At 68.6% G+C, this 47,179-nt stretch carries 51 protein-coding genes and 3 pseudogenes; 23 read left to right on the top strand and 31 right to left on the bottom strand.

Annotation, left to right across the window (positions count from 1 at the left end; genetic code table 11):
* Nucleotides 1-143 precede the first annotated feature (143 nt).
* Nucleotides 144-494 (bottom strand): ArsR/SmtB family transcription factor, encoded by a 351-nt coding sequence (locus tag IEY61_RS28060; RefSeq protein ID WP_189049703.1) that lies wholly within the window; start codon nucleotides 492-494, stop codon nucleotides 144-146.
* 63 nt (nucleotides 495-557) lie between these two features.
* On the opposite strand from IEY61_RS28060, the gene IEY61_RS28055 reads away from it, so the two are divergent.
* Nucleotides 558-1,682: a flavin-containing monooxygenase gene (locus IEY61_RS28055; protein ID WP_189049701.1), complete on the top strand. Its 1,125-nt coding sequence runs from the start codon at nucleotides 558-560 to the stop codon at nucleotides 1,680-1,682.
* A 47-nt stretch (nucleotides 1,683-1,729) separates the two neighbouring features.
* On the opposite strand, the gene IEY61_RS28050 is transcribed toward IEY61_RS28055, so the two are convergent.
* A complete protein-coding gene (locus IEY61_RS28050) occupies nucleotides 1,730-2,113 on the bottom strand; it encodes an ArsR/SmtB family transcription factor (RefSeq protein WP_189049698.1) in 384 nt (127 codons plus the stop codon).
* Between the two features lie 167 nt (nucleotides 2,114-2,280).
* Here IEY61_RS28050 and IEY61_RS28045 point away from each other — a divergent pair, with 167 nt between their 5' ends.
* The 4 genes from IEY61_RS28045 to IEY61_RS28030 all read left to right on the top strand — a co-directional run bounded on the left by IEY61_RS28045 (nucleotide 2,281) and on the right by IEY61_RS28030 (nucleotide 4,837).
* Nucleotides 2,281-2,607, top strand: a complete 327-nt coding sequence (locus IEY61_RS28045) for an ArsR/SmtB family transcription factor (RefSeq protein WP_373293229.1) — start codon at nucleotides 2,281-2,283, stop codon at nucleotides 2,605-2,607.
* Complete coding sequence (locus IEY61_RS28040) at nucleotides 2,607-3,101, top strand: GNAT family N-acetyltransferase (protein ID WP_189049696.1); 495 nt, start codon at nucleotides 2,607-2,609, stop codon at nucleotides 3,099-3,101. Before IEY61_RS28045 ends, IEY61_RS28040 begins: the two co-directional genes overlap by 1 nt.
* Before the next feature lie 75 nt (nucleotides 3,102-3,176).
* Complete coding sequence (locus IEY61_RS28035; protein ID WP_189049694.1) at nucleotides 3,177-4,592, top strand: FAD-dependent oxidoreductase; 1,416 nt, start codon at nucleotides 3,177-3,179, stop codon at nucleotides 4,590-4,592.
* On the top strand, nucleotides 4,592-4,837 hold the full coding sequence (locus tag IEY61_RS28030; protein WP_229706509.1) for a hypothetical protein: 246 nt from the start codon (nucleotides 4,592-4,594) through the stop codon (nucleotides 4,835-4,837). The genes IEY61_RS28035 and IEY61_RS28030 overlap by 1 nt, the downstream gene beginning before the upstream one ends.
* 494 nt (nucleotides 4,838-5,331) lie before the next feature.
* Here IEY61_RS28030 and IEY61_RS28025 read toward each other — a convergent pair whose 3' ends face one another.
* Both IEY61_RS28025 and IEY61_RS28020 read right to left on the bottom strand, forming a co-directional pair.
* The gene (locus tag IEY61_RS28025; protein WP_189049692.1) at nucleotides 5,332-6,279 is read right to left on the bottom strand and encodes an NADP-dependent oxidoreductase; all 948 of its coding nucleotides are present in this window, start codon (nucleotides 6,277-6,279) and stop codon (nucleotides 5,332-5,334) included.
* A gap of 51 nt (nucleotides 6,280-6,330) precedes the next feature.
* On the bottom strand, nucleotides 6,331-7,764 hold the full coding sequence (locus IEY61_RS28020) for an MFS transporter (RefSeq protein ID WP_189049690.1): 1,434 nt from the start codon (nucleotides 7,762-7,764) through the stop codon (nucleotides 6,331-6,333).
* Nucleotides 7,765-7,962: 198 nt separating this feature from the next.
* Between IEY61_RS28020 and IEY61_RS28015 the strand changes: the two genes are divergently transcribed.
* Complete coding sequence (locus IEY61_RS28015) at nucleotides 7,963-8,574, top strand: TetR/AcrR family transcriptional regulator (RefSeq protein WP_229706508.1); 612 nt, start codon at nucleotides 7,963-7,965, stop codon at nucleotides 8,572-8,574.
* A 542-nt stretch (nucleotides 8,575-9,116) separates the two neighbouring features.
* Here IEY61_RS28015 and abc-f read toward each other — a convergent pair.
* Together abc-f and IEY61_RS28005 are read right to left on the bottom strand one after the other, a co-directional pair.
* Nucleotides 9,117-10,763 (bottom strand): annotated as a pseudogene (gene abc-f, locus IEY61_RS28010) (ribosomal protection-like ABC-F family protein); the annotation flags it as partial.
* Nucleotides 10,764-11,119: 356 nt separating this feature from the next.
* Nucleotides 11,120-11,659: a helix-turn-helix domain-containing protein gene (locus IEY61_RS28005; RefSeq protein WP_189049686.1), complete on the bottom strand. Its 540-nt coding sequence runs from the start codon at nucleotides 11,657-11,659 to the stop codon at nucleotides 11,120-11,122.
* 296 nt (nucleotides 11,660-11,955) lie between these two features.
* On the opposite strand from IEY61_RS28005, the gene IEY61_RS28000 reads away from it, so the two are divergent.
* From IEY61_RS28000 to IEY61_RS27985, 4 genes and pseudogenes are all read left to right on the top strand, one after another.
* Nucleotides 11,956-13,383: a sulfatase family protein gene (locus IEY61_RS28000; RefSeq protein WP_229706507.1), complete on the top strand. Its 1,428-nt coding sequence runs from the start codon at nucleotides 11,956-11,958 to the stop codon at nucleotides 13,381-13,383.
* Between the two features lie 533 nt (nucleotides 13,384-13,916).
* Nucleotides 13,917-14,635: pseudogene (locus IEY61_RS27995) on the top strand (DUF8817 family protein).
* 393 nt (nucleotides 14,636-15,028) lie between these two features.
* Nucleotides 15,029-15,619: a M56 family metallopeptidase gene (locus IEY61_RS27990; protein ID WP_229706506.1), complete on the top strand. Its 591-nt coding sequence runs from the start codon at nucleotides 15,029-15,031 to the stop codon at nucleotides 15,617-15,619.
* A gap of 89 nt (nucleotides 15,620-15,708) precedes the next feature.
* Nucleotides 15,709-16,308 carry a class I SAM-dependent methyltransferase gene (locus tag IEY61_RS27985; protein ID WP_189049680.1) on the top strand — a complete coding sequence of 200 codons (600 nt, stop codon included), beginning with the start codon at nucleotides 15,709-15,711 and terminating at the stop codon, nucleotides 16,306-16,308.
* Between the two features lie 6 nt (nucleotides 16,309-16,314).
* Here the strand turns inward: IEY61_RS27985 and IEY61_RS27980 are convergent, their stop codons facing one another.
* The 4 genes from IEY61_RS27980 to IEY61_RS27965 form a co-directional block, all read right to left on the bottom strand.
* Nucleotides 16,315-16,476, bottom strand: coding sequence for a hypothetical protein (locus tag IEY61_RS27980; protein WP_189049678.1), 162 nt, complete (start codon nucleotides 16,474-16,476; stop codon nucleotides 16,315-16,317).
* An 86-nt stretch (nucleotides 16,477-16,562) separates the two neighbouring features.
* Nucleotides 16,563-16,946, bottom strand: coding sequence for a TSUP family transporter (locus IEY61_RS27975; protein WP_189049676.1), 384 nt, complete (start codon nucleotides 16,944-16,946; stop codon nucleotides 16,563-16,565).
* 28 nt (nucleotides 16,947-16,974) lie between these two features.
* The gene (locus tag IEY61_RS27970) at nucleotides 16,975-17,211 is read right to left on the bottom strand and encodes a YgaP-like transmembrane domain (protein ID WP_189049674.1); all 237 of its coding nucleotides are present in this window, start codon (nucleotides 17,209-17,211) and stop codon (nucleotides 16,975-16,977) included.
* A gap of 400 nt (nucleotides 17,212-17,611) precedes the next feature.
* Nucleotides 17,612-18,079, bottom strand: a complete 468-nt coding sequence (locus IEY61_RS27965) for a MarR family winged helix-turn-helix transcriptional regulator (protein WP_189049672.1) — start codon at nucleotides 18,077-18,079, stop codon at nucleotides 17,612-17,614.
* Nucleotides 18,080-18,477: 398 nt separating this feature from the next.
* Here IEY61_RS27965 and IEY61_RS27960 point away from each other — a divergent pair, with 398 nt between their 5' ends.
* The 6 genes from IEY61_RS27960 (at nucleotide 18,478) to IEY61_RS27940 (ending at nucleotide 22,037) form a co-directional block, all read left to right on the top strand.
* Nucleotides 18,478-19,134, top strand: a complete 657-nt coding sequence (locus IEY61_RS27960) for a hydrolase (protein ID WP_189049670.1) — start codon at nucleotides 18,478-18,480, stop codon at nucleotides 19,132-19,134.
* Between the two features lie 54 nt (nucleotides 19,135-19,188).
* The gene (locus tag IEY61_RS27955; RefSeq protein ID WP_189049668.1) at nucleotides 19,189-19,497 is read left to right on the top strand and encodes a GNAT family N-acetyltransferase; all 309 of its coding nucleotides are present in this window, start codon (nucleotides 19,189-19,191) and stop codon (nucleotides 19,495-19,497) included.
* Nucleotides 19,498-19,528: 31 nt separating this feature from the next.
* Nucleotides 19,529-19,951 (top strand): (4Fe-4S)-binding protein, encoded by a 423-nt coding sequence (locus IEY61_RS27950; protein ID WP_189049666.1) that lies wholly within the window; start codon nucleotides 19,529-19,531, stop codon nucleotides 19,949-19,951.
* A 202-nt stretch (nucleotides 19,952-20,153) separates the two neighbouring features.
* On the top strand, nucleotides 20,154-20,282 hold the full coding sequence (locus IEY61_RS31895) for a hypothetical protein (protein ID WP_268240698.1): 129 nt from the start codon (nucleotides 20,154-20,156) through the stop codon (nucleotides 20,280-20,282).
* Nucleotides 20,283-20,304: 22 nt separating this feature from the next.
* On the top strand, nucleotides 20,305-21,375 hold the full coding sequence (locus tag IEY61_RS27945) for an LLM class flavin-dependent oxidoreductase (RefSeq protein WP_189049664.1): 1,071 nt from the start codon (nucleotides 20,305-20,307) through the stop codon (nucleotides 21,373-21,375).
* The gene (locus IEY61_RS27940; RefSeq protein ID WP_189049662.1) at nucleotides 21,372-22,037 is read left to right on the top strand and encodes an NADPH-dependent F420 reductase; all 666 of its coding nucleotides are present in this window, start codon (nucleotides 21,372-21,374) and stop codon (nucleotides 22,035-22,037) included. Before IEY61_RS27945 ends, IEY61_RS27940 begins: the two co-directional genes overlap by 4 nt.
* 103 nt (nucleotides 22,038-22,140) lie before the next feature.
* Here IEY61_RS27940 and IEY61_RS27935 read toward each other — a convergent pair whose 3' ends face one another.
* Nucleotides 22,141-22,908: an SDR family NAD(P)-dependent oxidoreductase gene (locus tag IEY61_RS27935; RefSeq protein ID WP_229706505.1), complete on the bottom strand. Its 768-nt coding sequence runs from the start codon at nucleotides 22,906-22,908 to the stop codon at nucleotides 22,141-22,143.
* Between the two features lie 81 nt (nucleotides 22,909-22,989).
* Here IEY61_RS27935 and IEY61_RS27930 point away from each other — a divergent pair, with 81 nt between their 5' ends.
* Nucleotides 22,990-23,598 carry a TetR/AcrR family transcriptional regulator gene (locus tag IEY61_RS27930; protein ID WP_189049660.1) on the top strand — a complete coding sequence of 203 codons (609 nt, stop codon included), beginning with the start codon at nucleotides 22,990-22,992 and terminating at the stop codon, nucleotides 23,596-23,598.
* Nucleotides 23,599-23,667: 69 nt separating this feature from the next.
* On the opposite strand, the gene IEY61_RS27925 is transcribed toward IEY61_RS27930, so the two are convergent.
* From IEY61_RS27925 to IEY61_RS27865, 13 genes and pseudogenes are all read right to left on the bottom strand, one after another.
* Nucleotides 23,668-24,318: an NAD(P)H-binding protein gene (locus IEY61_RS27925; RefSeq protein ID WP_189049658.1), complete on the bottom strand. Its 651-nt coding sequence runs from the start codon at nucleotides 24,316-24,318 to the stop codon at nucleotides 23,668-23,670.
* Between the two features lie 448 nt (nucleotides 24,319-24,766).
* Entirely contained in the window at nucleotides 24,767-25,954 is a 1,188-nt protein-coding gene (tuf, locus tag IEY61_RS27920; protein ID WP_189049656.1) for an elongation factor Tu, read from the bottom strand.
* Nucleotides 25,955-26,216: 262 nt separating this feature from the next.
* Complete coding sequence (locus IEY61_RS27915; protein WP_189049715.1) at nucleotides 26,217-26,420, bottom strand: hypothetical protein; 204 nt, start codon at nucleotides 26,418-26,420, stop codon at nucleotides 26,217-26,219.
* A 62-nt stretch (nucleotides 26,421-26,482) separates the two neighbouring features.
* Entirely contained in the window at nucleotides 26,483-27,343 is an 861-nt protein-coding gene (locus IEY61_RS27910) for a SigB/SigF/SigG family RNA polymerase sigma factor (RefSeq protein ID WP_189049654.1), read from the bottom strand.
* A 20-nt stretch (nucleotides 27,344-27,363) separates the two neighbouring features.
* Entirely contained in the window at nucleotides 27,364-27,768 is a 405-nt protein-coding gene (locus tag IEY61_RS27905; protein WP_189049652.1) for a GNAT family N-acetyltransferase, read from the bottom strand.
* Nucleotides 27,769-27,802: 34 nt separating this feature from the next.
* A pseudogene (locus IEY61_RS27900) lies at nucleotides 27,803-28,075 on the bottom strand (transposase); the annotation flags it as partial.
* Nucleotides 28,076-28,178: 103 nt separating this feature from the next.
* On the bottom strand, nucleotides 28,179-29,018 hold the full coding sequence (locus IEY61_RS27895) for an alpha/beta fold hydrolase (RefSeq protein WP_189049648.1): 840 nt from the start codon (nucleotides 29,016-29,018) through the stop codon (nucleotides 28,179-28,181).
* Nucleotides 29,019-29,090: 72 nt separating this feature from the next.
* Nucleotides 29,091-29,810, bottom strand: coding sequence for an ABC transporter permease (locus IEY61_RS27890; RefSeq protein ID WP_189049646.1), 720 nt, complete (start codon nucleotides 29,808-29,810; stop codon nucleotides 29,091-29,093).
* Nucleotides 29,811-29,826: 16 nt separating this feature from the next.
* The gene (locus tag IEY61_RS27885) at nucleotides 29,827-30,723 is read right to left on the bottom strand and encodes an ABC transporter ATP-binding protein (RefSeq protein ID WP_189049644.1); all 897 of its coding nucleotides are present in this window, start codon (nucleotides 30,721-30,723) and stop codon (nucleotides 29,827-29,829) included.
* Between the two features lie 857 nt (nucleotides 30,724-31,580).
* Nucleotides 31,581-32,165, bottom strand: coding sequence for a DUF6444 domain-containing protein (locus IEY61_RS27880; RefSeq protein ID WP_373293228.1), 585 nt, complete (start codon nucleotides 32,163-32,165; stop codon nucleotides 31,581-31,583).
* Between the two features lie 237 nt (nucleotides 32,166-32,402).
* Nucleotides 32,403-33,356, bottom strand: a complete 954-nt coding sequence (locus IEY61_RS27875; protein ID WP_189049640.1) for a protein kinase domain-containing protein — start codon at nucleotides 33,354-33,356, stop codon at nucleotides 32,403-32,405.
* 853 nt (nucleotides 33,357-34,209) lie between these two features.
* Entirely contained in the window at nucleotides 34,210-34,671 is a 462-nt protein-coding gene (locus tag IEY61_RS27870; RefSeq protein ID WP_189049638.1) for a transposase family protein, read from the bottom strand.
* 184 nt (nucleotides 34,672-34,855) lie between these two features.
* The gene (locus tag IEY61_RS27865) at nucleotides 34,856-37,624 is read right to left on the bottom strand and encodes an AAA family ATPase (protein WP_229706503.1); all 2,769 of its coding nucleotides are present in this window, start codon (nucleotides 37,622-37,624) and stop codon (nucleotides 34,856-34,858) included.
* Nucleotides 37,625-37,659: 35 nt separating this feature from the next.
* On the opposite strand from IEY61_RS27865, the gene IEY61_RS27860 reads away from it, so the two are divergent.
* Together IEY61_RS27860 and IEY61_RS31605 are read left to right on the top strand one after the other, a co-directional pair.
* Nucleotides 37,660-38,379: a hypothetical protein gene (locus IEY61_RS27860; protein WP_229706502.1), complete on the top strand. Its 720-nt coding sequence runs from the start codon at nucleotides 37,660-37,662 to the stop codon at nucleotides 38,377-38,379.
* Nucleotides 38,324-38,593, top strand: a complete 270-nt coding sequence (locus tag IEY61_RS31605; RefSeq protein WP_229706501.1) for a helix-turn-helix domain-containing protein — start codon at nucleotides 38,324-38,326, stop codon at nucleotides 38,591-38,593. Before IEY61_RS27860 ends, IEY61_RS31605 begins: the two co-directional genes overlap by 56 nt.
* A gap of 186 nt (nucleotides 38,594-38,779) precedes the next feature.
* Here IEY61_RS31605 and IEY61_RS27855 read toward each other — a convergent pair whose 3' ends face one another.
* On the bottom strand, nucleotides 38,780-39,337 hold the full coding sequence (locus IEY61_RS27855) for a TetR/AcrR family transcriptional regulator (RefSeq protein ID WP_189049636.1): 558 nt from the start codon (nucleotides 39,335-39,337) through the stop codon (nucleotides 38,780-38,782).
* 98 nt (nucleotides 39,338-39,435) lie between these two features.
* On the opposite strand from IEY61_RS27855, the gene IEY61_RS27850 reads away from it, so the two are divergent.
* The 3 genes from IEY61_RS27850 to IEY61_RS27840 all read left to right on the top strand — a co-directional run bounded on the left by IEY61_RS27850 (nucleotide 39,436) and on the right by IEY61_RS27840 (nucleotide 42,237).
* Nucleotides 39,436-40,368, top strand: a complete 933-nt coding sequence (locus IEY61_RS27850; RefSeq protein WP_189049634.1) for an NmrA family NAD(P)-binding protein — start codon at nucleotides 39,436-39,438, stop codon at nucleotides 40,366-40,368.
* 442 nt (nucleotides 40,369-40,810) lie between these two features.
* Nucleotides 40,811-41,206, top strand: coding sequence for a MerR family transcriptional regulator (locus IEY61_RS27845; RefSeq protein WP_189049632.1), 396 nt, complete (start codon nucleotides 40,811-40,813; stop codon nucleotides 41,204-41,206).
* Between the two features lie 107 nt (nucleotides 41,207-41,313).
* Complete coding sequence (locus IEY61_RS27840) at nucleotides 41,314-42,237, top strand: NADP-dependent oxidoreductase (RefSeq protein WP_189049631.1); 924 nt, start codon at nucleotides 41,314-41,316, stop codon at nucleotides 42,235-42,237.
* A gap of 38 nt (nucleotides 42,238-42,275) precedes the next feature.
* Here IEY61_RS27840 and IEY61_RS31600 read toward each other — a convergent pair whose 3' ends face one another.
* Together IEY61_RS31600 and IEY61_RS27830 are read right to left on the bottom strand one after the other, a co-directional pair.
* Nucleotides 42,276-42,677, bottom strand: a complete 402-nt coding sequence (locus IEY61_RS31600; protein ID WP_229706500.1) for a Tn3 family transposase — start codon at nucleotides 42,675-42,677, stop codon at nucleotides 42,276-42,278.
* Between the two features lie 26 nt (nucleotides 42,678-42,703).
* On the bottom strand, nucleotides 42,704-43,570 hold the full coding sequence (locus IEY61_RS27830) for an alpha/beta fold hydrolase (protein WP_189049629.1): 867 nt from the start codon (nucleotides 43,568-43,570) through the stop codon (nucleotides 42,704-42,706).
* 106 nt (nucleotides 43,571-43,676) lie between these two features.
* Here IEY61_RS27830 and IEY61_RS27825 point away from each other — a divergent pair, with 106 nt between their 5' ends.
* On the top strand, nucleotides 43,677-44,156 hold the full coding sequence (locus IEY61_RS27825) for a CGNR zinc finger domain-containing protein (RefSeq protein WP_189049627.1): 480 nt from the start codon (nucleotides 43,677-43,679) through the stop codon (nucleotides 44,154-44,156).
* Nucleotides 44,157-44,203: 47 nt separating this feature from the next.
* On the opposite strand, the gene IEY61_RS27820 is transcribed toward IEY61_RS27825, so the two are convergent.
* From IEY61_RS27820 to IEY61_RS27805, 4 genes are all read right to left on the bottom strand, one after another.
* Nucleotides 44,204-44,719, bottom strand: a complete 516-nt coding sequence (locus IEY61_RS27820) for an aminoglycoside phosphotransferase/kinase family protein (RefSeq protein WP_189049625.1) — start codon at nucleotides 44,717-44,719, stop codon at nucleotides 44,204-44,206.
* Between the two features lie 139 nt (nucleotides 44,720-44,858).
* Nucleotides 44,859-46,622 (bottom strand): acetyl/propionyl/methylcrotonyl-CoA carboxylase subunit alpha, encoded by a 1,764-nt coding sequence (locus tag IEY61_RS27815; protein WP_229706510.1) that lies wholly within the window; start codon nucleotides 46,620-46,622, stop codon nucleotides 44,859-44,861.
* A gap of 157 nt (nucleotides 46,623-46,779) precedes the next feature.
* Complete coding sequence (locus tag IEY61_RS27810) at nucleotides 46,780-47,022, bottom strand: acyl-CoA carboxylase subunit epsilon (protein WP_229706499.1); 243 nt, start codon at nucleotides 47,020-47,022, stop codon at nucleotides 46,780-46,782.
* A partial coding sequence (locus IEY61_RS27805) for a carboxyl transferase domain-containing protein (RefSeq protein WP_189049433.1) occupies nucleotides 47,019-47,179 on the bottom strand: 161 nt, incomplete at its 5' end. The genes IEY61_RS27810 and IEY61_RS27805, both read right to left, overlap by 4 nt.

The following is a 47,179-nucleotide window of genomic DNA, read 5'->3' as shown; positions in this document are numbered from 1 at the left end:
TCCACCAGTGCCCACCGAGACCGGCGACAACACCCCCCGGATCATGCACACGACAGGGGCAGTAAGTCATACCGGCCTCGGTGACCAGCGAGCCCTTGCCTCAGGGCCACGAAAAAGGTAACGGGGGATCGGTCGGCGACTGGTCAGCAGCAGGTCGCCAGGTAGGACTGCAGTTCGGCGAGCGCGGCGAGCGCGCCGTCGCGATCCGCCCGGTAGTACACGGTCTTCCCGTCACGGCGGGAGGTGACCACCCGTCCGCGTCGCAGCAGGGTCAGCTGCTGCGACGCCGTGGCCTGGCTGATGCCCGTCCGCTCGGCCACCTCGCCCACAGACAGCTCAGCGCCCTGTGCGAACAGCATCATGATCCGCTGCCTGGTGGGGCTGCCCAAAGCCTTGAGGAACTCCTGCGTCTGCGGCGCCAGGCCCTCAGGGACTCCGGCCGCGCGCGCGGGCGAGGGTGTCCCTGTGGGCTGTCCGGCTGTGGCGTCGCTCATGGCCCTACCTTCCCCCGCCATCATCATATTGTCATTCAACGAAACGACGATATAATCATTCCTGTGACAGCTCGAACCGAGCCAGTGATCATCATCGGCGGCGGCCAGTCAGGCCTAGCCGCCGCCCGTGCCGCCCTGACCGCGCGCCTGCGGCCCGTCGTCCTGCAGGCCGGTACCGAGCCCCTTGGCTCCTGGCCCGACTACTACGACAGCCTGACCCTCTTCTCACCCGCACGCTACAGCGTCTTGCCCGGCATGCCGTTCGACGGTGATCCGGACCGCTACCCCCGCCGTGACGAGGTCACGACCTATCTGCGCCGGTACGCGCAGACCGTGGACGTCGAGATCCGCACCCGCACCCGCGTCACGGCCGTGCACTCTCGCCGCGACGGGGGATACCTCGTCCACACCGACACCGGCGACGAGATCGCCGCGGCCGGCGTCGTCGCCGCCAGCGGATCCTTTGGCAACCCCTACCTGCCGACTCTGCCCGGCCAGGATGACTACGCCGGCGATGTCCGGCACGTCGCCCAGTACCGCCGGCCGGAGGTGTACGCGGGCAAGCGGGTCATCGTCGTGGGTGCCGGCAACTCCGCCGTCCAGGTCGCCTACGAGATCGCGGCGCATGCCCGGGTCACGCTCGCCACCCGGGAACCCGTGCGCTTCCTGCCCCAACGCCTCGGCGGGCGGGACCTGCACCACTGGCTGCGGGTTACCGGCGCGGACCGCCTGCCACGCCGCGTCCTCACCCGCTTAGTCCGACACGCGGCCGTGCTCGACACCGGCGTCTACCGCGACGCCCTCGCCTCCGGGCTGCTCTCCCGGCGGGACGTGTTCACCGCCTTCACCCCTGATGGCGTCATCTGGGCCGACGGCACGCCCGAGCCGGTCGACGCGGTCATCTTCGCCACCGGCTACCGCCCCGACCTGGCCTACCTCAAGCCCCTGGGCACCCTCGACCAAGACGCGCCCCGGCAGGTGGGCGGGATCTCCACCACCCATCCAGGGCTGGTCTATCTCGGGTTGGAGTTCCAGCGATCCTTCGCCTCGAACACCCTGCGCGGCGTCGGCCGCGACGCCACCCATGTCATGACTGCCCTGGCGGCTCACGTGTCCGGACGGCCACGCCACGGCCGGCAGCGGAGGGCGGACGCCGCCTCGCGCACGGGACACGACGCTCAACGCTGATCGCCTTCGGCGATCGGCGCTGGTGGGTACGGGAGTTGCCCGGCGGCTCACGCCTGCGACGAGGGGGCCGGCTCGACCGACAGCAGGGCGGCGAGCTGGCGCAGGATGCCCGGGCGGGCCCGGTAGTAGACCCAGGTGCCGCGCCGTTCGGCGTCCACCAGGCCCGCTTCGCGCAGCGTCTTGAGGTGGTGGGAGATCGTCGGCCCGGTCAAGTCGAACGCCGGCGTCAGGTCGCACACGCACACCTCGCCGTCCTCGGCGGAGGCGATCATCGACATCAGCTGCAGCCGTACCGGGTCGCCGAGGGCCTTGAACGCGGGAGCGAGCACCACGGCCGTCTCGGCCGGGACCCGACGCTGAGCCAGCGGGGGGCAGCACGGCGCGTCGGCGTTGAGGTCGATGACGGCGAGGGGTACGTCTTGCTTTGACATTCCTCTAGGTTGACATCTCTCTAATCAGCGTGCAACTCTCTGGTTAGGCGGGCGTCAAGGCAGGCATCTGAAGGAAGGGAGCAGCATGTTCGGCAACCACCGGCCTCGGCATGACGGCACCTGTTAACTTCATCGTTAATCGGCGATAAACGATAGAGGGAGTGGTGGTGGGCGACCTCCTCGACCGGGACACCGCGCACACCTACGCCTCGTGGTTCCGGGCCCTGGCGGACCCGACCCGGGTGCAGATCGTGGAGTACCTGGCCCGGCACGTCCGGCCGATGAGCGTGGGGGAGATCGTCGCCGCCGTCGGGCTGGCCCAGTCCACCGTCTCGCAACACCTGAAGATCCTGACCGAGGTGCGGTTCGTGCTCGTCGCGCCGGTCGGCACCGCCCGCCACTACCGCATCAACGACGCCTGCGTCGGCTGCTTCCCGTCGGCCGCCGACGTGGTCATGGGCCGTCCCGCCCCGCAGCCGAAGGGAGCCTGCTGATGGCCGATATCACCGTCCGTCCGATGACCTCGGACGACGCCGGTCGTGTCCTCGCCATCTACCAGGCTGGCCTCGACGCCGGCAACGCCAGCTTCGAGACCACCGCCCCGACCTGGACGGCTTTCGACGCGGCCAAGCTGCCTGACCACCGCCTCGTGGCCGTCGATGCGGACGACACCGTCCTCGGGTGGGTGGCGGTCGCGCCAACGTCAAGCCGGCCGGTCTACGCCGGGGTGGTCGAGCACTCCGTCTACGTCGACCCCGCCGCCCAAGGGCGGGGCGTGGCCCGGCTGCTGCTCGACGCGCTGATCGCCTCCACCGAGGCCGCCGGCATCTGGACCATCCAGTCCGGCGTCTTCCCCGACAACACCGCCAGCCTCACCCCGCACCAGCGGGCCGGCTTCCGCATCATCGGCACCCGCGAGCGGGTCGGCTGGCATCACGGTCGGTGGCGCGACGTCGTCCTGCTCGAGCGCCGCAGCCCCCGTATCTGAGCCCCTCGGGCTCTGCCCAACCCTGCACCACTGCACCTTCTTGATTCGACAGTTCTCAACACAGAGGAGTTTTCGATGAGCGTCCCGGACAAACTGCCCATCGTGGTGATCGGCGCGGGCCCGGTCGGTCTGGCCGCTGCCGCCCACCTGCACGAGCGTGGCCTACCCTTCCTAGTTCTGGAGGCCGGTGACACCGCCGGCGCGGCGGTGCGGCAGTGGGGGCACGTGCCGGTGTTCTCCCCGTGGCGGTACAACATCGACCCAGCCGCCCGCCGACTGCTCGACGACGCCGGCTGGGTCGCCCCGGCCGAGGACGCCCTGCCCACCGGCGCGGACCTCGTCGCGGACTACCTGCAGCCCCTCGCGGAGCTGCCGCAGCTCAAGCCCCACCTGCGCTACTGCACGCGAGTGGAGGCGATCAGCCGCCTCGGCCTGGACAGGCTGCGCACCGCCGGCCGCGAGCAGACGCCGTTCCTGATCCGCCTCGCCGACGGCGAAGAGGTGCTCGCCCGGGCCGTCATCGACGCATCCGGCACCTGGAGCACCCCCAACGTCGTCGGCGCCTCCGGCCTGCCCGCCCGTGGAGAGAAGGAGGTCGGCGCGTATCTGGAGCACGCCCTGCCGGACGTGCTCAGTGCCGACCGGGACCGCTTCGCCGGCCGACACACCCTCGTCGTCGGCGCCGGCCACTCCGCCGCCAACACCCTGCTCTCCCTAGCCGAACTTGCCGCCGCGGAACCGGACACGGAGGTGACGTGGGCGATCCGCTCGGCCAGCCCGGCCCGCACCTACGGAGGCGGCGACGCCGACGCGCTGCCCGCCCGCGGCGCCCTCGGCTCCCGCCTGCGCGAACACGTGGAAGCCGGCCGGATCCGGCTGCTCACCGGTTTCTCCGTGCACGCACTCACCCCGACCGACGGCCGTGTCGCCGTGGTCATCCGCCACGCCGACGGCAGCGACGAGTCCATCACCGTGGACCGCATCGTCGCCGCCACCGGCTTCCGCCCCGACCACACGATCGCCGCCGAGCTGCGCCTGGACCTCGACCCGGTCATGGGCGCCACCCGCGCCCTCGCACCGCTGATCGACCCGAACGAGCACTCCTGCGGCACCGTCCCACCGCACGGCGTCGACGAACTCGCCCACCCCGAGACCGGCTACTACGCCGTCGGCATGAAGAGCTACGGCCGCGCGCCGACCTTCCTCATGGCCACCGGCTACGAACAGGTCCGCTCCGTCGCCGCCGCCCTCGCCGGCGACTGGGACGCCGCCCGCGACGTCCAGCTCGACCTGCCCGAAACCGGCGTCTGCAACAGCAACCCCGCCGACTCCACCGGCACCGACAGCTGCTGCGGTCCCGCCCCCGCAGCCCAGCCCATCGGTAAAGGGTTGGCGACCGGGATCTTGGGCGGCCTGCTCTCCACACCGCTCAACCTGGTCAGCCTCGACACCCCGACCAGCGGCCAGACGGGCGGCTGCTGCGCCAGCTGATGACCACCACCACGACGGCGCCCGCCGACCCCACGGTCGGCGGGCGCCACGGGTGGCGCATCGTCGCCGCCCTCGCCATCACCTCCACCGTCGGCTACGGCACCCTCTACTACGCCTACGCGGTTCTGCTCACCCCGATGGCCGACAGCCTCGATGTCTCCACCACTGCCGTCACCGGCGCGCTCACCGCCAGCCGCATGCCTTCTGGCCGCCGTCGGAATGCGCTCCGTAGAGAGCAGAAGTAGCTGCGACGAGCACGACAGCAAACCCGGGCCGGTCGGGGATGTGACCATGGCGTCGGTCCTGCTACCAGCGTGACGGTTTCCCAGCCGAACTCCTGTGCCCATGCGGCGAACGGTATGCCGTTGTCTGGGGTGCAGACGACGGCGCGGCAGGGAATCTGTTCGACCGCGCCGGCCAGCCTGGTGGGTTCGGCGAAGGTCCGTCGTGGCTGCGGTGTCATCCGGGTCTGCAGCCACGCCACATCCCTGGGGTCTGTTACGCCGAGAGTCGAGACCGGCGGAGCCGGTATAACCCGGTCGCCTGCGGCGGCGTCGAGCCAGTTGCGGAACCACTCGGGGGCCAGGCTCTCCATCGACGCGCCGTCCGGGCCGACCCACGCATCGAGCAGAACGATCCGGCCGACCCGGTGCGGCGCTTGGTCGGCGGCTTCGCGCTCATCTCCTTTCCTCTCTTTCTGATGGCGTCTGGGTGTGGTGGGGCGAACCGGAGACGAGGCTTACTCCCCGAGGTCGGCGACGCGGAGCACGACCTTGCCCGTGGTCCGTCCGGTCGCGATGAGGCGATGAGCTTCCGCCGCCCGCTGCAACGGCAGTTCGTTTGCGATGTGCAGCCGGAGCTGGCCCCGGCGGACGAGGTCAGCGAGCGATTCCAAACCCTCGGCGTCCGGTTCGACGAGATAAGTGACCGCACGGACCCCCAGCTGCGCGGCGCGATCGGCGAGGCCCGGGGTCCATGCGCCTTGCGCGCTGACCAGGATCCCGTCGGGGCGGAGGCACTCCAGCGCCTTGAGGCCCGGCTCGCCGCCGAACATCTGGATGACGGCGTCGGCATCGCGGACCACGTCGGAGACCTGGCTGGTCGTGTAGTCGACGGCTTCATCGGCACCCATCTGGCGCAGGAACTCGTGCTTCGCCGCCCGAGCGGTGCCGATGACGTGGGCGCCTCGGGCCTTCGCGATCTGCACTGCCAGGTGGCCGACTCCGCCGGCCGCGGCCGTCACCAGCACCCGCTGGCCGGGAGCCACCTGCGCCGCCTCGAGCATCTGCCAGGCGGTCAGGCCGGCCAAGGGCAACGCGGCGGCCTCGGCGTAGCTCAGCTCGGCGGGCATGCGGGCAAAGTGCCGGGACGGTGCGGTGACGTACTCGGCGTATGCACCCGCTTCGCGGGGAAACCACGGCATCCCGAACACCCGGTCCCCCGGCCGGAAGCGGGTTACGCCGTACCCGATCTCGGTGACCACACCTGCCACGTCCCAGCCCTGACGGAAGGGCAGGCTCAACATCCGGTTGTACGCGAGACCCTGTGCGGTGTAGTGGTCCACTGGGTTCACCCCGGCGTAGGCGACCTGTACCAGAATCTCGGTCGGCGCTGGTCGGGGCGGCTCCACGTCGACCAGCTCAAGGGCCTCGAGCCCGTTCCATTCCCGTTGGATTACTGCGCGCATGACGTATCCCTTCGGTTGTGCTGGGTGCTTTCAGAAGCGAACTGCGGGCGCTCAGCCGGCAGTCGCCGTGCTGGGGGTCGGAGCGGGCGGGGCCGCATCCAGATCGCCCGCTCTCGGCATGGTCGTCGCAGGCCGCGTCAGCCGCAGGCCGAGGATCGCGGCGCCGACGGCGGCGGCGATGCTGAACCCGTACACGAATGTGAACGGAGTGAGGCCGTGACCGGCCTGGTGTTGCCCGATCGCGGCGAGCGCCGCGACACCGAGAGCGCCGCCGGCCTGCCGGGCCGTCGTGTTGAGGCCGATGGCGCTCGCGAAGCGGGCCGGCGACGCGTACATCGCGGCCGCGGCGTTGGCTCCCGCCGCCAGCGCTCCCATTCCCGCCCCCGCCAACAGCCCGACCGGTAGCCACAGCGCCAGGAACTGAGGGTTCGGCGACAGGCCGATCGCCAACCAGGTTCCGGCCAGCGCCATGGCGAGTGCCCCTCCGATCACGACGGGCCGCGGTCCGAGCCGGCCGATGAGCCGGCCGAGGATGGCTGCGGCAACGGCCGCGGACACCGCTCCTGGGCTCATCGCGAGGCCGGCGCGCAGTTCGGAGTATCGCCAGATGTCGGTGAGAAACAGCACGCCGATCAGCAGCCACGAGTACAGCCCCGCGCCGTAGAGCAGCGACACCAGGTTGGTGACGGTGAAGCCGCGGCTGCACCAGAGACTCACCTCGATGGCTGGCATGGTGTGGCGGTACGAGCGGGCCAGTGCCCACCCGGTGGCGAGGACCCCGCCGGACAGCAGGCCGAGGGTGCCGACAGCCGTCCAACCCCAGGCGCTGGCCTGTGTGATCCCCAGCACGACTCCCGCGATGCCTGCGGCGAGCAGTCCCGTGCCTGCCAGGTCCGGGAGCGCCGCGTCCCTGCGGCCCTGCGGCGCGACGCGGGCACACAGGCACATGACCACGCCGAGGGGAACGTTGATGGCGAAGAGCACGCGCCAACTGACGGTGTCGACCAGTACGCCGCCCAGGGCCGGACCGACCGCTGCGGCCAGGGATCCCGCGGCGCTCCACAGGCCGACCGCCGCCGGCCGTCGGGAGGCGGGCACACCCAGCAGCAGTATCGCCAGGGACGCGGGAATCATGGCCGCCGCACCGACCGCCTGCAGCGCGCGACCGGCGACCAGCCAGTAGATGTCCGGCGCCATCGTGCAGAGCAGCGAGAAGGCGCTGAAGACACCGACTCCCCAGACGAAGAGACGCCGTACGCCGATGGTGTCGGCGAGCCGCCCGGCCGGCGACAGCAGCGCCGCGAACACCACCGCATAGGCGGTGATCACCCAGGTGGCGTCGCTGACCGACAACGGGTCGAAGTCCCGTCGGATGCCGGGCACCGCCAGGTTGGCGACGGTGGCGTCGAGCAGGGCCAGGAAGGCGGCGCCCGAGGCCAACGCGATCACCGGGACGTGGCCGCCCGTGGTCCTGCCGCTGTTCATCAGACTCCCCCCGTTAAGTGGACGGGCGTACCATAAGTTTTTGATCGCCAAGCGGTCAACGGGTCACCGGATATGGCGTTGATCATATTCGCGACCAGGCCTGTAGCCGGGCCAGATGAAAGGACATGCGTCCCACTACGTAGACTTGGGCCCGCCAGACGGAAGTGCCGACAGGTGGAGGTCCAAGTGGACAAGCGGGTGGAGCGCGGCCTGCGCTCGCGGCGGGTAATCCTTGACCGCGCCATGGACATCGCCTCGGTCGAGGGGCTGGAGAGCCTGTCGGTGCGGCGCCTCGCGACCGACCTGGCCTTCAGTAAAAGCGGGGTCTTCGCGCAGTTCGGATCGAAGGAGGAACTGCAGCTCGCGACCGTCCGCGCCGCCGTCGAGGTCTTCGTCGGCAAGGTCGTCAAGCCGGCGCTGCGGGCTCCCGCCGGGATCCGTAGAGTGTGGGCACTCTGCGAGGCGTGGCTGCACTACGTCCGAGAGCCGGTGTTCGCCGGCGGATGCTTCTTCATCGGGGTGGCAGCCGAATTCGATGCCCGTCCGGGTCGGATCCGCGATGCCATCGCGGCTGCCCGCCGGGACTGGCAGACGCTCTACGCGAGCAGCATCGCAGAGGCGGTCGCCGTCGGGGAGATCCTCACCGAGGTGGAGCCCGCACAGCTCGCGTTCGAACTCGACGCCATCGGCCGCGCGGGCGCGGCGGACGCCCTGCTCTACAACGACGACACCGTCTACGAGCGGGCCAGCGAGGCCATTCGCGCGCGGCTACGATCGGTCGCGACCGACGCGGCACCCGTGTTCGGCTGACCCACCCGCGCATCGATTTCCAGGGCTGCCACCACAAGGGCTACCAGCCTCCCCGTACGGGGGGCAAGGTCGTTCGAACGTAGGCCGCTCACCTTGTCCCCGTCCGGGGGAGGCTGGACGGTCTACGACTGCCCGACGAGGAGATCCACTGCTCGCGCCTGGCGCGGGGGAATAGATGCTGTCGGGCCGGCTGCTTTCGGCATCAGGAGCTGGCCGCGGAATCAGGCGGCACGCCGCGGGCCGGGGCGGTGCTCCGATCGAGGGCTTCTCACCTCGTGTCGGTGGATCTCACTCGGTGTCAGTGCGGACGAGCCTGCTGCCGTTTCGTTCTCCTGTATCGATAGCCGTGCGGGTCTGTCGGGCAGGAGACCTTGTCTTCGGGTCCGTTCTGGATCGCAGTGAGTATTGCGGGCTGCCGACAGTGCAACAGCCGTTGCGGCTGAAGATCACTGCGTACCCGCCGAGCCGTCCGGCGGCGCTTGTTTCCCGGCGGAATCGGGCAGACCAACCAAGCCGCCCGGTGCGACATAAACCTGCCGCGCCGTGGCAGAGGCCCCTGCTCGCTCGCGCCACCGTCGATCGTGGGTGACGGTGAGCACGGCACCGGTGTAGTCACGCAATGCGTCCTCCATCTGTTCGAGCAGTTCGGGGGCCAGGTGGTTGGTGGGCTCGTCGAGCAGGAGAACATCGCTGGGACAGGTGACGGCAAGCGCGACTTCGAGGCGTCGGCGCTGCCCGACCGACAGCTGCGCCACCTGCCGGTGCAGGTCGTCGGGGCGGAACAGGCCGAGCCGTAGCAGTTCGTCGGCGGCGTCGTCCCGGTAGGCGCCGGTGGCGGCGGCGAAGGCGTCGAGGAGCGTCGCTCGAGAGCCGGTCGTGATGTCCTGCCGCAACCAGGCGACGCGAATGCCGGGTCGTCGCCAGAGCGTCCCCCGCTGTGGTGCGAGCTCGCCCGCCAGGACGTTCAGCAGCGTCGTCTTCCCGGCGCCGTTGGGTCCGGAAATCAACAGCCGGTCCCCAGGCGACACCTCGAGCGCATCCAGCCGCAGCCGTGGCCCGTCGACGTCCAAGCGGACACCTTCCGCCCGGATCAGGACGGCCTTCTCATTGGCGATGCCGGCGGAGGCGGCTGCTGGTTCGGTGAAGACAGGTGTGAACCGGAGCGGATCGGCGGGTCGCGGTGCGGGGTCGGCGTGCAGCCGGGCGACTCGCTCCTTTGCCATCCGGATACGTCCCATCGCGCCGTGGTCTCGGCCGCGTGCCCGGAAGGCGCCGTGGCCGAAGGATGCGCGTTCCAGCTTTCGTGGTATCGCGTTGAGCCGGAAGGCGTTGGCGGTGACGAGTGCCTGCTGACGTGCGAGGTCCTGCCGCCACGCCTCGTACGCTTCCAGCAGCCGGCGCCGTTCGCCCTCGCGTGCGGTGAGGTATCCGGCGTAGCCGTCGCCGTATCGGCGCAGCGAGCCGCCCTCGACGTGCACGATGTCGGTCGCGATACGGTCCAGCAGCGCGCGGTCGTGGGTCACGACCACCAGTGCGCCGCGGTGCGCGGCCAGGCGGTCCTCCAGCCACGCGATACCGGCGTCGTCGAGATCGTTGGTCGGCTCGTCGAGCAGCAGCAACTCCGCCTCGGACGCCAGTGCCGCGGTAAGCGCCAGCCGTGCCCGCTCGCCGCCCGAGAGCGTATGTACGGGCCGGGAGCGGTCGAGACCGCCCAGCCCCAGTCGGTCGAGGCCCGCATCCACCCTCTGATCGAGCTCATACCCGTCGCGGGCCTCGAGGCGGTCGATGGCGGTACTGAGCCGCGCGAGCAGTTCGCCCCGCTCGTCGACGCCTGCCAGTGCCACCTGCTCAGCGGTCCGCTGTGTCTCGGCCTCGAGCTCACGGATGTCGGCGAGCAGGTCGTCGAGCGCGTCCGCGACGGTCGCACCCGGCCGGAACCGGGGTTGTTGTTCGGCGAACGCGACGCCGCCGGGCAATTCTATTGCCTGCTCGCCGGCGGTCAACTGCACCGTCCCGGCGAGTACGCGCAGCAGTGTGGACTTGCCGGCGCCGTTGTCACCGATCACCGCGATCCGCTCGGCCGGGCCGACCACGAGATCGATCTCGGTCAGGACGACCCGCTCGGCGAACCGGACGGTCCCGCCGCGGATCGCGCATACCCGGTGCGGCCGCGGTGCCGCCGCCTGAATTTGGGACAGACTACTTGGAGAATGGATCACGGGAGCTCCTCCCCGCGACACACAGGTGACCAAAACTGCGGTCGCGGAACACGTGCCTCTTCGAGCACATGGATGTACGGGAACCTCGCGCGGTCAGCGAAGTGGCTGGCTAGCGCGCATAGGACTCACCGCGGAGAAGACTCGACGCGGTGTCCCGAACTAGAGAATCAGCGTACCCACGACGACCAGGGTACCAGGGAATCGAGCCACGCCCGCGAAGATCCGCTGTTCCAGATCTCACGCGTGACAATCCTGGCAGATACGACTTCCTCGCCAAGCTCAACGCGGTGCCCGCCTACCGGGCGAAGATCGCCGACCGCCCCCGCTTACTGAAGGACGGTGTCGTCCCTACTGAACACGCGGGCGGCTTTGACGGCGAACTGCGGGTCGCGGATGAAGATCCAGGACTGGTGCTGCCAGGGTTTGATCGTGTCACGGGCAAGGATCCGGCGGATGGTCGACGCCGAGATCGCCGAGACGATGCCGCGGGCGACGGCCTCAGCGGCCAGGTCCGGGCAAGCCCACTTCGACAGTGGCGTGCCGGTTTCGGCCGGTAGTTGGCAGGCTAGGGCTTTGACCTCGGCGATCTGGACCGGGGTGAACCGTGGCGGCCGTCCCGGGCGTAGCCGATCGGTGAGGCCGGCAAGGCCTTCGTCGGCGAACCGGCCGCGCCAGCGCCGCACGGTGTCGATGGTGAGGTCGTGCCGGCGGGCGATCGCGGCGTTGGAGTCTCCGCGGGCGGCATCACAGATGATCCGAGCCCGGATGACCTGCTGGTATGCGGCGGTATGGGAGTAGGCCAGAGCGGTGAGCCTGTGTCGTTCGGCGGCGGTCAGGGTGATCGGACGTGCGTGAGGGGCAGGCACCGGCCAGCTTCCATTGCAGATGATCTCGTTCAGGGCTGGTCGAGAATGCCGGTCGGGCCTGCGGCAAGCCGGCAGGACACGCCGGAGGCGGCAGGATGGACCGGTACTGGTTCAGCGGCACCACCGAAAGGAATACGGGGAGGCGGTACGGTTGGCCGCTGGTTCCTGATGCGCTCGTCGAAGGGCCCGCGTCGCCCATGACGGGGCGGCCGCCGCCACTGGGCAGAGCCGGTTCAGGTGTCGCGGTCCGGTGTCGGGCGGAGGTTAGGTACCTTCAAGAAGAGGTATAGGGCCGCATGGCGATGACAGGCCCTGCTCAGTTGGCACCGGCGCGGGCCGGGCAACCAGGTGCGGGCCGGCCGGCCGAGCCACCCAACATCCTGTTCATCCTGGCCGATGATCTGGGCTGGGCGGATCTGGGCTGTTACGGCTCATCGGCGATCCGTACGCCCAACCTTGATCGACTGGCCGGGGAGGGCCTGCTGTTCCGCCACGGCTACGCGTGCACTCCGTGGTGCTCGCCGACCCGCATCGGGCTGTACACCGGGCGCTATCCGACCCGGTTGTCGGTGGGCCTGGAGGAGCCGCTGACCACGCACGCGGAGGTCAACGGGATCCCCGCCGACCATCCGACGATCTCGTCGCTGCTGCTGGCCGCCGGCTACGAGACGGCGATGTTCGGCAAGTGGCACTGCGGATGGCTGCCCTGGTACAGCCCGCTGCGCATCGGCTTCCAGACCTTCTTCGGCAACTTCGACGGGGCGATCGACTACTTCGAGCACGTCGACACGGTGGCCGAGGCCGGCCTGTACGAGGGGGAGACCTCGGTCGAGCAGGCCGGCTACTACACGTCGCTGATCTCCGACCGTGCGACCGAGTTCGTCGCAGCCGATCGCGACGGTCCCTTCTACGTACAGGTCAACTACACCGCGCCGCACTGGCCCTGGGAGGGCCCGGGCGACCGGGAGGTCGGCGCGGAGATCCGGCGCAGGTTCAGCGAGCAGTCGGTGCCCACCCCGTTGATCCATCCTGACGGCGGCTCGCTGGCGAAGTACGCCGAACTGGTCGAGGAGATGGACACCGCCATCGGCAAGCTGCTCACCGCACTGGCCGACGCCGGCCGCGCCGACAACACCATCGTCGTCTTCACCTCCGACAACGGCGGCGAGCGATGGTCGAACACCTGGCCCCTGGTGGGCGAGAAGGGCGACCTGACCGAGGGCGGCATCCGGGTTCCGCTGATCCTGCGCTGGCCGGTTGAGGTGGCCGGCGGCCAGGTCACCGACCACCCGATCAACACCCTCGACCTGACCGCGACGCTGATCGACGCGGGCGGGACGACCCCGGATGAGCGTTATCCGCTGGACGGGGCGAACCTGCTGCCTTGGCTCGTCGACGGCGCCGACTTCCCCGAGCACGACCTGTTCTGGCGTACCTCCAACCAGGGGGCGTTGCGCCGCGGCCGGTTCAAGTACCTGTACGACCGCCGCGACCGGTCGGTGCTGGGCAACTGGCCACGCCGTCATGGCCCCTTCCACCTCCTGTACGACGTCACGGTTGACGGCCGTGAGCAGGCGGACATCGCCGACCACCATCCCGACCTGCTGGACGACCTGCGCGAGACGTGGGAGCGGATCGAGACGGAACTGCTGCCCTACCCGGCGGGTCATCCGGGCGTGCCGCAACCGCCAGCGGCGAAACCAGCCACCAGCGAGCCGGACTAGTACGAAAGCCGCCTCGGAGCCCAGTTCTGCCTCGACCAGGGCGGCGTCGGTGATGACGGAGGTGCGTCCGGCGATCTCCTGCACGGTCTGCACGGCCTTCGGCTCGCTGCTGGCCACGTAGTAGGCCGGCCCGATCACGAATGATCGCAGAGCGCGGGCGGCAGCTCGGCCCGGCCGGGCCGAGCTGCCAACGCTCCGCCGGCACCGCCGGTTCGACCACGGGCAATGCGTGCCGCACCAACACCAGCCGGGCTCCTACGATCACCACCACCGAGCGAACATAACCGGGTCACAGATCCAGACTGGTGTCGGCAGCACGCCGGACCCGCCGCGCGAGAACACCCGTCGTAGCGATCGATCTGCGGCAGATCGGTGCGCCTGATCTTGGCGAGTCGGATGGCAGGCAGGAAGGCACCGCCGATGGCTCGGCTCGGCGGCGTTGCGTTCTGGGTCATCAGCCGATCGGATGACCGAAGGCGATGATCGGCTATTTCCATGGGCGACGGACACCCTGCGACGTCTAGGAAGGAGGCATGACCAACGAGCGGACCGTTCCCCTGCTGCCGTGCGCATCCATTGACGACATTGAAACCTTCTACGGAGTTCTCGGTTTCCGCACCACGTACAAGCAGCGCAAGCCCAACCCGTGTGTGGGGGTGCAGCGGGAAGACCTGCATCTACAGTTCTTCGAGATCACCGGATTTGACCCGGAGCAGTCCTATGGCTCCTGTCTGGTACTTACCGCGGACATCGAGGGCCTACACCGGGCATTCGCAGCCGGCATGCGCGCCGCGTACGGCAAGGTATGGTGTCCGGAACGCCGCGGATGACCCGGCCCCGGGCGCGGAAGAACGCCGACGGGTTGGGCGGGTTCAGCGTCATCGACCCGGGCGGCAACTGGATCCGCGTCTTTCGGGACCCAGCCACCGCGCCCATGCCGGCCACCACGCCTGCCGGGCGGCTGGCCAAGGCCCTAGCGAATGCTGTCGTGCAGGCCGATTCCAGGGGAAGCGTCGGACAGGCCGTTCGGATCCTCGACAGCGCGTTGGCCCGCCCGCAAGCCGACGACGACCCGGTCGAGCAGGTAGAGGTCCTGGTCTACCGCGCCGAACTCGCGATGGTTCTGCACGATCCAAAGACTGCGGCCGAGATGCTGGCCCGCGTCCAGTCCGTCACGCTCACGGAAGACGAATCCGAAAGGGCGGCGCCCGCGTTCGACAACGCCGCCGAACTCGCAGCACCACTGCGGTGACTCACCACACGAACGCCTCCCTCATCTCAGCCTGACAGGCAGGGGGACGCGGTCACTGACGGCTACCGCAGGTGATGGGAGCCCTGGCGCTTACATGCCCGGTCGGCGGCATGAGCGGATATCGGGCTGGCGCGGCGTGCAGTCCGTGGGCCATGGTTTGGGCGTGATCGTCATCCAGCGGGTTCGCGTGCGATGGAGCGCGGCTGGGCGCGCCACAGCCGACGCCCGTCGAGGACTCAACCGCCCGTTGATACTTCCTGCGCCGCTGCCAACAGGCGATGTTGTGGTCCATGACGTCTTGGCTGATGAGGCCGCCAGCTACGCACGGCACGTCGACGTACTGGCCGGCGACGTGAGCATCACCCGCGGCCTTGGCCGAAAGGGATGGAGGTCGTGGACCACGCCACGGCCGCGGTCTACTGTCTGCCCGGCCGCCCGGGCCAGGTCGTCGTGACCAGTGCCGCGATCGGCGCGCTTACCGCCGACGAGCTCGCTGCCGTACTGCGGCACGAGCGGGCGCACCTCCGGGGCCGACACCACCTCCTCGTCGCCCTCGCCGGCGCGTTCCAACGCGCTCTGCCGCGCCTGCCGATGGCCGACGCGGCCGAGACGGAGATCAGACGGCTGGTGGAGCACCTGGCAGACGACCGCGCGAGCGATCGCCACGGGCGGCATGCTGTCGCCACCGCCATCGTCCAGCTCGCCGATCGCACTCCCGGCACGCTCTCGATGCGGGGACGGGCGCGATCGTCACGGGTCGTCTCCCTTCGCCGCCGGTGCGCCGAGCGGGTACGCCGGATGCTCGCCCCGCCGGCCCGACCCCGGATCCTTCATCGCCTCGTCGCCGCCAGCGCGATCGGACTGCTCCTGACCGGACCGCCGGCCGTGGCGGTTGTCTCCGCCGGCCTGGTTCGCCAGGCCGCCACCTGTCCGACCGGCTCGCCACCCGCAGCCGGAAGTCCCGCCCACCTGGCCGGCGGCTGACGGTCTCGACCGCATCTGCCGTCGACGACCTCGACAAGGATGAGGGCTGCGCCGGAACCAATCCTTCGCACGCCGAGAGGAGCACGACGATGGACAGCAGTGCCTGGGACGAGCGGTACGCGAGCGCCCCGGAACTCGTGTGGACCGCCGAACCGAACCGCTTCGTCGTGGAGGAGGTCGCCGGTCTGTCCCCCGGCAGGGCCATCGACCTGGCTGCCGGCGAGGGACGTAACGCAGTGTGGCTGGCCCAGCAGGGCTGGGAGGTCACTGCGGTGGACTTCTCCGCGGTAGCCGTCGAGCGGGGCCGGGAACTGGCCCGTCAGCGAGACGTCAGCGTCGACTGGCAGGTGGCCGACGTCATGGAGTACAAGCCGCCGGCCGACGGCTTCGACCTGGTGCTGATCGCGTACCTGCACCTGCCTGCCGCCGAGATCGCCACCGTGCTGTCCCACGCCCGCGGCGCGGTACGTGCCGACGGGCGGGTCCTCGTGATCGGCCACGACCTCGCGAACCTCTCCGGCGGCACGGGTGGCCCGCAGGACCCCGATATCCTGCTCACCCCCGAGGCGGTAATGAAAGAGCTGCCGGGGCTGCGAATCCGCCGGGCCGAGACCGCTCGCCGACCCGTGACGGTGGAGGGCCGAGCTGTGGACGCGCTGGACACGGTGGTGGTCGCCGAACGATCCTGACAGAAACTACCGATCCGCAACGGCCCGGTCCGCGTAACGGGCCAGTTGCGCGGCGAGCTCCGCCTGGCCGATATGCCCGTCGCCGTCTGCGCCGATGACCACCACGTCCGCGTACGTCTCGCGCCAGGGCAGTTCGTTGGAGTGATGCTCGTAGGGGCCCACGAACACGATCGGCCGCTGCGCCGGCGGAATGCGGTCGAGGAGCCGAAAGCGGCGCGGCGGCCCTTCGGGCAGCCGCAGCTCGAGGATCCCGATCAGCTTGTTGACCGCCGCCGTGGCCCGGCCCCGCAGAAGATGACGAGGTACCCATCGGTCCCGCAGACCGCGTCGTGGATGACCTGCCGGGCATCCTCGCGCAGCACGTACGGGGTGGTCAGGGCGCCCACCACGGTCGCCGGAAACCCTACGGCGACGCTCCACGCGAGGATCCGCCGATCCACGAACCCACGTCTCCAGTAGGCCCGCGACGACGCCAGCGCGACGGGCGCGGCGGCCGGCAGGGGAGAGGCCAGCGCGACGAATACCGGCACCCCGACCAGATGCAGCAGGGGGTTGCCCACCGCGGACCCGCCGGCCCCGAACAGGCCGGCGAAGAATCCCACCCCGGCGCCGATGAGGGCGATCGCCCACCATGTCATCAGCTGGCCGGTGGCAGCGCCCAGGCGATCACCGGTGGGTTCTGTTCCGGCTGGCTTCCTGGAAGCGGCGGCCGGACAGCGGCATGCCGAACAACGGCGCCAGGGTGCAGAAGTTGAAGAGCCCGGCGGCCAGCGGCACCAGGCCCAGCAGGGCCAGCAGCCACCACCAGCCGCCCAACGACACCCCGACCGCGATGAGCACCAAGCCGAGGACGACCCGAGCGACCCGACCGGCTGGCGAGTTGAAGAACTGCAGGACGGGCACGCACGACCACCCCCGCGCGCGAATAGGGAAAATTGTCTCTTTCCATCAGCGTATCGCCAAAGCCGCACCGATCGTACCGAAAGCTCCTCAATGAGCATGGCCTTCGTGAGGTTGTTCCGCACCGCTCCGTTGCTGATCGTGCGTCCGAGCTGCGCGGCGAGCGCGGTGGTGATGTCCTGCGGGGTCATCGCCGTGCCGGGGTGGGCGGCCAGATAGTCCAGGGGTCGACCTCGCTGGCCTTGGTCGGACCCGGGATCCACCGCTGCGGGAGGCCGGGGAGCCGGCGGGCGGCGTCGGCCTGTTCCATCGCGGTGAGCAGCCGGGTCGCGGTGACCTGCCGAGCAGGACGCGGTGCCGTAGGAGTGGAGCCCGCGCGTTCGTGCGATTTGTCGCTTGGCGGTCAGTCGGGCTGCCTCTCCAGATGCGCAACGACGCGGTCCGAGATCCTGGCGAGCATGTTCAGTTCTTCCTGGCTGAGGGCGTCGATGAACAGTCGGCGGACATGTTCGACATGCACGGGTGCCGCGTCTTCGATCGCCTTGTAACCGGCATGGGTGGCGGCGATGAACGCTCCGCGTCCGTCGTCGGGACATTCCTCCTTGGCCACCAGACCGCGCTCTGTCATCCGCCTGACTTGGTGGGACACGCGGCTCTTCTCCCACTCCACCAGCTTTGCCAGATCCATGAGGCGCATCCGTCCGCCGCTGGTTTCGGTAAGTTTGACCAACACGATGTAGTCGGCGGCGGACATGCCGGAGTCGGCCTGGACTCGGCGGGAGAGTCGTCCGATGAGCTTCTCCTGCATGCGGATGAAACTGTTCCAGGCGACCTGCTGTTCCGAGGTGAGCCAGCGGGGCGTTGCGTCCATGCGGGGAGCGTAACTACATCGTGCGCGGCTCATGCCTGCCGGACACCCCGAACGGATCTGACGATGCCCGCAAGATCCGGTGGGCGGCGAGCGTAGGCACGCTTGACGCCCCACGGCTTGCGGCCGTTCGCGGAAGGCGCTTGTGGTGAGGCGTCGCCCTTGCGGGTGCCGCGATGACGGGGCGGCGGGCTGCCGCAGTCGCCCCCTGTGGTGCGGGCAACCTCCGATCCGGAGAACTGGTTGACGTATCAACTATCGATGTCTAGTGTAGAGACAGTCATCAACGAGTCAGGTTGTGGGTCGCCGTCCGGTCAGCGCCGTACCTGGCCGACTTCGAGCATTGAGGTTTCGATGCGCAGCCTGGCGCCCACGGACGCGAAGCTCTGGAAGGGAATCCCATGAGTACTGGAAGCAAGGCCGGACTCGACGCGCTGCTGACGCCCGAGGAGAGCGTCCTTCTGCTGATCGACCATCAGCCGTTCCAGTTCGCCAACCTGAACAGCCACGAGCCGACGATGGTCGTCAACAACGTTATCGGACTCGCCAAGGCTGCCAAAGTGTTCGACGTTCCGACCATTCTGACGACCGTGCTGGAGGAGCGCGGCGGCCTTCTCATTCAGGGCTTGCAGGATGTGTTCCCGGAGCAGAAGCCGATCAACAGGACCTTCATCAACACCTGGCAGGACGCGCGCGTCGTGGATGCCGTCAAGGCGACCGGACGCAGGAAGCTGATCATCGCTGGCCTCTGGACGGAGATCTGTGTGGCGATGCCGGCCCTGCAGGCGGCGGGCGAGGGCTTCGAGGTCTTCGCTGTCACCGACGCCTCGGGTGGTGTTTCGAAGGAAGCCCACGACATGGCGGTGGGCCGCATGGTCCAGGCGGGCGTAGTTCCGATCACCTGGATGGTCGTGCTGGGCGAGTGGCAACGCGACTGGACCCGCGAGGAGACCGTGCCGGGTGTCGCCGAAGTCCAGATGCAGCACGCTGGCGCCACCGGCGTGGCCTTCGCCTGGGAGATGCAGCTCCTCGCCGGACACGCCAGAAGCGGCCTCTGACCTGACCGCCGCGCCGGTCGGCCCGTCTCGCAGGTGAGATCTGAAGGAGGACACATGGTAGTGAATGTGAGTGATGTTCCCGAAGCCAAACGGTACGAGGCTCGGGTCGAGGGAGAATCCAAGGTCGCGGGCGTCGCGCAGTACATCCGCACCACGGAACTCATCGCGTTCGTGCACACCGAGGTCTCGCCGGAGTACGAGGGCAGGGGAGTGGGGGCGGCCCTAGCCCGCGCCGCCCTCGACGAGGCCCGCGCCGCGAACCTGCTGGTCCTGCCTACCTGCCCATTCTTTGCGGGGTGGATCGCCCGGCACCCCGAGTACCAGGACCTGGTGTACCAGTCCAGCAGCAGAGTCAGCGACTGAACAGCCGGACATGGCATCGACGGAGGTCGGTATGAGCAGCGAAACCGCAAAGAAGGCGTACGAGGGCCAGTCGATCACCGTGACCTTTGAGGCCAGGCGTTGCCTGCATGCCGCCGAGTGCGTCCGCGGCTTGCCGGAGGTCTTCGACACGGGTCAGCGCCCATGGATCCGGCCCGACGGTGCCGAGGCCGAGCGTCTGGCCGAAGTGGTGCGGCGCTGTCCCTCCGGAGCGTTGCAGTACGCACTCGTAGACGGTGGGACGGAGGCCCCGGACCGGCCCACGCAGATCACGCGCGACCCCAGCGGACAGTTATTTGTGCGCGGTGAGTTGAGAGTGGACACACTGCAAGGCCCGCGCGCTGAAACCAGGGCAATCCTGTGTGGTTGCGGGCAGAGCCGCCTGAAGCCGTACTGCGATCGCGGGGGGCCCTGCGGCCAGATACCGCAGGGCTGAACCGACACCCCCGCCTGTCGCTTCCCGGATGAGCCAAGGGCCGAGCAGGTGGTCCGCATAGTGCAATTCTCAGAGTAGGGCAGCCACGACGCGCTGCGGTTCGTCGATGATCCGCTGCCCAATCAAATTGCCGAGTCGATGCGATCTCCGAGGGCCGCACCGAGATGGTGCTGGGCCGGGCATCGGCGACGGAGTCGTTCGAATGCCGGTCGGAGGCATCCCGGTGTGGATCGAGAGCGGTGCGCTGTACGTCGGCGGCGTGGAGACGCTGGCGCGGAAGATCGCACGGATCGTGCACGCCAACCACCTGTCTCGCTTCGACCTCAAATAGGGCATTGAAGGAGTTGCACACGATGGATGCATCGCAGATCGAGTTCGGTATCGACAGTTTCGGAGACCGCCCCCGTGATGACCGGGGGGAGATCGTCTCGTACGCGGAGGCGATCCGCGCGGCAGTGGCCGAGGCTCTGCTGGCCGACCAGATCGGCATCGACGTGGTCGCATTGGGTGAGCACCACAGGCCGGAGTACGCGATCTCCAGTCCGGAGACGGTGCTCGCCGGCATCGCGACCGCCACGAAGCGCATCCGGCTCGCCTCGGGGGTGACGGTGCTGTCCTCGGATGATCCGGTGCGGGTGTTCCAGCGCTTCGCCACGGTCGATGCGCTCTCCAGCGGTCGCGCCGAGGTGATCCTCGGGCGAGGATCGTTCACCGAGTCGTTCCCGCTGTTCGGGTACGACCTGACGGACTACGAGGTGCTGTTCGAGGAGAAGATCGACCTGTTCCACCGACTCCTGGACGAGAAGCCGGTGACCTGGGAGGGCACCACTCGCGCCTCCCTGCAGGACGCGGACGTCTATCCGAAGACGGACTCGGGACGTCTGAACACCTGGGTGGGAGTGGGCGGGTCGCCGCAGTCGGTGCTTCGCACCGCGCGCTACGGGTTCGGGCTCATGCTCGCCATCATCGGTGGCGCACCCGATCGCTTCGCTCCGTACGTGGACCTGTACCGACGTGCGCACCAGCAGCTCGGGACGACCGCTCAGCCAGTCGGGATGCACTCGCCCGGCTTCGTCGCCGCGACCGACGAGGAGGCCAGGGAGCTGTTCTACCCCGGCTACAGGGAGATCCGCGATCGGATCGGCGCGTTGCGCGGTTGGCCGCCGATCCAGCGGCGGGAGTTCGATGCCGACGTGGAGCACGGCTCGCTGTACGTCGGCTCGGTCGAGACCGTCGCAGCGAAGATCGCCCGCGCGATCCGGGTGCTGGACGTGGGCCGTTTCGACATGATCTACTCCGCCGCCGGGACGGTCTCCGCCTCCGCGCGGATGCGGTCGGTCGAGCTGTACGGCACACAGGTCATCCCGCGGGTGCGTGAGCTTCTGGCCGAGCAGTCTGCGGTCACGGCGCGGGTGACACGATGACCTCTCATGTCACCACCATCGGCATCTTGGGTGCCGGGAAGGTCGGCACCGTCCTGGCGCGCCTGGCCGTCGCCGCAGGCTACCGCGTCCTGATCTCCGGCTCCGGAGATCCTGCGAGGATCGCGCTGACCACCGAGGTTCTGACCCCCGGCGCGACTGCCGTGTGGCCGACCGAGGCCGCGGCGGCCGCGGACGTGGTGATCCTCGCGCTCCCGCTCAGCAAGCACCGCAACCTCCCGGCGAACGAGCTGAGGGGAAAGCTTGTCGTGGATGCGATGAACCACTGGTGGGAGATCGACGGCCCCCGCGACACGATCGCCCCGCCCGGTGTGTCTTCCAGCGATGCCGTGCAGCGGTTCCTGACGGGCGCGCGTGTCGTGAAGGCCCTGAACCACATGGGCTATCACGACCTCGAGGACGAGGCTCGCCGCGCAGGGCGGCGCGGGCGCAAGGCGATCGCGATCGCCGGCGATTCTCCCGAGGACGTCGCCGCGGTGTCACAGCTGATCAACGCGTTCGGATTCGACGCCGTTGCGATCGGCTCCCTCGCGGCCGGCGCTCGCCTCGAGCCCGGAACTGCTGCATTCGGAGCGAACGTCGAGGCCGCCGAGCTGCGAACCCTCACCGCAGCCTCGGCCTCGGCCGCATTCGAGGACCGTTAGGGGTTCGAGTCCCGTCGGGCGCGCAGGTTGTTGAAAGGGCCTGAGCTGCGAGAACGCGGCTCAGGCCCTTCTTTGTTGTCCGGCCTGTGCGGACGATGGTCCCTCAGAACTGATTCACGCCGCCGTCGACGTAGAGGTTCGCGCCCACGATGAAGCTGCTGTCCTGGGAGGACAGAAAGGCGACGGCGTGGGCGACTTCCTCGGGGCTACCCGTCCGGCCGATCGGCACCATGGCGGCCAGGCCGGCCTTGACGACCTCGTGATCCTGTCCGGCCGCCACGTTCATCTCCTCGACGCCGCTGGTGTCGATCGGCCCTGGCGAGATCGCGTTGACTCGGATGCCGCGGCCTTTGAGCTCGTTCGCCCAGGTGCGGGCGAAGGAACGGACGGCGGCCTTGGACGCGGCGTAGGCGCCGAAGGCCGGCATGCCTCGGTCGCCCGCGGTGGAGGCGCTCAGGATCACCGCGGCTCCGTCGTTGAGCAGCGGCAATGCCTTCTGCACCGTGGCGAAGGTGCCCTTGACGTTGATGTTGAAGATGCGGTCGAACTCTTCTGAGGTTTGCTCTTCGATGGTCGCGTACGACGCGACGCCGGCGTTGGCGAACAGGATGTCGATGCCTTTCCCGCGCTCGCGGACCACGCTGTACAGCCGGTCCAGGTCGGCCGGATCGGTGATGTCGCCGGGCACGGCCGTGACCGCCGCGCCGATGACTTCGACCGCCTCGTCCAGCTCGGCCTTGCGCCGGCCGGTGATGAAGACGTGTGCGCCCTCGGCCGCCAGTCGCGCGGCGGTGGCCCGGCCGATTCCCCGCGTCCCGCCGCCGGTGATGACGGCCGTCTTGCCTTCGAGCTGACCCATGATCTCCTCCACATAATTATGTACCGATCGGTCGGTATGGAATTAAGATAGCAGATCTGCACCGATCGGTACACAACTGGTAAGCTGGGTCACGTGGGCATCCAACAGAGGGCACCGGTCGGCCGGCCCCGGGGCTTCGACGCCGACGAGGCACTCGAGAACGCGATGCGGGTGTTCTGGGAGCACGGCTACGAGGGCACCAGCCTTACCGACCTGACCCAGGCCATGGGGATCAACCGAACCAGCATGTACGCGGCCTTCGGTAACAAGGAGGAGCTGTTCCGCAAGGCTCTGAAGCGCTATGCCGACGGCCCGGCCTCGTACGGAGCCCAGGCGCTGGCCGAGCCGACCGCCCTGCGGGTGGCCACGGTGTTCCTCGACGGCGCTGTCCGCAGCAGCACCCTGCCCAGTCACCCGACGGGATGCCTCAGCCTGCGGGCCTCCCTGATATCCGGCGAGGGCGGGCAGGCGATCCGCGACCTGCTGGCCTCATGGCGCAACGAGACCAGCACCCTGCTGAGGGACCGGTTCCAGCGGGCCGTCGACGAAGGCGACCTGCCCGCGGGAACCGATCCGGCGCTGCTGACCCGGTACATCCTGACGATCGCCAACGGCGTCGCGGTGCAGGCCGCCGGTGGCGCCGAGCGCACCGACCTTCAAGTGGTCGCCGACGCCGCCCTTCGGAACTGGCCGCCCGTCTAGAGCCAACGCCGTTCGGTTAGGTGGTTGGGTGGATAGCTGCGCTCGCTGACATGGGACCAGGGCTGCGGGTCACGGCACGTTCGCCAGCACCGCCCAGGCGATCGGTGTCGTGCCCTGAGTGAGCTCGAGGATCCGCCTGCGGATTCGGGGCTCGTGAAGCAGCAACGCCAGCGTGACGGCCACGTCCTCACGGGGGATCTCGTCGTGGGGCTGCGCCGGACCCAGCGCAACCGTCCCGATTCCGTTGCGGTCGACCAGCAGGGATGGCCGAAGGATCAGCCAATCCAGGTCGCTCATGCTGACCGTGACGTCGATCAGCTTCTTCACCGCGAAGTAGAACTCCACGTCGTCGCCGAGGTCGTGCCCGCGTCCGGCCTCGGGAAGCACAGACACCAGCACGAAGCGACTCACACCAGCGAGGCGTGCCGCCTCCAGAGCCTTCACCACACCCTCGCCGTCGATGGCGGCCGTGACCTCCCTCTTACCGCCGTTCGACCCGGCGGTGTAGACGACGACGTCCGCCCCGGTGAGCATGGGGGCCAGCGAGTCAGCAGTAAGGTCCGCGAGCTGAGCCACGTGAGCCTTGACTCCCTGAGCAGAGAGGTCTGTCCGCTGCTCCTTACGGCGTACCAGTCCGGCGACGTCGTCGCCCCGGTCGATCAGGTTCCTCGCCAGCAGCCCACCGACGGCCCCACTGACGCCGATGATGAAGACCTTCATCATTCCGTTCCCGGCCGCACGGGGGCGCTGAACTCCGCGGTACGTCGCCACACCGGGTGGCGATCGGTCACCAGGGTCATCGACGGCAGACCTGCTCGAGCGGGGTGAGAGTCGGGGTACTGGTGCATCGTGCCAGCCTGGCCGCCGCGTCGTGGCCCTCGCGTCGGTAGGAGCCACCTATCTTTGGCGCACCCGCACCCGCACCCGCACCCGCACCCGCACCCGCACCCGCACCCGCACCCGCACCCGTCCGATCAGGGAAGATGGAACTCCTTAAGCTCACGGCGTGAGGTGACGCCGAGATTGCGGAAGGCGCGGCCGCCGCACGCTCCGGCTCGCCCGCGCGGGAGGTGGCCTCGACGAGCTCAGGCAAGGCCACGTTGCTGTGCACCTGAGGAAGGCGGTACGTAGCAGGGCCCCTTGTTGGCAAGGGGCCCTGCTACGTATCTCAGTCGAGTAGTTCGGTCACGGTGCCGCCGGCCACGGTACGGCCGCCCTCCCGGACGGCGAAGCCGAGCCCGACATCCATCGCGATCGGCCTGCCCAGCTCCACCGACAGGTCGACGGTGTCACCCGGCAGGACCATCGTCACGTCACCGAGGTCTACCGACCCGACCACGTCGGTGGTGCGGAAGTAGAACTGCGGCCGGTAGTTGGCGAGGAACGGCGTGTGGCGCCCGCCTTCGGCGGTGGTCAGCGCATAGAGCCTGGCCCGGAACCGCTGGTGCGGCGTGACGCTGCCTGGCAGCGCCACCACCTGACCCCGCTGTACCTGGTCGCGCTTGACCCCGCGCAGCAGCACGGCGGCGTTGTCCCCGGCCTCGGCGGTCGCCAGCGACTTGCCGAACGTCTCCAGCCCGGTGGCCACGGTCGACAGCGTCGGGCCGAGGCCGACCACCTCCACCGGGTCGCCGATCCGTAGGGTGCCCCGCTCGACCGCACCGGTCACCACCGTCCCCCGCCCGGAGATCGTCATCACGTTCTCGATCGGCATCAGGAACGGCTCGCCGAGCTCGCGGGGTGGCACCGCGACGTACCGGTCGACCGCGTCGAGCAGCTCCACGACGGAGGACACCCAGCGCGGGTCGCCCTCGAGGGCCCGCAGCGCCGACACCCGTACGACGGGCACCTCGTCGCCGGGGAACCCGTACTCGGACACCAGCTCCCGGACCTCGAGCTCAACCAGGTCGAGCAGTTCCGGGTCCTCGACGGCGTCGGCCTTGTTCATCGCCACCACCAGGTAGGGCACGCCGACCCGCCGAGCGAGCAGCACGTGCTCGCGGGTCTGCGGCATCGCCCCGTCAACCGCGGAGACAACCAGGATCGCGCCATCGACCTGCGCCGCCCCCGTGATCATGTTCTTGACGAAGTCGGCGTGGCCGGGCATGTCCACATGGGCGTAGTGCCGGGTCTCGGTCTCGTACTCGACATGCGAGATGTTGATGGTGATGCCGCGCGCCACCTCCTCCGGCGCCCGGTCGATGCCGTTGAAGGACACGAACCGGTTGACAGCGGGGTCGCGGTCGGCGAGGACCTTGGTGATGGCGGCCGTCGGGGTCGTCTTGCCGTGGTCGACGTGACCCATCGTGCCGATGTTGAGGTGCGGCTTCGCGCGCACGAACTGGCTCTTGGCCATGATGAGCTCCACACTGGAGATGAGTTGGCGGACGACGAACGCGGGCGGATGCCACTCCGCGGAAACCGCGCCAGAACCGCGTGCTCCGGCGCGCCTGCCAGGGCAGCGCCGGAGCACCGGGCCACCCTCCTCCGTGGTTCTGCCGGAGCGGGAGGAGGGTCAGCCTCGGGTATCAGCCAGCCACGCGCAGACGTCGGCGGCGCCCGGCAGGTGGAAACCTGCGGGACGCACAGAGCCGACGGTGCCGAACATGGCGATCACGTTAGCTCTGAACCTCTGGCGGGCGACTGATATTCCCGGGCCCCTCTCTTCCGGTCATCAGCGTCGAAGCCGCAGTCGAGATCTTCGAGTGCTTGCCGGTGCCAGGCGGCGCCACCAGGACCGCGGTGCCGGCCGCGTGCAGCGCCTCGGCCAGCGCCGGCAGCGCCGCCCGCACCGGCAGGTCGTACGACACCTCGGAAAGCACCGACCCACTGTAAGGAAGGGCACCTCGGTTGACGCCTGCGGTAGAGGAGGCCGGCCCTCTTATCAAGCACACAACGGTGCCCGGGCCGGCGTCCGCACCCCCTGGTACGTCCCGTCCAACTGCCCGCGCAGCTTGGTAAGGGCACGGGCCAGCAACCGGGACACGTGCGTCTGGGACACGCCGATCTGTTCGGCGATCTGCGACTGGGTCAGGTTGCCGTAGAAGTGCAGTGTGAGGATCCGCTGCTCGCGTTCGTCGAGCGTGGCCAGCGCCGAGTTCAAGGCGAACCGCAGCTCGGCCAGCTCGAACTCGCCATCCTCATCGCCGAGCAGATCGCCCAGCTCGGTGGTCCGGTCGCCGTCGCCGTCGAGGGTGGACAGGGACACCGCGTTGTACGCCCGGGCGCCCTCCAGGCCCTCCAGGACGTCCTCTTCGGTGATCTTGAGGTGGGCGGCGATGTCGGCGACCGTCGGCGAACGGCCCAGGGCCTGCAACAGCGAACTGTTGGCGTCGAAGATGGCCAGCCGCAGTTCCTGAAGGCGGCGGGGCACCCGGACGTCCCAGGTGCGGTCGCGGAAGTGCCGCTTGGGCTCACCGATGATGGTCGGGATGGCGTAGCCGGCGAAATCCACGCCGCGCGAGGGGTCGAACTTGTCGATCGCCTTGACCAGGCCTCCCGCGGCGGTCTGTTCCAGGTCGTCGGTGGGCTGGCCCCGGCCGCCGTACCGCCTGGCGAGGTGGCTGGCGAGCGGCAGCCACGCCTCGATGGCCCGGTCGCGCAGCGCGGAGCGCGACAGGTGGTCGGCGGGCAGCGTGGCCATCGTGTGGAGCAGGTCGGCGGCGCTGTCGGGGGGCGGGCGCGGGTCGAGCTTCTGGGCGGCGGACGGTCTGGTCCGCTGCTCGCTGATCGTGTGCGCGGTCATTGGTGATCCTCCCTGCACCCTCATCGCGGAGAAGAGACGTGGGGCTTCGTAGCACGCCTGACGAGCGCGATGTCGGCAGGTGTCGGCGGACGGAACTTGCCGCCATCGGCGACGAACTCGTCGCCATGCCTTCTCAAATGGCCCGCAAACAGCGGGCACACCGGAACGATGGTGACACTCGTGCGAATGCTGTCCGTGAGCACCTCGCGGACCAGCAGCCCGGCCAGGCCCCGTCCACCGAATTTTCGGTCTACTTCGGTGTGGAAAACGATTCGCTCACCATCCACCTCCGGGGAGTCGACAAAGTCCACCCTGCCGACGGGCGATCCCTCCGCGAGGTTGGCGGTGTAGGTGCCGATCGGGCGAGTTTCACTGAGCCTTACCGATACGGGTGCACCGGTGTTGTCATGGACATTTTGAATCATCTGTTGTCCTCTCGGGATACTGGTCTTGCGTCTGCGCTGGCTGCAGCCCGGTCACGATCCGCCGCCACGTGCCGTGACGCTGCCACCGGCGGAACAGCCCGTACACCGTCTGCCAGCGTCCGTAGCATTCCGGCACGTCCCGCCACGGGCATCCGACTCTGGTCCGCCACCTGATTCCATCGACGAGTAGCCGTCTACTCCATTTCGGCGGTCGGCCCCGCCTCCTGCCCTTGGGCAGCATCGACTCCAGCGCCGTAGACTGCGCGTCGGTCAGATCGTGCCGCCTCGTTGCCGCAACGCTGGCCACGAGGTCTCCGGTGTTCAGGTCTTCTTGGTCGAAGAATTATCAACCGGAGACCTCGCCGTCTATCGATCACCGACACGCCTCGGTCGGTGTCCCATCCGTCAGCTCAACCGAGAAAGGTGCGCAGGGCGGCGTTGACCTCGTCGGCGTGGGTCCAGAGCAGCCCGTGTGGGGCGCCTTCGATCTCGACGTACTCGACCTCGGGCAGGCCCTGGCGAAAGCGCCGGGCGGTAGCGTCGATCGGGAGGATGTTGTCGGCGGTGCCGTGCAGGATCAGGGCCGGCTTGCCGCTGGCACGGATCGCCTCGACGTCGGCGCGGAAGTCCTCGATCCAAGAGGACACGACGGCGTAGGCCGCCACCGGCGCGCTGGAGACGGCGACGTTCCAGCTGCCGGTGACAGCCTCCTGGCTGATCCGGCTGCCAAGGTTCTCGTCGAGGTTGTAGAAGTCCGAGAAGAACTGCGTGTACCAGGCGTAGCGGTCACCCTTTGCCGCGGCCTCGATCCCGTCGAACACCTTCTGCGGCAGGCCCCCGGGGTTGTCGTCACGCGCGACCAGGAACGGTTCGAGTGAGGCGAGGAACGCCAGCTTCGCCACCCGCTGGTGGCCGTACCGCGAGACGTAGCGGGCCAGCTCACCGGTGCCCATCGAGAACCCGACCAGGACGACGTCGCGCAGGTCCATCGTCTCCAGCAGGGTGTTCAGATCGGCCGCGAACGTGTCGTAGTCGTAGCCGGAACCGACCTTCGACGAGCGTCCGAAGCCACGACGGTCGTAGGTGATCACCCGGTACCCGGCAGCAAGCAGCTCACGCGTCTGAAGCTCCCAGCTGTGGCCGTTCAACGGATACCCGTGGATGAGGACAACCGGCTGACCTGCGCCCTGATCCTCGTAGTACAACTCGATCGGAGTGCTGTTCTCGTTCCCGACGACGATGAATCCCATGATCGTTCACCTTCTGTTGTCGCGTACTTCCGAGTTGTGTCCGCGCTGGACGTCGTTGTCGTGTCGGGGCGCTTATCGACGGGGCTCCCAGCGGAACATCCGCGCGGCCAGCACAATCGCCACCACCACCCAGACCAAGGTCGGAGCCACCAGGAGCATGGAGTCGGCGAGTGGGGCCCCGCCGTTCCACGCGTTGACGATCAGCTCGGTAGCCGAGCCCCCGGGCAGAATCCGTTTCAGCAGCGCAAAGTTCTCGGTGCCGGTGATCCCTACCCAGGTGGCCACGGCGATGACACCCAGACTGAGCGGCAGCGTGGTGACCTGCGCGTGCTCCGGGGAGTTCGTGATTCCGGCAGTGGCGACCGCGAAAGCGAGCATCATCACCAACGCCGCGGTCAGGGCCACCACCAGCAGTTCGACGTCAGCGGGTGCTCGGCCGACGCTGGCGAACACGATGAGGATCACCGCTACCTGGACGATGGCGATGACGCTGACCGGGAGCACCAGGCCGGCCAGGATGGTCGCGTCACCGGCGGCGGTGGACCTCAGCCGCTTGAGGAAGAGGTTCTGCCGGCGGGCGGCCAGGGTGGTCACGGTCGTGGCGTAGAGACTGAACGCGGCGATGATGAAGATGAGCACCGCTGCGACGTAGCCGAGGCTGCCGATCTGGCTGAACGTGTCGCGGTAACTGATGAAGAAAATGCTCGCCGCCGCGGGCATGATCAAGCTGGTGATCAGCACGGCACGGTTTCGGAAGAGCTGGATGAGCTCGCTCTGTGCGATGGGAAGCATGAGCAATCCTTCGAGGTCAGGAGGGAACCGGTTCGGTGCCGATCGCACGGAAGACGTCGTCCAGCCGGGTCGGCGCAGCGGACAGCCCGGGCAGCTGGACCGCGTGAGCGTCCGCCCAGTCGAGTAACGTCTTGAGGTCTCGTTGAAGGTCGAACGTGTCGATCGTGTAGAAGCCGTCGGCCATCGGGGCGGGTCGCATCGGTAGTGCCGGGCTGCCGGGTGGCAGCGAGAATCGGATCGACGCCGGCAGGGTCTGGGTCAGCTCGGACACCGTGCCCTGACTGCGGAAGACGCCCCCGTGCATCAGTCCGATGCGGTCAGCCCGCTGCTGCGCCTCTTCCAGGTAGTGCGTGGTGAGCACGACCGTCGCTCCGTCCTCGCGCAACTGCCGCACGGTCTCCCACAGAGCATCCCGCGACTGGATGTCCAGCCCGGTAGTGGGTTCGTCCAGGACGATCAGCTCCGGCCGTCCGTACACGGCGGTGGCGAAATCCAGGCGCCGCTTTTCCCCGCCGGACAGCTGGGCCACCCGCGTATCGGCCCGGTGGCCGAGGTCGACGAGTTCGAGCACCCTCGCCACGGTGTCCTGGCGTTCCGAGAGCCGGCCGATCAGCCGGACCGACTCCTCGACGGTGAGGTCGGCTGCGAACCCGCCCTCCTGCAGCATGATCCCCATCCTGGGACGCACCGCGCGCCGGTCCGTCGGGCTCTTGCCGAACACGCGCACCGTGCCCGCCGACGCCTTCCGGTGGCCCTCGATGACCTCCAGGGTCGAGGTCTTGCCCGCACCATTGGTGCCGAGGAGTGCGTAGAGCTCCCCGCGCGCGACCTGGAACGAGAGATTTTTGACGGCGTGGAACTCGCCGTAGGTGACGTTCAGTTGGTCGACTTCGATGACAGGTCTGACGGGCATCACGGATCCTTTCGTCTCGACACAAGGCTTCCGCCACTGGCGGCACCTTGGCATCGGTATAAAGCCCTTAGCTCTCACCGTCAGCACACTCAGCCGTAAGCGAGCTGGTCGCTGTCTGTGCGAGTCAGCCAGTTTGGGCGGCCGCTGCGCGGTTGACCAGCGACGAAAGCCCGTGCTCGAGGTCTGTCTCGACCTGCGGCATCCGAGTCATCAACCCGTCCGCGTTGAGGACGCTGCCTTGCGGAGGCGGCCGGCATCGCGAACAATTGCGATTCGCATCGGCGACAACTACCTACTCCGACACTGTCGGACTCTTCCCCGCCTCGGGTGCGAGCGAAACTGGCCGACCTCCTGGCCCGGCGTTCAGAGCGCGTGGCCATCGAACATCTCTCGCTCCAGGCACAGGCCGGACGCAGCGGGGCAATTGTGGTGCGCGGGGAAGCGGCATCGGAGAGACCGCGATCCTGGAGCACGCCCGCGACACCGCGGCGGCCGCATCGGGGTTCCGGGTGGAGTACTCGGTCGGAGTGGAGTCTGAGACGCGGTTCGTGTTCGCGGGACTGCCGGAGCTACGGCTGGATGGACTCGGCGAGGCCGACGCCCGGGCGCTGCTGGCAGCCGCGGTCCGCGCACCGCTGAACGACCGGGTGCGCGACTGGTCGTCGCCGAGGCGCGTGGCAACCCCTGGCGCTGCTGGAGCTGCCGTCTACCGGGCCGCCACGCCAGCCGATCAGCGTCGCGCACACGGCGCGCTGGCCGCCGCCACCGACCAGCGGCTCAACCCCGACCGGCGAGCCTGGCACCGCGTGCAGGCGGTCCTGGGCACCGACGAGGACCCCACCGCAGACCTTGAGCGTTCAGCCAAGCGGGCCCGTGCCGGATGGCGGGCTGGCCGCCGCAGCCGCGTTCCTGCAACGGGCGGCCGCGCTGGTGCCAGGTTCCGACATCGGCACACCGAACAGATCCGTCATCGCCCGCGCAGTACGCGCCTGCGCTCCGAACAACGCCTGCTGCAGATACACCACAGCCGCGGTGGCTCTCGACCCGTACTGCACCGGGGCATCCACCCCGTCTGAAGCCCGGCCAGCGGTGACCCGCCCGCAACGGCACCGCCGCGACAGGATCCGATGCTCGATCACCCGCACCGCGATTTCCGGCAGGTCGAACACCTGCCGCACGGCCCCGCCGGTCACCGGCGCCCTAGCCAAGCCTTCACCACACCCACCACAACCGGCCGGCTCATGCGCGATCCGCTCATACGGATCAGCGACCTGCCGCAACGTGCGCCCCTCATGGCCGGGCTGCCCACCCGGCCGCTGACCTGACCGTGTCCGCAACGACTTCGGCGCAGGTTTGGCCAGCCCGTCCGACGACGGCGGCCGCGACGAGTTCGACGAATCCTGCCCGAGCCGGGACCGCAGATCCGCGTTCTCCCGCCGCAACTCGGCTTGTCCCGCTCCAGCTCAACGATCCTGGCCTCCAACCGGGCAAGCCGCTCAAGCAGCTCCACGATGGACGGCGGTCCGGACACCCCACCATGATCCAGAACAGGCAGCACGCGGGTCGAGCCAATCCACCGACGACCATCTGATCAGTCACCGTACCGCGACCAGAACCTCAAGCTGTAACGAGGTTCCCCCGCTTATGATCTCTTTCCTCCTCGTTAATCTGCGGGGTCGTCAGCGGTCGACGCTGGCCATGCCTGCGTGGCCGCCCATGGCGAGTGCCTTGGGCACGTCGTTTTCGAACGTGCCCAGGTGAGCACCGCCATCTTCGCGAATGATGCCCTTCGCCGCGGACTGGAGCGCCTCTCTGAACGCTCGCGCGTTCGGGAACCGATCCTTTCGGGCTTTGGCGAGAGCTTTCACGAGTACGGAATCAAGTGCGGGAGTGAGGTCTAGGGTACGCGTGCTGGCCCGCGCGGGTTCCTCGTAGACGTGTTGGTAGGCGACAGAGAGTGGGTCAGGACCGATAAAGGGTGGCCGTCCGGTCAGTAGTTCGTAGAGCAGGCAGCCTGCGGAGTAAAGGTCGCTGCGGGCGTCCGCGGTTTCACCGCGCACCTGCTCGGGAGAGAGATACTGGGGAGTTCCAAGGACCTCGTGGGCTTGGGTTATCGTCGCGGTTGAATCACCATTGGCGCGTGCGATTCCAAAGTCCACGAGTTTGACGGCGCCCTCGGTTGTGATCATCACATTGGCTGGTTTGATGTCGCGATGGACAATACCTGCGCGATGACTGAACTCAAGCGCCGAGAGGACCCCGATCTGATACTGGATCGATTCCTTGAGTCTGAGCTCGCCAACCTTGAGGAGGTCCCGCAGGGAGCGGCCAGCGACATACTCCATGACAATATATGGAACGTGCACCTTATCCGCCGAGCCTCCTTCCACTTCTTTATATCCAGTGTCGTAGACGGAGACGATTGCAGGATGGTTGAGGCGAGCCAGCATCCGCGCCTCGCGTCGAAACCTGGATTGGAACAGGGGGTCCTGTGCAAGGTCTCTGCGGAGCACCTTGATCGCAACGGAGCGACCTGAGCGGATGTCACGACCTAGGCGAATATTGGCCATACCGCCCCAGCCAATGAGATCGCCTGCCTCATAATTTCCATAAAGGACTCGATTCGTGCTCATCAGGATTTCCTAACTACTATCGCTCGCTCTTGGTGGAGTTCCGCGGCGGCGAAGTCCAGACCCCGCTTCGCAACACCGGACATCTGGGATCATGGGTGCCGGCCCCGCCGGCGAGATCGACACGGAACGAAAGGCGCCTCACGGCTCGAACATCGCCGTGGCTGAGGTTCTGCCTGGCAACATCGATGACGGCGCTGACAGACATGGCGGTTCCTTTCGCGTCGACGGTTCGAAGGGGGCGGCGACCTCGCGGGTCAGGGCTGTTCCGGGCGGATGGGGTCCGGCGCTGGTCCGGTCGTTGCCGGTCACGGCGTGTCTTCAGGCTGGCATCGGTGGCGGCACCTTCGCGTCGGTGGAAGCCCCTGATGTCTTCGCCGGTCGCCACCGTGCCAAGAGGTGGATGGTCGGTGCCAGGGCGTGCCAGACCAGCGACGGGGTGGGTGTGCGGGCAGGCCCGGCATGCGGCGGCCGGATCGTCGACCCGTCCACGGTTGAGAACTTGGGTTTGGGGCGGGTGAGGTTCGCGTCGGTGACACTTACCTACTTATTGCAGTGCCGACGGACTCGGGTGGGAATGGCGAACCCTCTGGGCCGGCGCGCGGAGGCGTTGCCGGTACGTAGCCGGCTGGCGTCCTCACGGTAGGTGGTGTCGCGGATTCCTGGCGGCCGTGGTCGCGGGTCTCGTCCAGTGCCCAGTGCCGGGATCTCTGTCCACGGCAGGTCTTTGAGTTGGCGGTACAGGCGCGGATGGTTGCGTTTGACGACGAAGACGTAGCTGGCCTGCTTGTCATCGACCAGCCAGCGGGCGTGGTCACGCTGGTGTGCAACGCGTCCGCGGTGATGACCGTACCGGTCAGGTCCAGGCCGGCCAGCAGCGGAACGAATCGGGTGATTTCGTTCGTCTTTCCTGCCGGCTCGATCCGCCCCCGAGGGCTGCGCGGGTGATCAGCCACCGGCAGATCGCAGTGTCCAGGGCGTCGGCGTCGATGTCGGCCAGCACCCGAGCGAACGTGCTGTCATCGGGTACCCGCCGCGCGCCGGTGAACGGATCCCGCGCCGCGCCGAGGCGGTCCCACGCGGCGTCCGGCAGATCAGTGGCCCACTCGGCGATCTCGGTGACCCGGCTCTGCCCGGAGGCCACCGCCGCAACGGCGATCGCGAGCAGGCCCGGCAGTGGATGGATCAGACCTCGCGGATCACCCGGGTCCGGTACCTGCGCCAACGCCAACAACAACCCCGATGTGTCCTGCTGCACCTGCTGCGACACGTCGTGCAGACGTGCGGACAGCCCGCCGATCAACGAGGATGCTTCCACGAGCGCGGTCCTTCGCCTTGATCATCCAGTCTAGACACCTGAAGGATCACCAGAAGGCCGCGCTCTTCTACGTAACCAACCGGAACCGGCGTGGCTACCCGATGACCGGCCATCCGGTCATATCCCTACCTTGCGGAAGCCCTGGCCTCCCCAGGGGCTTCTGGCCGTGTGTGTGCATGTCTGGTCAGGGAAGCGGCAGATCCTTGAGCTGTCGGCGGGAAGTGATGCCGAGTTTGCGGAAGATGTTGCGCAGGTGCGCTTCGATGGTGCGTGGGCTCAGGAACAGCTGTGCGGCGATCTCCCGGGAGGTCGCCCCGGTGGCGACCAATCGGGCGATGTGCAACTCGTGGGTGGTGAGGGCGTGGGCCGGCTGGGTGCTGCGTTTGCGTGGGTGTTCACCGGTGGCGCGCAGCTCGCGGGCGGCGCGCTCGGCGAACGCTGCCAGGCCCAGCTCCGACAGTAGTTGGTGGGCGGTGCGGAGTCTCTTGCGCGCGTCCTGGCGGCGGCCTTCGCGGCGCAGCCACTCACCGTAGACGAGGTGAGCACGAGCCGCGTCGCTGGCCATCCGGGACTCTCCGAGCCGTTCGATCGCTTCGCGGTACTGCTCCTCGGTACCCGGCCCTGTGCTCGTCAGCGCTCGTGAGCGCGCGGCCAGGCCCAGCGCCCACGAGGTGCCGCACGCATACGCGCGTGAGCTGAACTGCTCCAGTGCGAGCGCCGCTCGTTCCGGCTCGCCGGCACGGACAGAAGCCTCGATGAGCTCGGGTAGGCCCGCGCTGCTGACCGACTGTTCGTCGGACCTGCACGCCCTCGCCGCGGCTTCCTGCGCGACCGAATAGTTACCCAACCCGTTGTGGAGCACTGCCATCGCGTACTGGGCCAGGGAGACCTCCGCGCCCTCGTCGGGGTAGGTGCCATCGCTGGCTATGACGGCGTTGAGCGCGGTGGTCTCGGCCTGGTCGCCACGCCAGGCGTTGAGAATGACGCGAGCATGGCGCAACGGCACGCCTCCGGTCGCCTGTGTGATCACCGTGGCCTCGGTGGCCAGTTCGTCGGCGTAGGCGAGATCGCCCATCAGGACCGACGTGATGGACAGGAAGTTCAGTGCGGCGGGGAGTGCCGCCAGCGCGCCGGCCTCACGAGCGAGCTGGACGTTGCGGGCGGCCAGCACGTAGAGCAGCTCGTCGTCGAGGATCGCCACGGCGTTGCGGCCGGCCAGCCACAGCCAACGGTCGCTCTGGCAGTCTTGCTCGGGATCCGTGAGCGGGCTGTTGCGAAACGCCTCAAGGGCGTGCCGTAGCCCGGGCGCTCCCGCCGCATAGCCCTTCGTCAAGGTCGTCGCGAGCCCGTCGAGGAGCAGGTCCACCGGTCGCGTCGGCACCCCGGGTGCGGGGGCGGCCAGGGCCGCTTCGGCGATGCGCACCGCGTCGCCCCCGCCGTTGATGATCGCCGCGTCCAGCGCATGTAGGTAGGTCTCGCGGGACAGCGCGGCGTCCAACGGGGCGAACGCCTTGGCGGCATCCATCAGCATGCCCGACACCTCGGTGCCTCGGGTCAGGTGGAACACGATCTGGGCTCGCAGCAGGTCGAGATGCGCACGTTGCAGGGGATCCAGCGGCCCGAGCGGCGCCGCCGTGAGCAGTTCCAGCGCGTTTTCGGAGGCGCCGGCTTCGTGCTTGGCGCGGGCGGCTTCCAGCGCCCGCCGGGCACGGGCGGCGTGATCGGGGGTGAGGGTTGCCGCGCGCTGCAGGAACGCGGCCGCGGCGGCCAGCCCGCCACGGGCCCGCGCCCGGTCGGCCGAGCGTTCCAGCTCCGCGGCGGCTTCCTCGTCGGTGCCCAGGACTGACTGTGCGCGGTGCCAGGCACGCCGGTCCGGATCGAGCTGAGGGTCGGTGGCGGCGGCCAGCGCGCCGTGGGCGCGGCGTTGGTCCGGCGGGCTGGCGGCCCGGTAGACGGCCGAGCGCGCCAGCGGGTGGCGGAACCGCACCCGGGTGTCGATCTTGATCAGTCCGGCGGTTTCTGCGGGTGCGGCCCCCCTGCGGGCGATCCCCAGCTGTGCGGCCGCGCGCGACAGCAGCGCCACGTTGCCGGTCGGGTCGGCGGCGGCGACCAGCAGCAGCAGCTGGGTGTCGGGTGGCAGGCTGCCGGTGCGGCGCCGGAACTCGTCCTCGACGCGATGCGGGACGGTGAGGGTGTCGGGCAGCTCGAACCCGCCGGCCAGCTGTGTCGGCGGCGTGCTGCGGGGGAGTTCCAGCAGCGCCAGCGGGTTGCCGCGCGCTTCGGCGATGATCCGCTCACGGACCTCGTCGTCCAGCGGGGTGCGGACCGCGGCCGCCAGCAGCGCTTCGGCCTCTTTGTCGCCGAGGCCGTCCAGGCGCAGCTCTGGCAGTCCGGAGAGCGGGTGAACCTCGTTCGTGCTGGCGTCGCGTTGTGCGAAGACCAGCGCCATCCGCTCGGCCGCGACCCGGCGTGCCACGAACGCCAGGACCTGTGCGGAGGCCTCGTCCAGCCACTGCGCGTCGTCGACGAGGCACAGCAGCGGCTGTTCCTCGGCGATCTCGGCGAGCAGGTTGAGGGTGGCCAGCCCGACCAGGAACCGGTCCGGTGCCGCCCCGCCGCGCAAGCCGAACGCCACGCCGAGGGCGGCCTGCTGCGGCTCGGGCAGCACACCGACCCGGTCCAGCAGCGGCGCGCACAGCTGGTGCAGACCGGCGAACGCGAACTGGGTCTCGGACTCTGCTCCGACCGCGGACTCGACCCGGTACCCAGATCGAGCCGCGGTGTCGCGGGCGTGCTCCAGGATCGCGGTCTTCCCGATGCCCGCTTCCCCGCGCACCACGAGTGTCGCGCTGTGTCCGGCATGTGCCTGGATCAGCAGTTGCTTGACCGTGTCGCGCTCTGCACGCCGGCCCAGAAGGTTCGCCAGTTCGCTCTCACCCGAGTCCGTCGGCACCGTAAAGGAATGTAGAACTTAGGTAAGTGTCACCGATGCGAACCGCGGTCGCCAGACCGGGGGTCTCCACCGCCGTCGGGTTGCCGGCGCGCCGCCGATGCCGTTGCTCCGAGCAAGACCGCCAGAGCGACCGCTGGCTGCGGCTGGCCGACCGCAACGCGGTGGCGATCCTCGACGACGAGCTGCTCTACTTACTGGCCAGCCGTAACGTCCAGCTGGCTCGTGAGGCCGGTGCGCTGACGACGCTCCCGGACTCGCTGCGCTTCCTGTCCATCACGTCGGGCCTGATGGGCGAACTCGCCCGAGCCGGCGAGGCGCCGGCCATCACGCAGGCCACCGGCGGCGTACAGCTGTGGCACGCGCACGTCATCCTGAGTGCCTGGCGTGGCGACCAGGCGGAGACCACGGCGCTCAACGCCATCACCGCCCAAGACGTCGCCTTCTCCGACGAGGGTACGGAGGCCGCCTTGGCTCAGTACGCGATGGCGGTGCCCCACAACGGGCGGGGCAACTATCCGGCCGCGCAGGACGCTGCGGCACGGGCGTGGCAGTCCCAAGAGCTGTCGCTCAGCAACCTCGTCCACTTCGAGCTCATCGAGTCAGCTGCCCGCGCCGGTCTACGGCGAGTGGCTACGCCGCGAACGCCGACGCCAGGACGCCCGCGAACAGCTCCGCACCGCCCACGAGCTGCTGTCGGACATGGGCGCGGAGGCGTTCGCCGCGCGCGCCGCCCGCGAATTACGCGCCACCGGTGAACACCCACGAAAACGCACCGCCCAGCCGACCGACGCGCTTACCGCCCACGAGCTGTACATCGCCCGATTGGTCGCCACCGGAGCGGCCTCCCGGGAGGTCGGCGCGCAGCTGTTCCTGAGCCCGCGCACGATCGAAGCCCACCTGCGCAACATTTTCCGCAAGCTGGGCATCACCTCCCGCAGGCAGCTCAAAGAACTCTCACTTCCTGATTAGACAGGAACGCACGGCTATCGTGGTGATCTCCGGTACGCGGAAGCTGTGTGGCGGCCGGACACCGGGCGAAGGCTTCGCAACCTCCGCGACGAGGCACTGATCCGGCTGTACTGCGACGCCAGCGCCCCCGTGCGAGTCGGCCCTGCCCGTCCTCCTGTCACCCGGCGGGACTTCCGCTGTCGCGCGTTACCGGTGCCGTATGCCTTCGAGGGCGAGCCGGAGCAGTCGGCCAGCTGCAGGCGGGTCGCCTTCGGTGGCCTGGGAGATGGCCTGGACAAGCGTGATCAGGTCGTCCGGCGGGACACCAGGCCGGATTGCGGCAACTCGGAGCGCTCGGCTCATCAGGTCCTCCGTCGCCTCACGCACTATGCCATGGCAGGTGTGGCTGTACGGTGCTGTGTTGTCCGCTGCGTCGAGTGCAGCCGCCAAGCCACGGGTGCTCGCTGCGGCGACTGTCAGCTCTTCCAGCCAGGTGAGCAGTGCCGTGCGGGGGTCTTTGTCAGCCAGTTCACCGGCTCGCCAGCGAAGGTGCGCGACGCTGTCTTGGAAGACCTCCTCGAGCAGCGCATGCCGGGAGGGAAAGTGCCGGTGCAACGTGGCAGAGCCCACGCCGGCCTCGCGGGCGATCTCCTCAAGGGAGACCTGGGCCCCGTCACGGGCGACGAGGGCAGCGGCCACCGTGACGAGTCGCTTGTGGTTGCGCTGCCAGTCCGAGCGCTGCGGCCGGACTTTGGGTTCTGTCATCAGCGGGACCGCTTACCTAGGCAAAGTGGAGGGACGCCCCATATCGTAGCTCGAGTCAAATGGGGTAGTACCCCACATCGCTCGTTGAGGAGACTCCTATGCCTGCATCGCCAACGCCCGTACTGGTCACGGGAGCGACCGGCAACCAGGGCGGCGCCGTGGCACGAGCCCTACTCGCCACCGGCGTCCCGGTGCACGCCCTGGTGCGAAACCCCAACACCGAGAGCGCCGCCGCCCTAGCTGATCTCGGTGCCGTCCTGGTGCACGGCGACCTCGACGACATCACGTCGCTGGCGGCGGCCCTCGTCGGCGCCAGTGCGGTGTTCTCCGTGCAGACGTCCGACGTCACCGATCCCACGGGCGACTCCGAGGTCCAGCGCGGAGACAACCTCGTCAAGGCCGCGCGCTCGGCGGGCGTCGAACACTTCGTCCACACCTCGGTCGCGGGCACAGCTGCCGTCGATGTCGAGTACTTCGACGAGGCACGCTACGGCGCGATCACGCGGCAGTACTATCACAGCAAGGCTGCGGTCGAGGAACTCGTGCGCGCCGCCGGCTTCCCCCAATGGGCGATCCTAAGGCCGGCCACCTTCATGGAAAACTTCGTCCGGCCCTCGGTCTACTTCGCCGACATGACCTCGGATCGCCTCCTCGTCGCCGTTGACCCCGACGTCCAGCTTCCGTTCGTTGCGGTAAACGACATCGGAACAGCCGCCGCAGCAGCGTTTGCGCAGCCTGCCCGTTTCCACGGGGTTGAACTCGAACTGGCCGGTGATGTACGCAGCTTCCGCGAGATCGCCGAAGGCCTGTCCCATGCTCTCGCAGCAACCATCGAACTTCCCAGCAGCCGTGAGGACATTCACGACGAGGGCGCCATGGCGGCGTTCTTCCAGGGGCAGCGATACATGAGTGCGCATCCCGCACCGGCCCGTCCCGACCTGGCCGCCAACCTGGGCGTGCCGACGACCACCTTTCAGGAGTGGACACGAAGCACTCTGCCCGGCCGCCATCGCGGACCGATCGGCGGGTAAACGCGACAATTGAACCGGACCCAGGGGCGCCGAGTTCATCCGTGCCCCTGGATCTGCCCTGGTCACGCATCGGCCGATTACTGTCCGTGTAGGCGTCACCGAGGGAATCGGGACTGCATCCTGCCACTAGCAGCCGAACGAATCCCCCTGATCGCGTCTTTCCCGAGCCGCCCAGGGCCGGATGACGCCGATCCGGGCGAAGGTGCGTCGATGCCGCAGACACGTGACGAGCCCGACTCGGTGATGAAGGTCAACTCCGGCGATCTTGACCGTGATCCTGTTACCCGCCTCCATAAGTGTCGTGGTGCCTCGGCTGGTTCGGCCTGCAGGTCGGGCGCCTGCTCGTCCTGGCAGGCGCGGCGATGCCGCCCGTGGCGGTGCCCGCGAGCGTCCATGACGCCGGCGGTCTGAACCTGGAGCAGGCGGGCGTAGATTCTCAGGGATGCGGATCGGCGAGCTGTCCAAGCGCACGGGCGTGAGTCCGCGCTCACTGCGGTACTACGAAGAGCAGGGCCTGCTGACCAGCTCACGCTCCGACGCCGGGCAGCGTCACTATTCCGACGCCGAGGTTCAGCGCGTGTCACTCATCCGGCAGCTGTTCGACGCGGGTATGTCCAGCCGGGTGATCGCGACTGTGCTGCCGTGCGTGGAGACCCCGAGTGACCCGGGCGTCGTCGAGCTGGCGTTCACGACGATGACGCGCGAGCGCGACCGGATCGACGCCGACATCGCGCACCTGGTCGAGACCCGAGATGCGCTCGACGTGCTGATCAGGGCCAACGGCCGGCACCGGGCGGAGTTGTCCACGATCCCGGGACCGGTGACACGGTCGGCCTGATGCTGTGACCTGCACCTTAGCCGGTTGCCCCTTACATCGGTGTGAGAGGTGAGGATGGCTACGGAGCCCGGAACCACCGGGATCGGTCACACGGGAGGCGGCAGAAGATGGGGCAGGCGTGGGGTTTCGGCAGGTATGGCGGGCCCGAGGTGCAGGAGTTCTTCGATCGTCCCGATCCCGTCCCCGGTCGCGGCGAGGTGCTGATCCGGGTCGACGTCGCCGGCGTGAATCCCCTCGATTACCTTCTGCGCTCGGGTCTGGTCTCCGGGCTCGACGGCGGGCGTCCGTTTCCCCGCGTGCTGGGCATGGAGGCAGCGGGAACCGTTCTCGCCTGGGGCGAGGACGTCGACGGGCTCGAGGTGGGTGACGCGGTCTTCGGCTTCGCACTCACCGGTGGCGGCACCTATGCCGAGACGACGGTGCTGTCCGCGCCGAACACCGCGCGCATCCCGGCGGGTCTGTCCGCGACCGTGGCGGCAACGCTGCCAGTGGCCGGGACGACCGCGGTTGATGTGCTCGACCAGCTCGGCCTCCCGGCCGGTGCCACGGTCCTGGTCAACGGGGTCGGGGGCGGGGTCGGCCTCGCCGTCGCCCGGCTGGCCGTCGGGCGCGAGCTGCGTGTGATCGGCACCGGGAGTACCGCCAAGCGCGAGCACGCCGAGACCATCGGGGTGCGGTTCATCGACTACGCCGCCGGGGACGTCGTCGCCGCGGCACGCGAGCTGGTTCCGGACGGCTGCGACGGGATCGTCGACCTGGTCGGAGGCGCTTCGCTGCGGACGGTCGCTCCGCTGGCCCGGGATCCCCGCAACGTCATCGCCGTGGGTGATTCGTCTGTGCCCGATCTCGGTGGGCGTTTCGTCGAGCGTCGCCTCGACCGCGAGAACCTGGAGCGGTCCGCCCGGCTGGCCCTCGACGGAGTCCTTGCACCTGTGATCACCGCGGTCCATCCGCTCTCCGACGCCCCGGCTGCCCTCGCCACCGTCGAGAACGGTCACGCTTCGGGCAAGGTTGTCATCAAGGTGGCATGAGAAGTGCCCGGCCGACCGACGCCAAGAGCGGGCCGCACCTAGGACCGCGGATCGGGTAACAGCCATGCCGCCCGGTGGGGCCGAGCTGGGCGAGTTCGCCTTCGATGTCGACGTCGATGGCCGAAGAAGTTGATGTTCTCGCTGTGGGCCGGGGAGATGTGGGCCAGGACCTCATCGTCGATGCGGCGGCCAGCGGCACGCATGGAATCGATGTCCAGGCCGTAGTACTCGGTGGTCCAGGTGATCACCGGGTTGGTGACCACGGTCAGGCACCAGGCTTGCTCGGTTTGCTGCTCAAGATGCCTGGCACGGACCGCTCCTTCGTGCGGCAGTGCTCCCGGTCGGGAGCGCGCGGGCGCCCAAATGCAGAGGACCCTCGGATGGGTACTCAGGGTCATGTCGATCGCCTCGGCATGGCCCTGAGAGGACGTCTGATTCACGCAAAATGCGTGAATCAGACGCTCACTTAGCCCAGCACCCGCCCGAGGAAGCCGCGCAGGTAACCCGCGACGACGTCCAGGTGGCTCTCCAGTAGAAAGTGGCCGCCGTCGATTAGGTGCACCTCCGCGTCCTTGGCGTCGCGGGCGAAGGCCCGCGCGCCCGCCGGGCCGAAGATTTCGTCGTTGCGGCCCCATACGGCGAGTACTGGGGTCTGGCTGGTGCGCAGGAACTCATGCAGCAGTGGGTAGAGCGGGCGGTTGTTCTGGTAGTCGCGGAACAGCGCCAGTTGGACCTCGTCGTTGCCCTCGCGGGAGAAGAGGGCAATGTCATGCTCCCAGGTGTCCGGGCTGACCAGGCTCGGGTCGGGTACGCCGTGGAGGTACTGCCAGCGGATGGCGTCGAGGGTGAGTGCGGCGCGGACAGCGGGTTCGGTTTCGGGGCCAGGGTTCGCGCCGTATGCCCAGACGTCGGTCCAGAAGGACTCGACGAATCCGTCCTCGTAGCCATTGCCGTTCTGGGTGACGAAGGCGGAGATCCGTTCGGGGTGCTCGAGGGCAAGACGCCAGCCGATGGGGGCGCCGTAGTCCTGGACATAGAGGGCGTAGCGCTTCAGGCCCAGTTGGTCGAGCAGCCCCGAGGTGAGCTCGGCAAGGGCGTCGAAGGTGTAGGTGAACTCCTTCACGTCGGGGGCGGCGGAGAGGCCGAAACCAAGGTGGTCCGGCGCGATGACGTGGTACTCGGTGGCCAGCAGCGGGATGAGGTTGCGGAACATGAACGAACTGGTCGGGTAGCCGTGCAGCAAGACGATTGCGGGGGCGTCGGCGGGGCCGGCTTCGCGGTAGAAGATTTCATGCCCGTTGACGGTGGCCGTTCGGTGATGCACTGAGCTCATGTCTAACCCCTTAGAGGCTCCGGTCTGGTTAGTTCCTCATCATGGGAGCATGGCGTGAGCTAACCTGTCAAGCGGCCTTATCTGGTTAGATCTGGAGGTGGGGGTGGTGGAGTCCCTGTTGGACCTGCTGAACAGCAGGCCGCTAGTGAACGGCGAGGAGCAGGACGCGCTGGGCGGCGCCGCCGAGGGTGGGTGCTGGGCCCGGGAGCGCGGCGGTGACGGCAGCCTCGCCGAACTGGCACTGTTGCGCGAGGTGCGGGATGTCCTGCGAGACGTGGTGAGCGGGCGAAGTTCCCCCGCCGCACTGGCGCCACTGCTTGAGGGAGTGCACCAGGTGCCGGAGGTGACCCCCGATGGTCTCCGGTGGGCACTCAAAACGCCCCCACATGCCCGACTGCCCGTCGAGATGATCCTGGCCTGGGCCCGCACCGAGGAGAAACTGCCCGGTCGGCTACGTCCCTGCGCCAACGGCGAGTGCCGTCTCTTCCTGCTCGACCGCAGCCGAGCCAACCGCGCCCGCTGGTGCTCGATGGCCGCCTGCGGAAACCGCGAGAAAGCTCGCCGTCACTACAAGCGCACCCAATGACGTTTCTCTGTGAAATGATCTGCGCGAAGCGGTATGAACCGTTCCATTCATGAGCAGGGCGTTGTCACGTTGGTAAGTGCGTGGGTGTCTGAGTGGCCGTCCGTCAGGATGTTGCGGAAGTGGGCGTCGAAGTGCAGTAGCCCGTTGGTGTTCATGAAGGCGATGTCGGCGCGTAGGCATCGCTCGACCATGGCGCACGCGGCGGTGACGGCTTCCTGGCCGGCGGGGAGCTGCGTGGCCAGCCAGTCGTGCAGGGTCTGCGGGATGTATTCCAGGAACAGCACCACGCTCGCCGACGCCGGGGCGAGTGCGTGCAGCCGCCGCCGCACCGCTGCCGATCCGCCCCAGTACGCGACGACACGTTCGACGTCCGCGTGCTCGTCGGCTGGCGGCGTCGCTCCGGGCAGCACGCGCCAGTGATGCATCAGCGGAAACGCCTTGCTCTGCCCGGTGAGCACCCAGTTCGTCGTCATGGTGTTGGCGGCGATTTCCCGCCAGGCGCCGAAGCCGGGGCCGGCAAGCATGACGACTTGCCAGGTGGGCGGGGCCTCGTCGGGGGCCAAGCCAATGGGTTGGATACTCCGGCACTGCGAGTCATCGGGCGACCCCAGGACGGGCCGGCCGCTACAGGCGATCCCGCTGTGGCAGAACGTCGGGCGACACGATGAGGTCCTGTTCCTGCCGGCGTGACGTGCTCGCGCGTCACATCGCCAGATCCCCGATCTCGGCGATGACGGTGCCGTGGGGGACGGTGTCGCCGAGGGCGGCGGCGATACCTGTGATGATGCCCGATTTGTGGGCGTTGATGGGCTGCTCCATCTTCATGGCCTCCAGGATGGCGACCAGCTCGCCGGCTTCAACTGTCTGACCTTTCTCCACTGCGATCTTGACGATGGTGCCCTGCATGGGCGCGGTGAGTGCGTCGCCGGATACGGCGGCGCTCCGCTTGCTGCCGCTGGAGCGCTTGGGTGCCTTCTTCGCGGTGCCGCCGCCGAGGGAGAGTTCACCTGGCAGTGCGACCTCGATCCGTTTGCCGTCGACCTCGACGACGATGGTCTGCCGCTCGCCGTCGTTCTCCGGCGCCTCGGCGACCGAGCCGGAGTACGGCTCGACGGTGTTGCGCCACTCGGTCTCGATCCACCGGGTGTGGACGGAAAACGGCTGGGCTGGATCGGCCGGGGCGAACGCCTCGTCGGCGACCACCGCGCGGTGGAACGGGATCACGGTGGGTATGCCGTCGACGACGAACTCGGCCAGCGCGCGACGCGAGCGCTCCAGGGCCTCGTTGCGGTTCCGGCCGGTGACGACCAGCTTGGCCAACATCGAGTCGAAGGCGCCACCGATGACGTTACCGGCCTCGATACCGGAGTCGATCCGCACCCCGGGGCCGCTCGGAGGACGAAACTGCGTGATGACGCCTGGTGCGGGCAGGAAGCCTCGACCGGTGTCCTCGCCGTTGATCCGGAATTCGATGGAGTGCCGCATCGGGGTGGGGTCGTCGTAGCCAAGTGGCTCACCGTTGGCGATGCGGAACTGCTCACGTACGAGGTCGATGCCGGTGACCTCCTCGGTGACCGGGTGCTCGACCTGAAGGCGGGTGTTGACCTCAAGGAAGGAGATCGTGCCGTCCTGCCCGATGAGGAACTCACACGTCCCGGCCCCCTGGTAGCCCGCCTCCTTCAGGATGGCCTTGGACGCGCGGACCAACTCGGCGTTCTGCTCGTCGGTCAGGAACGGGGCAGGGGCTTCCTCAACGAGTTTCTGGTGGCGGCGCTGCAGCGAGCAGTCCCGGGTGGAGACGACCACGACGTTGCCGTAAGTGTCGGCAAGGCACTGAGTCTCGACGTGGCGGGGCTTGTCCAGGTACCGCTCGACGAAACACTCACCACGTCCGAACGCCGCGACCGCCTCACGGGTGGCCGACTCGAACAGATCAGGGATCTCTTCGAGGGTGCGTGCGACTTTCAGGCCGCGTCCACCCCCGCCATAGGCGGCCTTGATGGCGACGGGCAGGCCGTGCTCCTTGGCGAAGGCTACGACCTCCTCGGCGTCGGCGACCGGGTCGGGCGTGCCGGGCACGAGGGGAGCGTTGGCGCGGGCCGCGATGTGTCGCGCCTTGACCTTGTCGCCCAGTGCGTCAATGGCCTCCGGGGAGGGACCGATCCAGGTGAGCCCAGCGTCGATGACAGCCCGGGCGAACGAGGCGTTCTCCGCGAGGAACCCGTAGCCCGGGTGGACCGCGTCCGCGCCCGACTTCCGGGCGACGTCGAGCAGCTTGTCCTGCACGAGATAGGACTCTGCGGGAGTCGCTCCGCCGATTGCGTAGGCCTCGTCGGCGACTTTGACGTGCACTGCGTCACGGTCAGGGTCTGCGTAGACGGCGACTGACCCGATACCGCTGTCCTTGCACGCACGGGCGATGCGAACGGCGATCTCGCCCCGGTTTGCAATCAGCACCTTTTTCAGCATGGTGGCTCCATGGGGTAGTCAGGGTCGAGGCTGAATCGCCCGACGGTTTCAGCGATTGCGGCGACGCTGGTGCCGGGTGAGGCGGGTGAGGCGGGTGACCCGACGATGCCCTGGCTGCACAAAGGACTCGGCACCGTCTGTCTCCGTTCTCGGGTCAGTGGGGCAGGGCCGAGCTGCGCCAGGCGCCGGGCCCGTGCACCAACGGTCGGCGGGCCAGGCGCGCGCGTTCGACCCAGACGGAGGTACGGCGCCGGGGTGGGTCGTTCGCCTGCGCGGAGCGTGCGGCACGCGCGAGCACGACCATCACAATGGCGAGTTCTTCGGGGGTGGCGCCGCCGCGCACCAAGGCGATCGGCCGCGCCGCCGCGGCATCCCGTTGCGCATCGGTGCCGGTCACAGCGGGATGTTTCCGTGCTTCTTGGGGGGTAGGGTTTCGCGTTTGGTGCGGAGTATGCGTAGTGCTCGGGTGATTTGGGTGCGGGTTTGGTGTGGGGGGATGACGGCGTCGATGTAGCCGCGTTCGGCGGCGATGTAGGGGTTGGCGAGGGTGTCTT

It is taken from the genome of Micromonospora sonchi (genome assembly GCF_014646235.1).
Taxonomy (GTDB): domain Bacteria; phylum Actinomycetota; class Actinomycetes; order Mycobacteriales; family Micromonosporaceae; genus Micromonospora; species Micromonospora sonchi.
The sequence above is the reverse complement of the archived record's forward strand: the minus strand, read 5'-3'. Positions and strand labels throughout refer to the sequence as shown.

Coding starts and splice junctions, on each gene's coding strand:
- IEY61_RS27975 (WP_189049676.1), bottom strand. CDS start 16,946: ATGACATGGTGGGCGATCGCCCTCATCGGCGCCGGGGTGGGATTCTTC.
- IEY61_RS27940 (WP_189049662.1), top strand. CDS start 21,372: ATGACCTCTCATGTCACCACCATCGGCATCTTGGGTGCCGGGAAGGTC.
- IEY61_RS27905 (WP_189049652.1), bottom strand. CDS start 27,768: ATGATTCAAAATGTCCATGACAACACCGGTGCACCCGTATCGGTAAGG.
- IEY61_RS27885 (WP_189049644.1), bottom strand. CDS start 30,723: ATGCCCGTCAGACCTGTCATCGAAGTCGACCAACTGAACGTCACCTAC.
- IEY61_RS27960 (WP_189049670.1), top strand. CDS start 18,478: ATGAGTACTGGAAGCAAGGCCGGACTCGACGCGCTGCTGACGCCCGAG.
- IEY61_RS28020 (WP_189049690.1), bottom strand. CDS start 7,764: ATGAACAGCGGCAGGACCACGGGCGGCCACGTCCCGGTGATCGCGTTG.
- IEY61_RS27945 (WP_189049664.1), top strand. CDS start 20,305: ATGGATGCATCGCAGATCGAGTTCGGTATCGACAGTTTCGGAGACCGC.
- IEY61_RS31605 (WP_229706501.1), top strand. CDS start 38,324: ATGGGCGCGGAGGCGTTCGCCGCGCGCGCCGCCCGCGAATTACGCGCC.
- IEY61_RS27965 (WP_189049672.1), bottom strand. CDS start 18,079: ATGGACGCAACGCCCCGCTGGCTCACCTCGGAACAGCAGGTCGCCTGG.
- IEY61_RS28060 (WP_189049703.1), bottom strand. CDS start 494: ATGAGCGACGCCACAGCCGGACAGCCCACAGGGACACCCTCGCCCGCG.
- IEY61_RS27860 (WP_229706502.1), top strand. CDS start 37,660: ATGCGAACCGCGGTCGCCAGACCGGGGGTCTCCACCGCCGTCGGGTTG.
- IEY61_RS27855 (WP_189049636.1), bottom strand. CDS start 39,337: ATGACAGAACCCAAAGTCCGGCCGCAGCGCTCGGACTGGCAGCGCAAC.
- IEY61_RS27910 (WP_189049654.1), bottom strand. CDS start 27,343: ATGACCGCGCACACGATCAGCGAGCAGCGGACCAGACCGTCCGCCGCC.
- IEY61_RS28040 (WP_189049696.1), top strand. CDS start 2,607: ATGGCCGATATCACCGTCCGTCCGATGACCTCGGACGACGCCGGTCGT.
- IEY61_RS28000 (WP_229706507.1), top strand. CDS start 11,956: ATGGCGATGACAGGCCCTGCTCAGTTGGCACCGGCGCGGGCCGGGCAA.
- tuf (WP_189049656.1), bottom strand. CDS start 25,954: ATGGCCAAGAGCCAGTTCGTGCGCGCGAAGCCGCACCTCAACATCGGC.
- IEY61_RS27845 (WP_189049632.1), top strand. CDS start 40,811: ATGCGGATCGGCGAGCTGTCCAAGCGCACGGGCGTGAGTCCGCGCTCA.
- IEY61_RS28030 (WP_229706509.1), top strand. CDS start 4,592: ATGACCACCACCACGACGGCGCCCGCCGACCCCACGGTCGGCGGGCGC.
- IEY61_RS28025 (WP_189049692.1), bottom strand. CDS start 6,279: ATGCGCGCAGTAATCCAACGGGAATGGAACGGGCTCGAGGCCCTTGAG.
- IEY61_RS27875 (WP_189049640.1), bottom strand. CDS start 33,356: ATGAGCACGAATCGAGTCCTTTATGGAAATTATGAGGCAGGCGATCTC.
- IEY61_RS27850 (WP_189049634.1), top strand. CDS start 39,436: ATGCCTGCATCGCCAACGCCCGTACTGGTCACGGGAGCGACCGGCAAC.
- IEY61_RS27890 (WP_189049646.1), bottom strand. CDS start 29,810: ATGCTTCCCATCGCACAGAGCGAGCTCATCCAGCTCTTCCGAAACCGT.
- IEY61_RS31895 (WP_268240698.1), top strand. CDS start 20,154: ATGCCGGTCGGAGGCATCCCGGTGTGGATCGAGAGCGGTGCGCTGTAC.
- IEY61_RS27950 (WP_189049666.1), top strand. CDS start 19,529: ATGAGCAGCGAAACCGCAAAGAAGGCGTACGAGGGCCAGTCGATCACC.
- IEY61_RS27985 (WP_189049680.1), top strand. CDS start 15,709: ATGGACAGCAGTGCCTGGGACGAGCGGTACGCGAGCGCCCCGGAACTC.
- IEY61_RS28035 (WP_189049694.1), top strand. CDS start 3,177: ATGAGCGTCCCGGACAAACTGCCCATCGTGGTGATCGGCGCGGGCCCG.
- IEY61_RS27895 (WP_189049648.1), bottom strand. CDS start 29,018: ATGGGATTCATCGTCGTCGGGAACGAGAACAGCACTCCGATCGAGTTG.
- IEY61_RS27925 (WP_189049658.1), bottom strand. CDS start 24,318: ATGAAGGTCTTCATCATCGGCGTCAGTGGGGCCGTCGGTGGGCTGCTG.
- IEY61_RS28050 (WP_189049698.1), bottom strand. CDS start 2,113: ATGTCAAAGCAAGACGTACCCCTCGCCGTCATCGACCTCAACGCCGAC.
- IEY61_RS27840 (WP_189049631.1), top strand. CDS start 41,314: ATGGGGCAGGCGTGGGGTTTCGGCAGGTATGGCGGGCCCGAGGTGCAG.
- IEY61_RS27830 (WP_189049629.1), bottom strand. CDS start 43,570: ATGAGCTCAGTGCATCACCGAACGGCCACCGTCAACGGGCATGAAATC.
- IEY61_RS27955 (WP_189049668.1), top strand. CDS start 19,189: ATGGTAGTGAATGTGAGTGATGTTCCCGAAGCCAAACGGTACGAGGCT.